General features: G+C 60.2%; 55 protein-coding genes and 2 tRNA genes. 25 read left to right on the top strand and 32 right to left on the bottom strand.

Going from position 1 to position 56,144, the window contains the following annotated elements:
* Positions 1-1,546 (top strand): DNA mismatch repair protein MutS (mutS, locus tag DL1_RS14835; RefSeq protein WP_038067849.1); only part of this gene is annotated, 1,546 nt, incomplete at its 5' end.
* Positions 1,547-1,616: 70 nt separating this feature from the next.
* Here mutS and DL1_RS14830 read toward each other — a convergent pair.
* Both DL1_RS14830 and hrcA read right to left on the bottom strand, forming a co-directional pair.
* Positions 1,617-2,165 (bottom strand): nucleotide exchange factor GrpE, encoded by a 549-nt coding sequence (locus DL1_RS14830; protein ID WP_038067847.1) that lies wholly within the window; start codon positions 2,163-2,165, stop codon positions 1,617-1,619.
* A gap of 6 nt (positions 2,166-2,171) precedes the next feature.
* Positions 2,172-3,233 (bottom strand): heat-inducible transcriptional repressor HrcA, encoded by a 1,062-nt coding sequence (gene hrcA / locus DL1_RS14825; protein ID WP_038067845.1) that lies wholly within the window; start codon positions 3,231-3,233, stop codon positions 2,172-2,174.
* A 120-nt stretch (positions 3,234-3,353) separates the two neighbouring features.
* On the opposite strand from hrcA, the gene rph reads away from it, so the two are divergent.
* From rph to DL1_RS14805, 4 genes are read left to right on the top strand one after another with little or no spacing between them, the layout of a single operon-like run.
* Positions 3,354-4,067, top strand: coding sequence for a ribonuclease PH (gene rph / locus DL1_RS14820; RefSeq protein ID WP_038067844.1), 714 nt, complete (start codon positions 3,354-3,356; stop codon positions 4,065-4,067).
* Positions 4,064-4,672, top strand: coding sequence for an RdgB/HAM1 family non-canonical purine NTP pyrophosphatase (gene rdgB / locus DL1_RS14815; protein ID WP_038067842.1), 609 nt, complete (start codon positions 4,064-4,066; stop codon positions 4,670-4,672). The genes rph and rdgB overlap by 4 nt, the downstream gene beginning before the upstream one ends.
* An 18-nt stretch (positions 4,673-4,690) precedes the next feature.
* Complete coding sequence (gene hemW, locus DL1_RS14810) at positions 4,691-5,848, top strand: radical SAM family heme chaperone HemW (protein WP_038067840.1); 1,158 nt, start codon at positions 4,691-4,693, stop codon at positions 5,846-5,848.
* Entirely contained in the window at positions 5,848-6,201 is a 354-nt protein-coding gene (locus tag DL1_RS14805; protein ID WP_038067839.1) for a YbaN family protein, read from the top strand. Before hemW ends, DL1_RS14805 begins: the two co-directional genes overlap by 1 nt.
* Here the strand turns inward: DL1_RS14805 and DL1_RS14800 are convergent, their stop codons facing one another.
* From DL1_RS14800 to DL1_RS14770, 7 genes are all read right to left on the bottom strand, one after another.
* Positions 6,202-7,089, bottom strand: a complete 888-nt coding sequence (locus DL1_RS14800) for a ParB/RepB/Spo0J family partition protein (RefSeq protein WP_038067837.1) — start codon at positions 7,087-7,089, stop codon at positions 6,202-6,204.
* Between the two features lie 3 nt (positions 7,090-7,092).
* A complete protein-coding gene (locus DL1_RS14795; RefSeq protein ID WP_038067835.1) occupies positions 7,093-7,908 on the bottom strand; it encodes a ParA family protein in 816 nt (271 codons plus the stop codon).
* The gene (gene rsmG / locus DL1_RS14790) at positions 7,901-8,527 is read right to left on the bottom strand and encodes a 16S rRNA (guanine(527)-N(7))-methyltransferase RsmG (protein WP_038067834.1); all 627 of its coding nucleotides are present in this window, start codon (positions 8,525-8,527) and stop codon (positions 7,901-7,903) included. The genes DL1_RS14795 and rsmG overlap by 8 nt, the downstream gene beginning before the upstream one ends.
* Positions 8,524-10,395, bottom strand: coding sequence for a tRNA uridine-5-carboxymethylaminomethyl(34) synthesis enzyme MnmG (mnmG, locus tag DL1_RS14785; protein WP_038067832.1), 1,872 nt, complete (start codon positions 10,393-10,395; stop codon positions 8,524-8,526). The genes rsmG and mnmG overlap by 4 nt, the downstream gene beginning before the upstream one ends.
* Before the next feature lie 2 nt (positions 10,396-10,397).
* A complete protein-coding gene (gene mnmE / locus DL1_RS14780; RefSeq protein ID WP_038067830.1) occupies positions 10,398-11,681 on the bottom strand; it encodes a tRNA uridine-5-carboxymethylaminomethyl(34) synthesis GTPase MnmE in 1,284 nt (427 codons plus the stop codon).
* Positions 11,682-11,714: 33 nt separating this feature from the next.
* Complete coding sequence (gene rho / locus DL1_RS14775; RefSeq protein ID WP_038067865.1) at positions 11,715-12,986, bottom strand: transcription termination factor Rho; 1,272 nt, start codon at positions 12,984-12,986, stop codon at positions 11,715-11,717.
* 133 nt (positions 12,987-13,119) lie between these two features.
* Entirely contained in the window at positions 13,120-13,584 is a 465-nt protein-coding gene (locus DL1_RS14770; RefSeq protein WP_038067829.1) for a CopD family protein, read from the bottom strand.
* Positions 13,585-13,985: 401 nt separating this feature from the next.
* On the opposite strand from DL1_RS14770, the gene DL1_RS14765 reads away from it, so the two are divergent.
* The 7 genes from DL1_RS14765 (at position 13,986) to nadC (ending at position 20,237) form a co-directional block, all read left to right on the top strand.
* Positions 13,986-14,579 carry a Maf family protein gene (locus DL1_RS14765; protein WP_081856355.1) on the top strand — a complete coding sequence of 198 codons (594 nt, stop codon included), beginning with the start codon at positions 13,986-13,988 and terminating at the stop codon, positions 14,577-14,579.
* Positions 14,576-15,415 carry a shikimate dehydrogenase gene (locus tag DL1_RS14760; RefSeq protein ID WP_038067825.1) on the top strand — a complete coding sequence of 280 codons (840 nt, stop codon included), beginning with the start codon at positions 14,576-14,578 and terminating at the stop codon, positions 15,413-15,415. The genes DL1_RS14765 and DL1_RS14760 overlap by 4 nt, the downstream gene beginning before the upstream one ends.
* A complete protein-coding gene (gene coaE / locus DL1_RS14755; protein WP_038067863.1) occupies positions 15,415-16,011 on the top strand; it encodes a dephospho-CoA kinase in 597 nt (198 codons plus the stop codon). The genes DL1_RS14760 and coaE overlap by 1 nt, the downstream gene beginning before the upstream one ends.
* Complete coding sequence (dnaQ, locus tag DL1_RS14750) at positions 16,004-16,699, top strand: DNA polymerase III subunit epsilon (protein ID WP_038067823.1); 696 nt, start codon at positions 16,004-16,006, stop codon at positions 16,697-16,699. Before coaE ends, dnaQ begins: the two co-directional genes overlap by 8 nt.
* Positions 16,700-16,799: 100 nt before the next feature.
* On the top strand, positions 16,800-17,852 hold the full coding sequence (gene nadA, locus DL1_RS14745) for a quinolinate synthase NadA (RefSeq protein WP_038067822.1): 1,053 nt from the start codon (positions 16,800-16,802) through the stop codon (positions 17,850-17,852).
* Complete coding sequence (locus tag DL1_RS14740) at positions 17,849-19,399, top strand: L-aspartate oxidase (RefSeq protein ID WP_038067820.1); 1,551 nt, start codon at positions 17,849-17,851, stop codon at positions 19,397-19,399. Before nadA ends, DL1_RS14740 begins: the two co-directional genes overlap by 4 nt.
* A 1-nt stretch (position 19,400) precedes the next feature.
* Complete coding sequence (nadC, locus tag DL1_RS14735; RefSeq protein WP_038067819.1) at positions 19,401-20,237, top strand: carboxylating nicotinate-nucleotide diphosphorylase; 837 nt, start codon at positions 19,401-19,403, stop codon at positions 20,235-20,237.
* Positions 20,238-20,241: 4 nt separating this feature from the next.
* On the opposite strand, the gene DL1_RS14730 is transcribed toward nadC, so the two are convergent.
* From DL1_RS14730 to DL1_RS14695, 8 genes are all read right to left on the bottom strand, one after another.
* Positions 20,242-20,727 (bottom strand): RNA pyrophosphohydrolase, encoded by a 486-nt coding sequence (locus DL1_RS14730; RefSeq protein ID WP_038067817.1) that lies wholly within the window; start codon positions 20,725-20,727, stop codon positions 20,242-20,244.
* 32 nt (positions 20,728-20,759) lie between these two features.
* Positions 20,760-22,175, bottom strand: a complete 1,416-nt coding sequence (locus DL1_RS14725) for a S41 family peptidase (RefSeq protein WP_051693588.1) — start codon at positions 22,173-22,175, stop codon at positions 20,760-20,762.
* A gap of 2 nt (positions 22,176-22,177) precedes the next feature.
* Positions 22,178-23,341: a murein hydrolase activator EnvC family protein gene (locus DL1_RS14720; protein WP_038067816.1), complete on the bottom strand. Its 1,164-nt coding sequence runs from the start codon at positions 23,339-23,341 to the stop codon at positions 22,178-22,180.
* Positions 23,338-24,858 carry a 2,3-bisphosphoglycerate-independent phosphoglycerate mutase gene (gpmI, locus tag DL1_RS14715; RefSeq protein WP_038067814.1) on the bottom strand — a complete coding sequence of 507 codons (1,521 nt, stop codon included), beginning with the start codon at positions 24,856-24,858 and terminating at the stop codon, positions 23,338-23,340. The genes DL1_RS14720 and gpmI overlap by 4 nt, the downstream gene beginning before the upstream one ends.
* Positions 24,859-24,948: 90 nt before the next feature.
* Positions 24,949-25,665 carry a hypothetical protein gene (locus tag DL1_RS20955; RefSeq protein ID WP_051693587.1) on the bottom strand — a complete coding sequence of 239 codons (717 nt, stop codon included), beginning with the start codon at positions 25,663-25,665 and terminating at the stop codon, positions 24,949-24,951.
* A gap of 32 nt (positions 25,666-25,697) precedes the next feature.
* A complete protein-coding gene (rlmH, locus tag DL1_RS14705) occupies positions 25,698-26,165 on the bottom strand; it encodes a 23S rRNA (pseudouridine(1915)-N(3))-methyltransferase RlmH (RefSeq protein WP_038067812.1) in 468 nt (155 codons plus the stop codon).
* A 6-nt stretch (positions 26,166-26,171) separates the two neighbouring features.
* Positions 26,172-26,540 carry a ribosome silencing factor gene (gene rsfS / locus DL1_RS14700; RefSeq protein WP_038067811.1) on the bottom strand — a complete coding sequence of 123 codons (369 nt, stop codon included), beginning with the start codon at positions 26,538-26,540 and terminating at the stop codon, positions 26,172-26,174.
* Positions 26,541-26,672: 132 nt separating this feature from the next.
* The gene (locus DL1_RS14695; protein ID WP_051693586.1) at positions 26,673-28,016 is read right to left on the bottom strand and encodes a mechanosensitive ion channel family protein; all 1,344 of its coding nucleotides are present in this window, start codon (positions 28,014-28,016) and stop codon (positions 26,673-26,675) included.
* A 258-nt stretch (positions 28,017-28,274) separates the two neighbouring features.
* Here DL1_RS14695 and leuC point away from each other — a divergent pair, with 258 nt between their 5' ends.
* From leuC to DL1_RS14675, 4 genes are all read left to right on the top strand, one after another.
* Complete coding sequence (gene leuC / locus DL1_RS14690; RefSeq protein ID WP_038067809.1) at positions 28,275-29,696, top strand: 3-isopropylmalate dehydratase large subunit; 1,422 nt, start codon at positions 28,275-28,277, stop codon at positions 29,694-29,696.
* Positions 29,697-29,706: 10 nt separating this feature from the next.
* Positions 29,707-30,312: a 3-isopropylmalate dehydratase small subunit gene (leuD, locus tag DL1_RS14685; protein WP_038067808.1), complete on the top strand. Its 606-nt coding sequence runs from the start codon at positions 29,707-29,709 to the stop codon at positions 30,310-30,312.
* A 327-nt stretch (positions 30,313-30,639) separates the two neighbouring features.
* On the top strand, positions 30,640-31,464 hold the full coding sequence (locus DL1_RS14680) for a hypothetical protein (protein ID WP_342726902.1): 825 nt from the start codon (positions 30,640-30,642) through the stop codon (positions 31,462-31,464).
* A gap of 101 nt (positions 31,465-31,565) precedes the next feature.
* Positions 31,566-32,513 (top strand): endonuclease/exonuclease/phosphatase family protein, encoded by a 948-nt coding sequence (locus tag DL1_RS14675; RefSeq protein WP_345938829.1) that lies wholly within the window; start codon positions 31,566-31,568, stop codon positions 32,511-32,513.
* Here DL1_RS14675 and DL1_RS14670 read toward each other — a convergent pair.
* Entirely contained in the window at positions 32,474-33,400 is a 927-nt protein-coding gene (locus DL1_RS14670) for a Rossmann-fold NAD(P)-binding domain-containing protein (RefSeq protein ID WP_038067804.1), read from the bottom strand. The two genes, DL1_RS14675 and DL1_RS14670, sit on opposite strands and share 40 nt — an antisense overlap.
* A gap of 204 nt (positions 33,401-33,604) precedes the next feature.
* Between DL1_RS14670 and leuB the strand changes: the two genes are divergently transcribed.
* The 3 genes from leuB (at position 33,605) to DL1_RS14655 (ending at position 35,944) form a co-directional block, all read left to right on the top strand.
* Entirely contained in the window at positions 33,605-34,708 is a 1,104-nt protein-coding gene (leuB, locus tag DL1_RS14665) for a 3-isopropylmalate dehydrogenase (protein WP_038067803.1), read from the top strand.
* 123 nt (positions 34,709-34,831) lie between these two features.
* Positions 34,832-35,815, top strand: a complete 984-nt coding sequence (locus DL1_RS14660) for a DMT family transporter (RefSeq protein ID WP_038067801.1) — start codon at positions 34,832-34,834, stop codon at positions 35,813-35,815.
* Positions 35,816-35,867: 52 nt separating this feature from the next.
* Positions 35,868-35,944, top strand: a tRNA-Pro gene (locus tag DL1_RS14655).
* 113 nt (positions 35,945-36,057) lie between these two features.
* On the opposite strand, the gene DL1_RS14650 is transcribed toward DL1_RS14655, so the two are convergent.
* The gene (locus DL1_RS14650) at positions 36,058-36,696 is read right to left on the bottom strand and encodes a ChrR family anti-sigma-E factor (protein ID WP_038067800.1); all 639 of its coding nucleotides are present in this window, start codon (positions 36,694-36,696) and stop codon (positions 36,058-36,060) included.
* A complete protein-coding gene (locus DL1_RS14645; RefSeq protein ID WP_245739615.1) occupies positions 36,693-37,361 on the bottom strand; it encodes a sigma-70 family RNA polymerase sigma factor in 669 nt (222 codons plus the stop codon). The genes DL1_RS14650 and DL1_RS14645 overlap by 4 nt, the downstream gene beginning before the upstream one ends.
* A 107-nt stretch (positions 37,362-37,468) precedes the next feature.
* On the opposite strand from DL1_RS14645, the gene DL1_RS14640 reads away from it, so the two are divergent.
* Genes DL1_RS14640 through DL1_RS14625 form a run of 4 tightly spaced genes read left to right on the top strand, consistent with a single transcriptional unit; the run spans position 37,469 to position 41,259 of the window.
* Entirely contained in the window at positions 37,469-38,779 is a 1,311-nt protein-coding gene (locus DL1_RS14640) for an NAD(P)/FAD-dependent oxidoreductase (RefSeq protein ID WP_038067798.1), read from the top strand.
* Positions 38,776-39,525 carry a DUF1365 domain-containing protein gene (locus DL1_RS14635; RefSeq protein WP_038067797.1) on the top strand — a complete coding sequence of 250 codons (750 nt, stop codon included), beginning with the start codon at positions 38,776-38,778 and terminating at the stop codon, positions 39,523-39,525. The genes DL1_RS14640 and DL1_RS14635 overlap by 4 nt, the downstream gene beginning before the upstream one ends.
* Before the next feature lie 2 nt (positions 39,526-39,527).
* On the top strand, positions 39,528-40,691 hold the full coding sequence (locus DL1_RS14630) for an SAM-dependent methyltransferase (RefSeq protein ID WP_038067852.1): 1,164 nt from the start codon (positions 39,528-39,530) through the stop codon (positions 40,689-40,691).
* A gap of 1 nt (position 40,692) precedes the next feature.
* Complete coding sequence (locus tag DL1_RS14625) at positions 40,693-41,259, top strand: DUF3833 domain-containing protein (protein ID WP_038067795.1); 567 nt, start codon at positions 40,693-40,695, stop codon at positions 41,257-41,259.
* 103 nt (positions 41,260-41,362) lie between these two features.
* Here the strand turns inward: DL1_RS14625 and mtgA are convergent, their stop codons facing one another.
* The 8 genes from mtgA to DL1_RS14585 form a co-directional block, all read right to left on the bottom strand.
* The gene (mtgA, locus tag DL1_RS14620; RefSeq protein ID WP_038067793.1) at positions 41,363-42,103 is read right to left on the bottom strand and encodes a monofunctional biosynthetic peptidoglycan transglycosylase; all 741 of its coding nucleotides are present in this window, start codon (positions 42,101-42,103) and stop codon (positions 41,363-41,365) included.
* A 31-nt stretch (positions 42,104-42,134) separates the two neighbouring features.
* A complete protein-coding gene (locus tag DL1_RS14615; RefSeq protein ID WP_051693585.1) occupies positions 42,135-43,058 on the bottom strand; it encodes a Hint domain-containing protein in 924 nt (307 codons plus the stop codon).
* A 165-nt stretch (positions 43,059-43,223) separates the two neighbouring features.
* Entirely contained in the window at positions 43,224-47,759 is a 4,536-nt protein-coding gene (gene gltB, locus DL1_RS14610) for a glutamate synthase large subunit (RefSeq protein ID WP_038067792.1), read from the bottom strand.
* A complete protein-coding gene (locus DL1_RS14605) occupies positions 47,746-48,003 on the bottom strand; it encodes a hypothetical protein (protein WP_038067790.1) in 258 nt (85 codons plus the stop codon). Before DL1_RS14605 ends, gltB begins: the two co-directional genes overlap by 14 nt.
* Complete coding sequence (locus DL1_RS14600; RefSeq protein ID WP_245739616.1) at positions 48,000-48,710, bottom strand: hypothetical protein; 711 nt, start codon at positions 48,708-48,710, stop codon at positions 48,000-48,002. The genes DL1_RS14605 and DL1_RS14600 overlap by 4 nt, the downstream gene beginning before the upstream one ends.
* 34 nt (positions 48,711-48,744) lie before the next feature.
* On the bottom strand, positions 48,745-50,178 hold the full coding sequence (locus DL1_RS14595; protein ID WP_038067787.1) for an NAD(P)-dependent oxidoreductase: 1,434 nt from the start codon (positions 50,176-50,178) through the stop codon (positions 48,745-48,747).
* 216 nt (positions 50,179-50,394) lie between these two features.
* Entirely contained in the window at positions 50,395-51,192 is a 798-nt protein-coding gene (locus DL1_RS14590; RefSeq protein WP_038067785.1) for an undecaprenyl-diphosphate phosphatase, read from the bottom strand.
* Between the two features lie 38 nt (positions 51,193-51,230).
* On the bottom strand, positions 51,231-52,220 hold the full coding sequence (locus tag DL1_RS14585) for a complex I NDUFA9 subunit family protein (protein WP_038067784.1): 990 nt from the start codon (positions 52,218-52,220) through the stop codon (positions 51,231-51,233).
* A 159-nt stretch (positions 52,221-52,379) separates the two neighbouring features.
* On the opposite strand from DL1_RS14585, the gene DL1_RS14580 reads away from it, so the two are divergent.
* Together DL1_RS14580 and DL1_RS14575 are read left to right on the top strand one after the other, a co-directional pair.
* Positions 52,380-52,464 (top strand) — tRNA-Leu (locus DL1_RS14580).
* 116 nt (positions 52,465-52,580) lie between these two features.
* A complete protein-coding gene (locus DL1_RS14575; protein ID WP_162178761.1) occupies positions 52,581-53,627 on the top strand; it encodes a site-specific integrase in 1,047 nt (348 codons plus the stop codon).
* On the opposite strand, the gene DL1_RS22390 is transcribed toward DL1_RS14575, so the two are convergent.
* The 4 genes from DL1_RS22390 to DL1_RS14560 all read right to left on the bottom strand — a co-directional run bounded on the left by DL1_RS22390 (position 53,558) and on the right by DL1_RS14560 (position 56,124).
* Complete coding sequence (locus tag DL1_RS22390) at positions 53,558-53,824, bottom strand: helix-turn-helix domain-containing protein (RefSeq protein ID WP_487044144.1); 267 nt, start codon at positions 53,822-53,824, stop codon at positions 53,558-53,560. The two genes, DL1_RS14575 and DL1_RS22390, sit on opposite strands and share 70 nt — an antisense overlap.
* A gap of 5 nt (positions 53,825-53,829) precedes the next feature.
* Positions 53,830-54,681, bottom strand: a complete 852-nt coding sequence (locus DL1_RS14570; RefSeq protein WP_162178760.1) for a hypothetical protein — start codon at positions 54,679-54,681, stop codon at positions 53,830-53,832.
* Between the two features lie 147 nt (positions 54,682-54,828).
* Positions 54,829-55,044: a hypothetical protein gene (locus DL1_RS14565; protein WP_038067780.1), complete on the bottom strand. Its 216-nt coding sequence runs from the start codon at positions 55,042-55,044 to the stop codon at positions 54,829-54,831.
* Between the two features lie 24 nt (positions 55,045-55,068).
* Positions 55,069-56,124 carry a phage portal protein gene (locus DL1_RS14560; RefSeq protein ID WP_038067778.1) on the bottom strand — a complete coding sequence of 352 codons (1,056 nt, stop codon included), beginning with the start codon at positions 56,122-56,124 and terminating at the stop codon, positions 55,069-55,071.
* Between the last annotated feature and the right edge of the window lie 20 nt (positions 56,125-56,144).

Below are 56,144 nucleotides of genomic sequence, written 5' to 3'. Positions count from 1 at the left end.
GGTTATTCGCAACGGTCTGGCGCAGGCCGGACAAATCGCCGACCAACTCGCCAATATCGACGCACCCGAATTGCTCAAAAGCGCAGCACAGGCCCTGACCGGCCATGATGCGCTCACCGCCCTGCTGGACGCAGCGCTGATCGCCGAACCGCCGCTGCTCGCGCGCGATGGCGGCTTCATCGCGTCAGGCTATGACGAAGAGCTCGACCAGACCCGCCAATTGCGCGACGAGGGGCGCGGCGTCATTGCACGCATGCAGGCCGAATATATCGAGGCCACTGGCATTTCGAGCCTCAAGATCAAGCATAACAACGTGCTGGGCTATTTCATCGAAACGACAGCAACCCATGCCGAGAAGATGCTTGCCGCGCCGCTTTCGGAGCGCTTCATCCACCGCCAGACCACCGCCAATCAAGTGCGTTTCACGACCGTCGAACTCAGTGAGATCGAGACCCGTATTCTGAACGCTGGCAACCATGCGCTGGAGATTGAAAAACGTCTCTATTTCACCTTGAAAGCTGCCATTCTCGACCAATCCGGCCCGATCAACGAGGCCGCCCGCGCCCTTGCCGAAATCGACCTCTCCACCGGGTTTGCCGATCTCGCGCGGGGCGAAAACTGGAATGAACCGAAGGTCGATGACAGCCATGCGTTCGAGATCACGGGCGGGCGTCATCCCGTTGTCGAGGCCGCGCTCAAAAAGACCGGAACGCCCTTCATCGCCAATGATTGCGATCTGACCACAGGCGCAACCCCGGCGATCTGGTTGCTCACCGGCCCCAACATGGCCGGTAAATCGACGTTTCTGCGCCAGAACGCCCTGATCGCGCTGCTCGCCCAAGCCGGGAGCTTTGTCCCTGCAAGCGCCGCCCATATCGGCCTTGTTTCACAGCTCTTCTCACGCGTCGGCGCGGCGGATGACCTGGCCCGGGGCCGCTCGACCTTCATGGTCGAAATGGTCGAGACCGCCGCGATCCTCAATCAGGCCGATGAACGCGCGCTGGTGATCCTCGATGAAATCGGACGCGGGACAGCCACCTATGACGGGCTCTCGATCGCTTGGGCCGTGATGGAACATCTTCACGCCGCCAACCGCTGCCGCGCCCTCTTTGCAACCCACTATCACGAGATGACCGCCCTCTCGGCCAAGCTCGAGGGAGTCGAGAACGCCACCGTGTCGGTCAAGGAATGGGAAGGCGACGTGATCTTCCTGCATGAAGTCCGCAAAGGCGCGGCAGATCGCTCCTACGGGGTGCAGGTCGCGCGGCTCGCAGGTCTGCCCGCTTCCGTGGTTGACCGCGCAAGGATCGTGCTCGACTCGCTGGAAAAAGGCGAGCGCGAGGGTGGCGGTAAGAAACAGGCGATGATCGATGATCTTCCCTTGTTTTCAGTCTCGAACACACCGCAATCTGCGCCCAAAGCACCCCAGAGCTCTGCCCTCGAAGATCGCCTCGGCGCCCTGATCCCGGACGAGATGACACCAAAAGAAGCGCTCGAAGCCCTTTACGAACTCCGAGCGCTTATCGAAAAGCCATCTTCCTCTTGACGAAAATATCCCGGAGGAGCTGACACGCCCTATGGCGTGTCAGTGGGGGCAGAGCCCCCGCTCCCTGATCTCAGGATTTCGGCATAGAACTGACGCCCACCTTGGCGGGGCGCAGCAACCGGTCATGGATCATGAAGCCGTGCTCCATGATCTGGATGATATCGCCCGCCTTGGTCCCCTGAACCGGCGCCTCGAACATCGCCTCGTGGAGCTGAGGATCGAATCGTTCGCCAACCTCTGGCGCCAGCGTCGTGATGCCATGACGCGAAAACACGTTGATCAGCTCGCGCTGGGTCAGCTCGATCCCGTCGATCAAGGCGCCATTCTGCGCCCGTTGCTCTTCGGTGACCGCGTCCAGCGCCCGCTGCAGCGCGTCAAACACCGGCAACATGTCACGGGCCAGCCGGGTGCCGCCGTAATTCGATGCTTCCTGACGCTCCTTATCGGCGCGTTTGCGGGCATTCTCGGCATCCGCGAGGGCCCGCATGAACCGGTCGCGCATGTCGTCACGCTCAGCGCGCAATGCCTCCAGCTCATCGACCTCCTCGGCCATGATGTCCTCGAATGCCTCGTTCATTTCGGCCTGATCTTCGGCAATCTCGTCTTTCTTCTCGCTCATGCCTTCTTATCCCTTGCTCTGGCCGGAAATCATCCGCCCGACCAGTTGCGCTGTGTAATCAACGATGGGCACGATCCGTCCGTAGTTGAGCCGCGTCGGCCCGATCACACCCACCGCTCCGATGATCTTTCGGTCAGCGTTCATATAAGGAGAGACAACCAAAGAGGAACCCGAAAGCGAGAAAAGTTTGTTCTCTGAGCCAATAAAAATGCGCACACCCTCGCCATCTTCGGCCAGATTGAGGAATTCGGCGATATCGCGCTTGCGCTCCAGATCGTCAAACAAGCTGCGAATCCGATCGAGGTCATCCTCCGAATCCAAAAGGTTCGCACGCCCACGCACGATCAAACGCTCGGTGCGCTCGCCTTTGTCCTCCCATGCGGCAAGACCGCTATCGATCAGCGCGGCGGCCAACGTGTCGATCTCTTGCCGCCGATTGGCAATCTGATGCTGAATATGGGCCCCGAGCTCCGAGAGCGTCCGTCCCTCCGCCATCGCGTTGAGAAAATTCGCAGCCTCGCGCATCGAGGAGGGCGTTTGACCGATCGGCGGCGTGAACACCCGGTTCTCCACTTGCCCATCGGCAAAGACCAACACCACCAAGGCGCGGTCAGGTGCCAGTGAGACAAACTCGATATGACGGATCGGCGCTTCCTGCTTGGGCGCAAGAACCAGGCTTGCGCCATGGGTCATGCCCGACAAAGCGCTAGACACACGGTCTAGAATAGACCCTACATTGCCGGAATTCGCCCCCATCGTCGCATCAAGCGCTGCGCGGTCCTCATTGCCGATATGGCTGATCTCCATCACCCCGTCGACAAACATCCGCAGCCCCATCTGCGTTGGGATGCGCCCCGCCGAGGCATGTGGACTGTCGAGAAGCCCGAGATATTCCAGATCCTGCATCACGTTGCGAATGGTCGCCGCCGAAAGCTTTTCGCTCATCTGCCGCGTCAGCGTGCGCGATCCGATGGGGTCGCCGGAATTCAGGTAGCCCTCAACAACCCGCCGGAAAACCTCCCGCGAGCGATCATTCATTTCTGAAAGAATTTCTGTCTTATCCGCCATCTAAACCCACCTCTACCTGAGTTAAAGCTGCGTGAAGGGGAAGGTCAATCTCGGTTTGAGGGGTTGCATCATCGCCCTGTGCGGCTCAAATGAGCACATATCAGCAAAGAGGATCTACGTATGCGGCCTTCCGGCAGAGATTTAAGCGACCTTCGCACGATTTCAATCGAAACGGGCGTCACGAAACATGCCGAAGGCTCTTGCCTGATCAAGATGGGCGACACCCATGTCCTGTGCACCGCGACCATAGAAGACCGCGCGCCGTCCTTCCTGAAGGGCTCGGGGCTCGGATGGGTGACCGCAGAATACGGTATGTTGCCGCGCGCCACGAACACCCGCAACCGCCGCGAGGCGGCCTCGGGCAAACAAGGCGGCCGCACGGTTGAGATCCAGCGTCTGATCGGCCGCGCCCTGCGCGCAGGCGTCGACCGCTCCGCCTTGGGAGAGCGCCAGATCGTCGTCGATTGCGACGTGCTTCAAGCCGATGGCGGCACCCGCTGTGCCTCGATCACCGGCGGCTGGGTCGCGCTGCGCCTTGCCTGCAATAAACTCATGAAATCAGGGGCTTGCCTGTCAGATCCTCTGCCCGACCATGTCGCCGCGATCAGCTGCGGGATCTATGCCGGTCAACCGGTCGCCGATCTCGACTATGCCGAGGATAGCGAAGCCGGAACCGATGGCAATTTCATCATGACCGGGCGCGGCAAGATCATTGAGGTCCAGATGTCCGCCGAGGGCGCAACTTTCTCGCGCGAGCAGATGAACAAGCTGATGGATCTCGCCGAAGCAGGCGTCGCCCAGCTCGTCGAGGCTCAGAAAGCCGCAATCGCATGAGACTGTTCACCGACAAAAAGCTGCTCGTCGCGACCCATAATGCGGGCAAGCTCGAAGAGATCGCAGCGCTTCTCGCGCCGTTCGGCATCGATATTGTCGGCGCCAAAGAGATGAATCTCCCGGAGCCCGAAGAGACCGAGAGCACTTTTGTCGGGAACGCCCGGATCAAGGCGCATGCAGCGGCCAAGGCCACGGGTCTGCCGGCGCTGGCTGATGATTCCGGTATCGAAGTCGACTGTCTGAACGGCGCGCCCGGCGTCTACACCGCCGATTGGGCGACGACCCCGCAAGGCCGCGATTTCACCATGGCGATGACCAAAACCTGGAATGCCTGTGAGGATATCGACGCCCCTGCCCCGCGCGTGGCCCGGTTTCGCTCGACCCTCGTGCTGGCTTGGCCTGATGGTCATGACGAGGTGTTTGCGGGCAAGGTCGAAGGTCAGATCGTCTGGCCGATGCGTGGCGCGCTTGGTCACGGCTATGACCCGATGTTTCAGCCCGATGGGTATGACATCACCTTTGCGGAAATGGATCCGGCGGAAAAGAACCGCATTTCTCACCGTGCCGACGCGTTCCGCCAGCTCGTCACCATCTTTGAGGTCTGAGATGCGCCCGGGCCAAACATGACCGAGGATTGGCGCAACGGCGGCTTTGGCCTTTATATCCACTGGCCATTTTGCGCGGCGAAATGCCCCTATTGCGACTTCAATTCGCATGTCTCGACCCAAATCGATCAAACCCAATGGGCGAACGCCTATCTCTCCGAGATCGACCGGCTGGGCCGTGAGACTCAGGGACGCACGCTCAACACCGTTTTCTTCGGCGGCGGCACGCCCTCCCTGATGGATCCTGATCTGGTCGGCGCGATCTTGACGAAAGTCCGCCAGACCTGGCCGATGGTGAATGATCCCGAAATTACCCTCGAGGCGAACCCCACAAGTATCGAATCCGGGCGGTTTAGAGCCTTTTTTGACGCTGGAGTGAACCGCGTGTCGATGGGCATGCAGGCGCTGAACGATGACGACCTTCGTCGTCTTGGCCGCATGCACTCCGTCGCAGAAGGACAGCGCGCGTTCGACATCGCGAGAGACACGTTTGAGCGGGTGAGCTTCGATCTGATCTATGCCCGTCAGCATCAGACCCCCGACGATTGGCGCCGGGAGCTGTCAGAGGCGCTGACAATGGCCGCCGATCACCTCTCGCTCTATCAGTTGACCATCGAACCCGGCACGGTCTTTGGCGCCCGCCACGACATGGGCCAGCTGCGCGGCCTGCCCGTCGATGACTCTGCGGCGGATATGTATCTAATCACGCAGGAAGTTTGTGAAAGTCACGGGCTCCCTGCCTATGAGGTCTCAAACCACGCAAGGCCCGGATCGGAGAGCCGTCACAATCTGATCTATTGGCGCTACGGAGATTATCTGGGCATCGGTCCTGGGGCACATGGGCGGATCACGCAAAATGGGCGGCGCTTTGCCACCGACACGGCCAAAGCACCGGCGGCTTGGCTCGACCAGGTCGCACGGACCGGATCGGGCGAGCTAAGCCGCGAGGCGCTTGATGACACTGAGCAGGCGATCGAGTATCTTTTATTCTCGATGCGCCTGACCGAGGGCCTGGATGCGGAGCGGTACGTGCAGATCTCAGGGCAACCGCTTTCTCCCTCTGCTCTGTCCCATTTGGAAGATTTAGGCATGATCACGCAGGAACAGGATCGAATCCGCGCGACAAAAGAGGGTCGCCCCGTCCTGAATGCGATCATTCGAGAGCTTCTTCCCTGATGCGCGTCCTATGGCTCTGTCTTGGATGCCTCTCTTTCGCGATCGGCATCATCGGCGCATTTCTACCGCTCTTGCCGACAGTGCCCCTGATGCTGCTCGCGACGTTCTGCTTCGCGAAATCATCGGAGCGCCTGCACGGCTGGCTGATCAATCACCCAAGGTTCGGCCCCGCAATCCAGGACTGGCAACAGCACCGCGCGATCTCAAAACGCGCGAAAATCGCGGCGACAGTCTCTATTGTCGCCGCATTTTCAATTTCTCTGGCGATTGGGCTGCGCCCTACCCTGCTGGCAATTCAGGCCGTTACGCTGATCGCGGTTTCGATTTTCATCTGGAGCCGACCGAACAGCTAGTTATCGCCCGCCGCTCAACAGCTGGCACAAGCGATCAAGCTCATCGAGATCGGAATAGGCGATAGAAACCTTGCCTGAGCCCTGATCGCTGTGATCGATTGCAACTTTCATGCCAATCGTCGCGGACAGATCGCTCTCAAGCGCCCGCGTATCCGCATCTTTCTGGGGTTTAGGACGCGGCGCGCGTTCTGCCTTCTCGCTCGGCTTCTTGGCCAAACGCTCGACATCGCGCACCGAAAGCGATTTCGCGACAGCCTGACGCGCGAGCGCCACCGGATCACTCGCCGTGATCATCGCTCGAGCGTGTCCCGCCGACAGCTTGCCTTCGCGCAAATACTCACGCACCTCGTCAGGAAGCTGCAAAAGCCGCATCAAATTGGCAATATGGCTGCGACTTTTCGACAAAGCCTCGGCCAGCTTTTCTTGCGTATGCCCAAACCGCTCCATCAACTGACGATAGGCCTGCGCTTCTTCGAGAGGGTTCAGCTCAGCACGCTGAATATTCTCAATGATCGCAACTTCAAGCACCTCAGTGTCATCAAAAACACGAACGATAACAGGAAGTTCGTGAAGCTGCGCCATTTGTGCCGCCCGCCAGCGACGCTCCCCCGCCACGATCTCGAAATGATCCGGCTTTTTGGGATGGGCGCGCACGATCAGCGGTTGGATCACGCCTTTTTCCCGGATCGAAGCTGAGAGTTCCTCCAGCGCACCGGGTTCAAAATCACGCCGGGGCTGATCAGGATTGGGCTCCAGCCGCTCAATGGGAATGAATTGCTCGGCGCGGCGCGGCGCTTCTTCTTCGCTCGCAGGAGTCAAATCCACATCCGCCATCAAAGCGGATAAACCACGACCGAGCCCACGGCGCTCATTTCGTTTTTCTGCCATCGACTAGGCTCCCTTTTTCGCGGCCTTGTGGCGCGCGACCAACTCCTGCGCCAACGCGCGATAGGCCACGGCGCCGCGCGAACTTCCATCATAGCTCAGAACCGGCTGCGCGTAAGACGGGGCCTCGGATATCCGCACATTTCGAGGGATCATCGTCCGGAAAACAAGCTCGCCCAGTGTATTGCGCGCATCCGCTTCGACCTGCTGAGACAGGTTGTTGCGTACATCATACATGGTCAAAACAATCCCTTCGATCCGCAAAGACCTGTTCGCACTTTGCCGGATCTCGCGGATCGTCAGCATCAGTTGCGAAAGACCCTCAAGGGCAAAAAACTCAGCCTGAAGCGGCACCAATACGGAATGCGCAGCCACCATCGCATTCACCGTCAAAAGGCTGAGAGATGGCGGGCAATCAATCAAGATATAGGTGAACTCAAAGTTGTCTATGTCTGTATGTCGTAGGGCATCATGCAGAAGAAAGCTGCGCTTTTCGGTCGAAACGAGTTCCATATCAGCCGAGGAAAGATCTGTCGTTGCCGGGCACAAGAACAGATTTTCGACCTCTGTGGCACGAACGACCGAACCGATCGGCGCATCCTCCAACAGCAATTCATATGTGCTGACGTCGCGATCATCCGCTTCGATCCCCAAGCCAGTCGAGGCGTTCCCCTGCGGATCGAGATCGATCAGGAGAACTTTTTCACCCGCTTCAGCCAATGCGGCGGCGAGATTAATCGCAGTCGTCGTTTTCCCGACCCCGCCCTTCTGATTGGCGATGGTAATAATTCTGGCTTCATTCGCGCGAATCGGATCAGACACGCCGTACTCCGGTAATTTTAAGGATTTTGCCATTCGGATCGACCTGGCTCGGCCAGCTCTCGATGTCAAAGGACCAGTTTTCCCGGGCGCTCGCAACCTCTTCTTGCCAACGCGCCCCTTTTGGAAACAGCGCCACGCCATCCTCTCGCAGGTGACCTTCAGAAAACCCAAGTAACTTTGGCAAAGGTGCCAAAGCCCGTGCGCTCAGAACGTCACAGTCAAGCGGTGCGATGTCTTCGATGCGCTCGGCCATTACACGCGCTGAGAGACCAAGGTCACGGATAGCCGTTCCAAGAAAGGCCGACTTGCGCAGATCCGATTCGACGAGTGAGATCTGAAGCTCGGGCCGGGTTTCCAAGGCCAATATCGCGACAACCAATCCGGGGAAACCGCCACCCGCCCCGAAATCTGCCCAGTGATCCGAATTTTCGGGAGCAAAGGAGAATATCTGAGCCGAATCCGCGAAATGCCGTGACCAGATATCTGTCAGCGTCGAGCGCGCGACGAGATTGATCGTCGGATTCCACTTTTTGATCAGCGCTTCGAGGTTTGAGAGGCGCTCTAATGTTTCACGTGAAACATCGAATCGCTCTGCAAAAACCGCTTCCGAACGGCTCATGCAACTTTAGCCTTCTTGATCTGGCGCAATTTCGCAAGGAGCAGCGTCAACCCGGCTGGAGTTACGCCATCCACCCGCGCCGCCTGCCCCAGCGTCTGAGGCCGTGCTGCTTTCAGCTTTCCCTTCAGCTCGTTCGACAAACCGATCAAGCCATCATAATCGAAATCAGCCGGGAGCGCCCAACCCTCATCGCGTTTGATCGACTCAGCATCGCGCTCTTGTCGGGCGGTGTAATTGGCATAGAGCGCATCTCTTGCGAGCTGATCCCCGATATCATTTGGAATACCGGCGATCTCGGGGAACGCCTTTTGCAATGCACCCATCGTGATGTCCGGGAAGGACAAAAGCTGCAATAGGCTGCGGCGCGATCCATCTTGATTGATATGAAAACCTTTCGCGCGCGCCTGCGTCGAACTCAGGGTGATCCCCTCCATCAACTTGCGCCCCGATTCCAAAGCCTCCATCTTTTCCTCAAAGCACGCCCGACGCGTTTCACTGACACAGCCAAGACCAAGCCCCATCGGCGTCAGACGCTGATCCGCATTATCGGCACGCAGAGATAGCCGGAATTCCGCGCGTGAGGTGAACATGCGATAAGGCTCGGTCACGCCGCGCGTCACCAGATCATCAATCATCACCCCGATATAGCTATCGGTTCGACTGAAGTGGACCGGATCAAGCGACTTCGCTGCAGCCGCCGCATTCAAACCTGCGGCGAGACCTTGCGCCGCCGCCTCTTCATAGCCCGTCGTCCCGTTGATCTGCCCGGCAAGATACAAGCCCGGAAGATCGCGAAGCTGAAGCGTCAGGTCCAAAGCGCGCGGATCGACATAGTCGTACTCGATCGCATAGCCCGGCTGCAAAATACGTGCTGCCTCAAGACCAATGATCGAGTGGACATAAGCTTCCTGCACGTCCTGCGGGAGCGATGTCGAGATGCCATTTGGATAGACCGTAGTGTCGTTAAGCCCCTCTGGCTCAAGGAAAATCTGATGCGATTCCTTATCGGCAAACCGGACCACCTTATCCTCAATCGACGGGCAATAGCGAGGACCGACCCCCTCGATATGACCGCCATACATAGCCGAACGTCCAAGGTTTTCCCTAATAATATCATGAGTTTGCGAATTCGTATGGGTGATTCCGCAAGAAATCTGACGTACGAAAGGACGCGTATTCAGGAAGGAAAACATCGTCGGATCATCGTCGCCAGGCTGGCTATCAAGGCGGCCCCAATCGATTGTCGTCCCATCCAAGCGCGGCGGTGTGCCGGTTTTCAACCGCCCGAGCGGGAGGCCCAGGCCCTTAAGACGGTCCGCCAGCGCGACCGATGGCTTATCGCCGATACGACCGCCCGATTTCCGCTGATCGCCAATATGCATGACGCCGTTCAGAAATGTCCCAGAGGTCAGAATGGCCGTACGACCAGAAATCTCCGAGCCATCCGCTAGGATCACGCCAGAAATGCGGCCTTCCGAAATCTTGAGATCAGCCACTTCGCCTTCGATCAGATCAAGATTATCCTGCGCCGCGGTCAGCGTACCAATAGCCTCGCGATAGAGCGCGCGATCCGCTTGAGTTCGCGGCCCCTGCACGGCGGGACCCTTCCGACGATTGAGCAAGCGAAACTGGATACCCGAACGGTCGGCCGCCTCGCCCATCACACCATCCAGCGCATCGATCTCGCGCACAAGATGCCCCTTGCCCAATCCGCCGATCGCGGGATTGCACGACATCACACCCAGCGCTTCAAGCCGCAAGGTGACCAGAGCCGTCGCAGCACCCATCCGCGCCGCGGCATGTGCCGCTTCGGTTCCGGCGTGACCGCCGCCAATAACGATGACGTCGTAATGTTTCACGTGAAACACTCCTACTTCCCGATGCAGAAACTGGAGAAAATCTCATCCAGAAGGTGCTCAACATCCACACGGCCAAGCAAAGATTCCAAGGCCCAGACAGCTTGCCGTAGCGATTCCGCCGCCAGCTCACTGCGATCAGATCCGCGCAATACCTCATTTCGCGCCGATTCCAAAGCCTCAAATGCCTGACGTATCGCAACCCGGTGACGCTCGCGCGTCATTACGCCGGCCCCCTCGGCACGCTGGGATAAACGCGACGCCAGTTCAGAGATCAGCCGGTCAAGCCCCTGCCCCGTTTTCCCCGACACCGCGAAGCCCTCCCCCTCAAAAAGATCCGCTTTGCCATGGACGATAATATCGTCGGGCAACGGATCGATCAGCGGAACATCCCCGCCATCGAGCAGGAAAATCCGCAGGTCGGACTCGCCTGCCCTCTGCAGCGCGCGCTTCACACCGATCGCTTCGACAACGTCATCGGTTTCGCGCAGCCCTGCCGTATCAAGAAGCGTCACCGCGAGCCCGGCGATATCCATTCGCAGCTCAATCACATCGCGCGTCGTCCCAGCAATCTCAGAGGTGATCGCAGCCTCTCGCCCCGCAAGAGCGTTCAGCAACGTCGACTTCCCAGCATTTGGGGAGCCGACAATTGCGACTTCAAACCCGTCGCGCACGCGCTCGGCGGCATCGATTCGGCGCAGCTCGTCGCGCAGACCGTAGCTTACCCGGTCGATCAGTTCCGTGACCTCCGGCGAGACATCGACCGGAACTTCCTCATCGGCAAAATCAATCGTCGCTTCGATCAACGCGGCTGCCCGAACCAGATCAGCACGCCAGGATTCGACATAGGCCCCGACGGCGCCGGACAGAACCTTCAAGGCCTGCTTGCGCTGCGCCTCTGTCTCGGCCTCGATCAGATCGGAAAGGCCTTCGACTTGCGACAAGTCCAACCGCTCGTTTTCAAGCGCGCGCCGGGTGAACTCGCCGGGCTCAGCCAGACGCAAACCGGGTTGCTGGGCCAATGCGGAAAGCACGGCACTCACAGTCGCAACCGAGCCGTGGACATGCAGCTCCGCCACGGCATCGCCGGTAAAACTCGCGCCTTCTTCGAAGATCAGAACAACCGCCTCGTCCAGCGCCTCCACGCCAAGGTGAAGCCTGCGAAGCGCAGCGACACGCGGGCGCGGCAATTCGCCAGCCAAAGCGCGCGCAGCCTCCCACGCCTGCGGACCCGAAACACGAATCACAGCCACGCCCGCTTTGCCGCGAGCAGTCGCCAATGCATAAATGGTATCCATCGTAACCCCCTAAGGGAAAACGATAAATCAGCCTCAGCCGTTCATCGAATCGAAGAATTCAGAGTTTGTTTTGGTCTGCTTGAGCTTCGAAATCAGGAACTCAACTGCATCCGTCGTCCCCATCGGATTAAGGATACGCCGGAGCAGGAAGGTCTTTTGCAGATCTTTCTGATCGACCAGAAGCTCTTCCTTCCGCGTCCCCGATTTGAGGATATCCATCGCCGGGAAGACGCGCTTATCGGCAACCTTGCGGTCCAGCACGATTTCGGAGTTACCCGTCCCTTTGAATTCTTCGAAGATCACCTCATCCATCCGCGAGCCGGTATCAATCAGCGCGGTGGCGATGATGGTCAGCGAGCCACCCTCTTCGATATTCCGTGCAGCACCAAAGAACCGCTTGGGACGTTGCAGAGCATTGGCATCCACACCACCGGTGAGCACCTTACCCGAGCTCGGCACGACGGTGTTGAAGGCACGGCCCAGACGGGTGATCGAATCGAGCAGGATCACGACATCGCGCTTATGCTCGACCAAACGCTTGGCTTTCTCGATCACCATCTCAGAGACCGCAACGTGACGTGTCGCCGGCTCGTCGAAGGTCGAGGAAATCACCTCCCCCTTCACCGAGCGCTGCATGTCGGTCACCTCTTCCGGACGCTCGTCGATCAGCAAGACGATGAGGTAGCATTCCGGATGATTTTTTTCGATCGAGTTTGCGATATTTTGCAGCAGAACCGTCTTACCCGTCCGCGGCGGCGCCACAATCAGCGAGCGCTGCCCCTTCCCGATCGGCGAGACGAGATCAATGATACGAGCCGAGCGATCTCTGATCGTCGGATCCTCGATCTCCATCTTCAGCCGCTCATCGGGATAGAGCGGCGTCAGGTTGTCAAACGCGACCTTGTGGCGCGCGCGCTCGGGCTCCTCGAAATTGATCCGCTCAGCCTTCGTGAGTGCGAAATACCGCTCGCTCTCGCCCGGAGCGCGGATCACACCCTCGACAGTATCCCCGGTACGCAAGCTGTGCTGACGGATCATATCGGGCGAGACATAAATATCATCGGGACCCGGCAGATAATTTGCCTCCGGCGAACGCAAGAAACCGAAGCCGTCTTGCAGCACTTCAAGCACGCCATCGCCGCCGATTACCCAATCGTCCTCGGCATGCTCTTTGAGGATCGAGAACATCATCTCGCCCTTGCGCATGGTCGAGGCGTTTTCGATCTCCCATTCCTCCGCCAGAGCCAACAATTCCTTGGGGCTGCGGATCTTGAGATCGGCGAGATTGAGACGTGTTTCGCTCATGGGATACCTGAAACTGGCGTCGAACCGGGTGACCGGACGGCGCATCATATCGATTTCATCAGAAGAACCGGATGACCAGAACGGTCGGGCTCAATCCGCACCTAAACATCGCGGGACCGCGAGTCAATGTTTCTTAGAACTTCACGAAGACCGAGATTACGATCACGAGCATCAAAATCGTCGGCACTTCGTTCATCATGCGGTACTGACGGCCGGTTTTCGTCGAAGTTCCTGCAGCCAGGGCTTTGCGCTCTTTCGCGCACCACATGTGAAACCAAGTCATCCCGAGCACCGCCAGCGCCTTGGTCCAAGGCCAGATGCTCGACCAATCCACGATGCCCGGCGTGGCCACAAGCATGAGCCCAAAGACCCAAGCCGCGATCATCGAGGGGTTCATGATCGCGCGCAGCAGCAGCCGTTCCTGGTGTTGAAACAAAAGATCCATATCCGATCCACGTGGAACGCCCTGCTTTTTAAGGCCCTCGACATGGTAGACGAACAGTCGGGGGAGATAAAAAATCCCGGCCATCCAGGTGATGATCGCGATGACGTGGAATGCCTTGATCCACGGGTACCAGTTGCTCAGAAAATCGGTCATGTCGCCTCCAATGCCACAAGCTCTTCTTAATAATTATATATAAGTATTGAAAAGATGATGATGATGTAGGCCCTGTGGATAGTGTGGATTAACACTTTGTTCAGTACTTTTCCACAGATCCGGTCTTTGGGATAACTGTCGTGACCCTCTCCGCCAGAAATCTCCTAAGTTTCTGTAAAAAAATCAAAAATTTTATCCTCACAAGCTTAAATTCTGTGGATAACTCTTGGGATGAAATGGGGATTCACCGAATTTTTCACAGCAGACCAAATTTGCGTTCCACAGGTGGATGAACTCCGTGGATCAGCCGTGGAACACGCTCGTTTCGGTGGAGATCTTTCCACATCCGGGTTATGCCCCATTTCATCCCATAGGTTCTGCGCCCGGTTATCCACATAGTCATGAACATCCTTCTCGCCTCCGCCTCCGAGATCCGCGCCCAGCTTTTGCGCAACGCCGGTCTGTCTCTGGAGATACGCCCCGCCCGCATCGATGAGGACGGCATTCGTGCCGGGTTCGAGGCGGAATCCGCCTCTCCGCGCGACGTCGCTGATTGTCTCGCTGAGATGAAGGCACGTAAGATTTCCCTGCGCACACCGGGGGCGCTTGTCCTTGGCGCCGATCAGGTGCTTGATCTCAAGGGGCAGATCCTGTCCAAACCCGAGACACCCGAGATCGCGCGCGATCAGCTGCGCGCCCTGTCCGGCCAGCGCCATAAGCTGCTGTCTGCGCTGGTAGCGATGCGCGATGGTGAGCCGCTTTGGCGCCATGTCGGCGAGGTGCGCCTCACCATGCATGAGCTGAGCGAGGCGTTCATCGAAGATTACGTCGCGCGCAATTGGGATAGCATTCGTCACAGCGTCGGTTGCTATAAGCTGGAGGAAGAAGGCGTTCGGCTTTTCTCGCGCGTCGAAGGCGACTACTTTGCGGTCCTGGGCTTGCCCCTGATCGAATTTCTCAATTGGCTACGCGCACGAGGAGAGCTGAGCACATGAGCGATCATCCCCGGATACCTGTCGCAGGCGTGATTGGCTCGCCGATTGCACATTCGCGCTCGCCTGCTCTCTTTCGCCATTGGCTCAACAGCTACGGCATCGCGGGGCATTACGTGCCGCTCGACGTCAATCAGGCCGATCTTGAAACGGTTCTGCGCACCCTGCCCCGGATGGGTTTTGTGGGCGTCAACATCACGATCCCGCATAAAGAGCGCGCCTTGGAGATTGCCGATGTCGTCTCGGATCGCGCAGCTCTGATTGGTGCGGCCAATACCTTGATTTTGCGCGCCGATGGCAAGATCCACGCCGACAATACCGATGGATATGGCTTCATTGCCAATCTCAACCAGCATGCGCCCAATTGGGTGGCAGGCGCTGGACCGGCAGCGGTGCTGGGGGCCGGTGGTGCGGCGCGCGCCATTGTGGCCTCGCTTCTTGAAACCGGCGCTCCCGAAATCCGCATCTCCAACCGGACGCGCGCGCGGGCTGAGGCTTTGCGCACCGAATTTGGCGCGCGCGTTGTCGTCTATGACTGGGTGCAGGCCGGAAATATGATCGAGGGCGCGAATACCGTGGTCAACACGACCTCGCTCGGGATGACCGGGAAGGCCGATTTCCGGGTGCCGCTGGATGCGCTCAGCCCCGGGACCACCTGTTGCGATCTCGTTTATTCGCCGCTGCGCACCCGGTTCCTTGTCGATGCCGAAGAGGCAGGCTGCGTCGTGGTCGATGGGCTGGGGATGTTGCTGCATCAGGCAGTGCCCGGGTTTGAGCGCTGGTTTGGTCAGCGCCCGGAGGTGACCGACGCTTTGCGCGATGCGGTGCTCAGCGCATGATGCGACCGTTCCTGCTTGGGCTCACCGGTTCTATCGGAATGGGCAAATCCACGACCGCCGAGATGTTTGCCGATGCGGGTATTCCGGTCTGGGATGCGGATAAAACCGTACACGACCTCTATGCACGTGGCGGTGCGGCGGTCGTGCCGATCGCTGAGGCGTTTCCGGATGCCATCAAGGATGGCGCGGTGGATCGTGCGGCGTTGAAACTGGTCCTGGCGCAAAAAAAACAGGCTCTATCTCGCCTTGAATCGATTGTTCATCCCCTCACGACACAGTCGCGCGCGGCCTTTGTCCAAGCCCACTCAGACGCCGATCTGATCGTTCTCGACATCCCGCTTTTGTTTGAAACGGGCGCTCAGACGCAATGCGATGCGGTCCTCGTGGTCTCGGCACCGCCCGAGGTCCAGCGTACCCGCGTGCTTGCGCGTCCCGGCATGACCGAATCGCAAATGGAGCTGATCCTCGCCCGGCAGATGCCCGATGCCGAAAAGCGCGCCCGCGCGACCTATGTGATCGAGACGCGCAGCCTTGAGCAAACCCGCGCAGATGTGCGAAAGCTGATTGCGAAGATCAAGGAGAGCCGCGATGCGTGAGATCGTTCTCGACACCGAAACCACGGGGTTTGAGCCTGAAGAGGGCGACCGGATCGTTGAGATCGGTGCGGTTGAGCTGTTCAATCACATGCCGACGGGTCGGACGTACCACCAATATATCAACCCCGAGCGCAAAATGCCGCAATCGGCCTTCGAGGTGCACGGGCTCGGCGACGAGTTTCTGGCGGACAAACCCAAATTCGCCCAGATCGGCGCGGATTTCCTTGAGTTCATCGGGCCGGATTCGAAGCTGGTGATTCACAACGCCAAGTTCGACATGAAATTCCTCAATGCCGAGCTGGGCTGGGCGAAGATGGAGCTGATCGCGAATGATCGCGCGCTCGATACGCTCGCGATTGCCCGGCGCAAATTTCCCGGCTCTCCCGCATCGCTTGATGCGTTGTGCCGGCGGTTCAATATCGACAACTCGTCGCGCACGTTGCACGGCGCGCTGCTCGACAGTGAAATCCTGGCCGAGGTCTATCTTGAACTGATCGGCGGGCGTCAGCCCGGCTTTGGGCTGCAATTGGCCAGCGATGATCGGTCGTCGAATACGCACGCGACCGCGTGGCGTCCGCAACCGCGCCAAACCCCGCTTGCGCCGCGCCTTACGGCAGCCGAGGCGGACGCGCATGCGGCCTTTGTCGAAAAGCTTGGAGAGGCGGCAATCTGGAAGCGCTTTGACTAGCGGCACACCATGTTTTGCAGTGTTTATGCGAGTTTTCCGTTTTCCTTAGGGTCAACAGAGCTTACATCACAATCTGATCGGGACTGAGGGGAGTAAACGGATGCTGGACCTGACCAAGATGCGCAGCACGCTGGCCGGGCAATATGACCTCGCGCCATCGATGCGTCTGGCCGAGGACATGGCGGACACGCATGCGAAGATGGCCCGGGTCATGCCGCTGGCCGATTTTGCCCGCTATGCCCCTTATATCCGTGCCATCAACGCGCTGAAACGCGAGAAAAACGCGGTTATTCTGGCACATAACTACATGACGCCGGACATCTATCATGGCGTGGCCGATGTTGTCGGAGACAGCCTGCAGCTTGCGATCGAAGCGACCAAGGTCGAGGCAGAGATCATCGTTCAGGGCGGCGTGCATTTCATGGCCGAGACGTCAAAAATCCTCAATCCCGCCAAGACGGTGCTGATCCCCGATATGCAGGCGGGCTGTTCGCTGGCTGAATCGATCACCGCCGACGGGATTGCCGAGATGCGTGCGAAATATCCCGGCGCGCCGGTGGTCAGCTACGTCAACACCACCGCCGAGGTAAAGGCGGCCTCCGATATCTGCTGTACCTCGTCCAACGCCGCACAGATCGTCGCCGCACAGGACAGTGATGTCGTGATTATGACGCCCGATCAGTATCTTGCGCAGAATGTCGCGCGCGAGGTGCCGCAGAAGAAAGTCGTCTGGTGGGAGGGCTCTTGTATCGTCCACGAGCAATATACCAAGGACGATATCAATGCCTTCCGCGAGATGAATCCCGACACCCGCATCATCGCGCATCCCGAATGTCCGCCCGATGTGGTGGATGCCTCGGATTTCTCGGGTTCGACCTCCGGGATCATCGACTATGTCACGCGCGAAAAGCCCAGCAAGGCGATGCTGGTGACGGAATGCTCAATGGCGTCGAATATTTCCGATGCGCTGCCCGAGGTCGAATTCACCGGGCCGTGCAATATGTGCCCCTATATGAAGAAGATCACGCTCGAGAAGATCCTGTGGTCCTTGCACACCGAGACGCAGGCGGTCGAGGTTGATCCGCAGATTGCGGCGAAAGCGAAGATCGCCGTGGAGCGGATGATCGAGCTGTCACGGGCGCTCGCGAAGTGATTGAAACCAAAAGGACAATCATCGTAGGCGCGGGTTTGGGCGCATTATATGCCGCGCTCAAACTGGCGCCGCGCCCGGTTCTGGTGGTCTCACCGGAAACTCTGGGCGAAGGCGCGTCTTCGGCTTGGGCGCAAGGTGGCGTGGCGGCGGCTATGGCTGTGAGCGACAGCTCTGAGGCGCATGCGCGCGACACGGTTTTGGCGGGCGCAGGCACCGTCTCGCCCGAGATCGCGCAGATGGTGACCGACGAGGCGCGCCAACACATTCTGGAACTTACCAGCCTTGGCACGCCGTTTGATCGTGACGCGCAGGGCGGCTACGTCATGTCGCGCGAGGCTGCGCATAGTGCGGCGCGTGTCGTGCGGGTCAAAGGCGATCAGGCTGGACGCGAAATCATGCATTCTCTGATCGGCGCGGTACGGAAAACGCCGTCGATTCAGGTGCTTGAGGGTGTTTTGGCCGCAGGTCTCGAGGTTGACGGCGACACCGTGACCGGGGTCTGGATTGAGCGGGCCTATGCCCCATCGGGTGCCACGCTGCTGCGCAGTCCGGCTGTGCTCTTGGCGGGCGGGGGCTCGGGCGGGCTGTTTGCCGTGACGACCAACCCGCCCCGCATTCGCGGGCAGGTGATCGGCATGGCGGCGCGCGCGGGCGCAATCATCGCTGATCCGGAATTCGTGCAATTCCATCCCACGGCGATTGCGAGCGGCGAAGACCCTGCCCCGCTCGCGACCGAGGCTTTGCGTGGCGAAGGTGCCGTGTTGATCAACGCGCAGGGTGAGCGATTCATGACTGCGGTGCATACCGCTGCCGAGCTTGCGCCGCGCGATATCGTGGCCCGCGCGGTCTATCTGGAACGCAAGGCCGGGCGGGAGCCTGCGCTGGATACGCGGGATGCCCTTGGTGCCGAAGTTCTGACACGCTTCCCGGCGGTGGCGGAATCGTGCAAACGGGCGGGAATAGACCCTGTTTCGCAGCCCATCCCCGTCGCCCCCGCCGCGCATTACCACATGGGTGGCATTGACACTGACGCGTCCGGCCAAAGCTCGCTGTCGCGCCTTTGGGTCTGCGGCGAGGCCTCCTCGACGGGCTTGCACGGCGCGAACCGCTTGGCCTCAAATGGGCTTCTTGAGGCGCTGGTCTATGCCCGGATCTGCGCCTTGGGGATTGCTTCCGAACTGGGAGAAATCGCGCAGGCCGATGAGGTCATTCCGGTCTATCCCGAGGGGGATATCGCGGTGAACGAGACGCTGATGACGCGGTTGCGCCATGCGATGACCGATGGCGTGGGGGTCGTGCGCGACGCTGCCGGATTGAAGGCCGCGCTGCGGGTGATTGACGAGGTTGAGGGCCAGGCGCGGACCGAGACGATGCGCAACATGACCGCAACCGCGACCTTGATTGCGGCCGCCGCACTCAGGCGCGAAGAAAGCCGGGGCGGTCACTTCCGCTCTGATTTCCCGGAATCAGACCCTAAACAGGCCCAACGAACGCGAATGACGCTGGTGGATGCGATGGAAATCCGCACCAGAGCCTTGGAGGAATGACATGTTGCCCGACCTGCTGATCGAACCCATCGTGCGCGCCGCGCTTGTCGAAGATCTCGCACCCATGGGCGATGCGACGACCAAAGCGGTCATTCCAGCGGGCAAAACCTACGCCGCGCGGCTCAATGCCCGCGAGGACGGGGTGGTCTCGGGGATGCAGGTCGCCGCAATGGCATTCCGGCTCGTAGATGCATCGCTACGCGTGCAGACCTTTGTCGCAGATGGCGCGGCGTGCGGGCCGGGGGCGACGCTGATGACGATCGAGGGCTCGGCGGCCTCGATCTTGATGGCCGAACGTGTGGCGCTGAATTTTGCCGGACGTCTGAGCGGAATCGCTACCAAAACGGCAGGATTTGTTGCTGAGACGGCAGGTAGCAAGACGCGGATCACCTGTACACGTAAGACGACGCCGGGCCTGCGGGTGTTGGAGAAAGCCGCTGTCGCCCATGGCGGCGGCTTCAATCATCGGTTTGGGCTGTCAGATGCGATCCTGATCAAGGACAACCACATCGCCGCCGCCGGAGGCGTGCGTCAGGTACTTGAGGCCGCCAAGGCCGCGCGCAGCCATATGATGCGGATCGAGCTGGAAGTGGACACCCTGCGCCAGATGGAAGAGGCGCTGACGATTGGCGGGGCGGATGTGATCTTGCTCGACAATATGAGCACCGATGAGCTGCGCGCCGCCGTGGCATTGAATGCCGGACGGGTGACGCTTGAAGCTTCGGGAAATATGGCGCTCGAGCGTATCGCAGAGGTCGCAGCGACCGGTGTCGATTATATTTCGGCGGGCGCGTTGACCCATTCGGCCCGCACGCTTGATCTTGGTCTCGATTTCTAGGGACTCAGGCGAAATAGTCTCTGAATTCGGCTTCAACCGCGATATAGACATCGCGCTTGAACGGCACGATTTTCTCGATCAGCTCATCGAAATTCATCCACTGCCAGACCGAGAATTCCGGGTGCTTTGTCTGGATGTTTACCTGATCGTCGGTACCGGTGAACCGGTAGAGAAACCACTTCTGTTCCTGCCCGCGCCAGCGCCCTTTCCAGAGCTTCGCCACCAGCTCATGCGGCAGCTCATAGCGCAGCCAGCCTTCGGATGTCGCGACAAGCTCGACCAGATCGGGCGTCACGCCGGTCTCTTCTTCCAGCTCGCGCAGCGCCGCTTCTTCGGGGGCTTCCCCCTTGTCGATCCCGCCCTGAGGCAGTTGCCAAGCGGGACCGGGATTGTCGATGCGCCGACCGGCAAAGACCTTGTTCTGCGCATTGAGCAAAACGATTCCGACATTCTGGCGATAGGGAAGCTTTGCGATGTCTTCAGGTGTCATGGGTGAAAAAGGGGGCCGAAGCCCCCTCTCCTTTAGTTTTTCTTGGTGGTGTCCGGTTTCTTGGCAGGCGTCGCATCGGCTTTTTTCTGCGCTGCTTCTGCTTCGAGATCGGGGGCAAAGGCCGACAACCCTTGGATCAGATCGACCGCATAGGACATCTGGAAGTCGTCAAGGCGACGCTGGGCGGCCTCTTCGGCTTTCTTGCGCTCCTCGATGGCCTGCTTTTTCTCATCTTCGGTCATCGAGTCATTGGTGATCGCACCCTTCAGATCCGCCTCAGAGGTCAGACGGTTTGCGGGTGTCTTGTCCTCACCCTCCTTCGCGGCGTCCTCTGCCTGCGGCTCGGGCTGCGGCACCACGACGTTGGGCGAGATCCCGAGATTTTGGATCGAGCGGCCCGAAGGCGTGTAGTAGCGCGCGGTCGTGAGGCGCATGGCCCCCTCGCCCTGGATCGGCATCACGGTCTGAACCGAGCCTTTGCCGAAGCTCTTGGTGCCGACGACGATGGCGCGGTGATGATCTTGCAGCGCACCGGTCACGATCTCGGAGGCCGAGGCCGACCCGCCATTGATCAGCACAACAATCGGTTTGCCATCGGCCAGATCGCCCGGCGTGGCATTGAACCGCTCGCTGTCCTGCGGATTGCGACCCCGGGTCGAGACAATCTCGCCCTTGTCGAGGAAGGCATCCGACACTTTGATCGCTTGCGTCAGCAGGCCACCGGGATTGTTGCGAAGATCGAGGATGAAGCCGTCGACCTTATCCATACCACCGAGTTCCTTGACCTGCTCTTTGATCGAGCTTTGCAGGTTCGGGAAGGTCTGGTCGTTGAAAGTGCTGATGCGCAGGATGACGGTATTGTCGTCATGGCTGCCCTTGACGGCGGTCAGCTTGATCGTGTCGCGGGTCAGCGTGACGTCGAAGGGTTTCTTCTCGCCTTCGCGCACGATGGTCACCTTGACCTCCGAGCCGATTGGGCCGCGCATCTTGTCGACCGCCTCGTCAAGCGGCAGACCCATCAGCGACTCGCCATTCACGGCGGTGATGAAGTCACCCGATTTGATCCCGGCCTCGGCGGCAGGCGTGCCATCCATGGGCGAGACGACTTTCACAAAGCCGTCTTCCTGCGTCACCTCGATGCCAAGACCGCCGAAAGAGCCACGCGTTTGCACGCGCATATCGGCGAAATCATCGGGCGGCAGGTAGCTCGAATGCGGATCGAGCGAGCTGAGCATGCCGTTGATCGCGGCCTCAATCAGCTTCTTGCTGTCGACCGGCTCCACGTAATCCTGTCGGATCTTCTCGAAAATGTCGCCGAACAGATCGAGCTGCTGGTACACCGTCGCGGATTTATCGGTCTCCTGCGCCATCAGAGGCGCGGCAACCTGTGTCGAAAGAACGGCGCCCGCAAGCGTTCCGCCCAATGCGGCCATCATGAACTTTTTCATACTCAACCCTTGTCGTCTTTCGTCTGAATGAACCACGGGGCCGGGTCCACGGGCTCTTTGCCCTTTCGAAGCTCCAAGTAGAGCGTTTCGCTTAGACCTGCGCTACCGCCCTCTTGTGCTGCTTGCACGAAATCTTTCCCAAACTCCCTGGCACCCGGCGACAATCCGCCCATCAAGCCAATGGGTGCGCCCTTCTGAAGCACGTCTCCGACCTCACCATAGACTGTTGCCATTCCGGCAAGAACCAGAAGATACCCGTCGGCGGGCTCAAGCACCATCACATTTCCGTAGTCCAGCAAAGGGCCACGATAGCGAATGGTTGCGGGCCATGGCGTTGTGACGAGCGCGCCGGGCGTTGTCGCGATCACAAGACCGGGACGCTTTATCCCCGCCGCGTCGGCCTCGTTGAAGTGGCGCAGCACCTTGCCGATCAGCGGCAGCTTCAAGCTGCCCTTCGCGCCCGCGAAATCCGCCATCGGGGGGCCGATATCGCTTTCCATACCGCTGAGGCTGGTGGCGAATCCTTCCAGCGTATCGGCGCTTTGGACCAGAGCGCGCAGTTCTTCGGGCTCTTCGAGATAGCGTTGCGGGAGTTTTGCGCGCCGCTCCGAGATCGCCTCGGACAGGGCCGTGCGGGCCTTGGTGACGGAAATCATGCCTTTTTCCAGCACATTGCGGGCATTTTCCTGCAATTTGCGCAGGCGCGCGATCTCATCAAGCTGGGTGCGCAGGCCCTCGGCCTCCTGTTGCAGCGCGGGGGCCACCGAAGATAGCACCATCCCCGAGCGTGCAGCACCTGTCGGCCCCGAAGGATGCAGCAGCAAGAGCGGGCCATCGGTCTGTTGCATCGTCGACATGACGGCCAGCAACCCGCCTAGCTCCTCGCGCTTGGCATCAAACCCCTGCTTGATCTCGTTCTCGCGGATCGCGGCGCGGCGCAACCCGTCGCGCAAAGTGCCCAAACCCACCTCATAGGCGGAAATTGTGCTCGTCAGCGCCGCGATCCGGTCGGGCTTGCTTTCGGCGTCGTCGAGGGCTGCAATCGATTTGCGCAAATCCGCGGCAGCTTTCATCGCGGCCTCGCCAGAGGGCGGCACATCGCTGCCCGCCGCATGCGCGACGGCCCCGGTGAGCAATAGACAGATCAGAAGGGCTGCGCGTTTCACGTCTCGATCAGGCTCTGTCCGGTCATTTCTTCGGGGATCGGAAGCTGCATGAGCTGCAAGAGCGAGGGCGCGAGATCGGCCAGTTTGCCCTTGTGCAGCCGTGCCCCTTTCGGGCCACCGACCAGCGCGACCGGCACGAGATTGGTCGTGTGGGCGGTATGCGGCCCGCCGGTTTCCGGGTCGATCATGGTTTCGCAATTGCCGTGATCGGCGGTGATGATCATCGCCCCGCCTGCGGCTTCAAGCGCCGCGACCACGCGGCCAATGTCGCGATCCACCTCTTCACAGGCCGCGATGGCTGCCTCCAGAGAGCCGGTATGCCCGACCATGTCGCCATTGGCATAGTTCACGACGATCAGATCATATCCCGCCTCGATCGCGCCGATCAGCTTGTCGGTCACCTCCGGCGCGCTCATCTCGGGCTGCATGTCATAGGTTGCCACATTGGGTGATTTGGGCATGAACCGATCTTCGCCGTCCCAAGGCTCCTCGCGGCCGCCGTTGAGGAAGAAGGTCACATGGGGATATTTCTCGGTTTCCGCGATATGAAACTGGCGTTTGCCCTGTTTGGCCACCCATTCGCCGAGCGTATTGTTGATCTCGCGCTTGGGATATGCGGTCTTCATATAGGCGTTGTGCTTGTCGGAATACTCGACCATCCCCAGCATTGCTGCAAGCTCGGGCCGCTTTCCGGTGTCGAACCCGTCGAAATCCGAAGCCCCGATGGCGGCCAAGATCTCACGTGCGCGGTCGGCCCGGAAGTTGAGGCAGAACAGACCGTCGCCATCTTGCATGCCGGCATAATCGCCGATGACGCTGGGCTGGATAAACTCATCCATCTCCTTGCGGTCATAGCTGGCCTCGACGGCGGCAACGGGGGTGTCTGCGCCCTGCCCTTCGCCTTTGATCATCGCGTTATAGGCACGCTCGACCCGGTCCCAGCGATTGTCGCGATCCATCGCGAAATAGCGCCCGATCACGGTGACGACCTCGCAGCCCGCGGGCAGTCGCTCGACCAGTTCGGACACGAAGCGCTTGGCGGAATCTGGTGCCACATCGCGGCCATCGGTGATCGCATGGATTTTTACGGGCACGCCTGCTTCCGACACCATCTTGGCGGCGGCCAAAAGATGCTCGAGATGTCCATGCACGCCGCCATCCGAGACGACGCCCATCAGATGCGCCGCCCCGCCAGAGGCTTTCAGAGTCTCGATGAAGGACAAGATCGCCGCATTGTCGAAAAATGAGCCATCCTCAATCGCCAGATCAATCTGGCCCAGATCCATCGCAACCACCCGGCCCGCGCCGATATTGGTGTGGCCGACTTCGGAATTGCCCATCTGGCCGGTGGGAAGTCCGACATCGGGACCAAAAGTCACCAGCGTGGATTTCGTACCATTGGCCCAGATCGCATCGATATTGGGAGTGTTGGCCTGCGCAGGCGCGTTGCCCTCGGTCTCGGGTCGCTCTCCCCAGCCGTCGAGGATGCACAAAATTACCGGTTTGGGAACGCTCATCGCCACCTCCTGCACATGATCCCTTGTGTCTACGCGGCGCAGACGCGTCCGGCAACACCGTGCGAGAACAGTTTACTGCACGATCAGCATTTATTGGGCAAACAGGATCCGCCTACGGCGCGGGAGGGTCGAAAGCGTGATCTGACGACTGTTTTCAAGCAGTTCGGTCAGTGCCGCGTCGGGGGCTTTGAAATAGCGGGTCCGCAGATCAAGGATCACCACGCCGCCCGCCCGGATCGTCTTCAGCATCAGCGGCAGATATTCCCCGATCGGGTAATGAAAACCGCAGGAGATCAAGCTGGTGACCAGATCACCCGATAGCCCCGAGAGCGCGTTGGGTGTCTCGCGCGGGTTGATCGTGGTGACCTCGCGCGCGCCGTTTTCCTCGAGGAACGCTTTGGCGACCGCCAGCGAGGCGTAGCCCGCCCCCGCGCTGTTCCAGCTATGATACTGCTCCTTGGTCTCTTCGATATCTATCAGCGTAATGCGCGGGTCATAGGCTTTGACCATCAACGCATCGTTGAGCGCCTGACCGCAGCCAATATCGATCACATGCGCGGGCTTGCGCCCCATCAGGGCCAGCGCATCGCTGATCGGGGTGAATTCCTCGTAGATCTCTTTCAGGGCGCCGCTGAAAATCTCGTCGCGCCGCTGCGCCGCTTCGGCCTCAAGCAGGCTGCGATCGCCATCTTCCCAAGCCTGACGCGCATCGCGCGAAATCTGGCTGGTGCGCTGAAAGCCGATGAGGGCGATGGCCGGGTTCGGGATCGAATTGGCGGAAATGCGGGCAAGATCAATAGCAGTCATGTCAAACCCCTCAGAGCGATACGCGCCCTTGATTAAACACGGTGGTAAGGCGTTCCGGCAAGAATTTGTCCGGCACGATAGATCTGTTCGCTCAGCATGACGCGCGCCAGCATGTGAGGCCAGACCATTTTGCCAAATGAGATCGAAAAATCTGCCTTTGCGCGCAGTTCAGGCGCGATGCCATCCGCTCCGCCAAGAACGAAGCAGACATCGCGCGCGCTGTCGCGCCATGTGCCGAGCTTTTGGGCAAATTCGGGAGAGGACAGAAGGCTGCCGCGCTCATCGAGGGTCACAAGAACGGCCCCGTCCGGGATCGCGCGAGACAAAAGCTGCGCTTCGACCTCTTGTCCCAGACCCTTCTTGTCCTCGACCTCGATAAGCTGCGCAGCCCCAAGCCCAAGGCCGCGACCGGCTTTTTCAAACCGGGCAAGGTAATCCGCGATCAGCTCATGTTCGGGCCCTTTGCGCAGGCGGCCCACCGCGCAGATCGTGATCTTCATGCGCCCTCAGTCGAGGACGGGTGCGCTCGACGGCATCCACATCTTCTCGAGCTGGTAGAACTCGCGGACTTCCGGGCGGAACACATGGACGATGACATCTGCGGTATCGATCAAGACCCAATCGCCCTGATCCTTGCCTTCGACTTTGCAAATGCGGTTGAACTCTTGCTTGAGCCGTTCGGCGAGCTTTTCCGCGATTGCGCTGACCTGCCGACCCGAGCGACCCGAGCAGATCACCATGTAATCGCCAATCGAAGACCGACCGTGCAGATCGATCGTTACGATATCTTCGGCTTTATCGTCTTCGAGAGAGGCAATGACGCGTGCGAGAATATCATCGCTGGACACGTCAGCGCCGAGAGAGTTGGCCGTCATGACAGCCGCCTGTGTGTCGCTGTCGTCCGACACGGTTGAAAGATGAGACAGGACATAGTCCTCCAAAGATTTAACGCCGGTCCGGCCCCGGCGCTGGCCATATACAAAAGGTAGCATCGGGACGCCCCGATTTCAATTTTTGCTCTGCGAATTTTCGTCGTTCCGATGAACGGCCAGCGAGGAGCCGTCGAGCATACGAACTTCACGCTGCGGGAAAGGAATCGAGATGCCGTTCTTTTGAAACGAATCCCACAGTGCCAGATAGACTGCGCCGCGCACGTTTGTAAGCCCCTCAACGGGGTCCGTGATCCAGAAACGCAGGACATAATCGACCGAACTGTCGCCAAACCCGGTGATATGGCACACTGTGGGGCGATCCGAGAGCACCCGACCGACCGATTGCGCAGCCTCGATGGCAAGCGCACGCACCGTGTGCGGATCGTCGTGATAGGCGGTGCCGAAATGCAGGTCGATGCGGACAAACTCGTTGGAATGCGACCAGTTGACGACCTGACCGGTGATCAGATCCTCATTCGGGATCAGGAATTCCTTGCCATCGCGGGTAAGTACCGAGACATAGCGCGCGCCCAGCGAGTTGATCCAGCCGAAGGTTTCACCAAGGCTGATCACATCGCCTGGCTTGATCGATTTATCGAGCAGAATGATGACGCCCGAGACCAGATTCGACACGACTTTTTGTAGGCCAAAGCCCAGACCGACACCGATCGCGCCCGAGAGAACCGCAAGACCTGTCAGATCGAATCCCACCGCCTTGAGCCCGATGAAAAAGGCAGATCCGTAAAGCAAAACCTGCATCACCTTGATCACCAGCTCGGTCATCGAGGGGCTGATTTCCGCATTCGTGCGCAGCCGGGCGGTGGTCTGGCCGGTGACGATACGCGCCACCGAGAGCAGGACCGTCGTCAGCACCACTGCCTTGAGCACCGCGAGCGCGGTGATCCGAAAGCCGCCAAAATCGATCCCGAGACTGGCAAGCAGCCGCTCGACCTCGTCCCAGAAGCCCAGATAATAGAGAGTGACCCAGATCCAAGCGCCCCAGGTCACGATCTGGCGCAGCGCCCGGTTGCGGATCAGCCGCGCAACCAGCCCCACCACCAGCCACGCGGTGACCAGCGTTGCCGCCAGCACCACCAGAAAGCGCCAGGAATAGAAGCCCTTAAGCGCGTTGAGCGCAAAGACCGCCGCCCAGGCAAGCAGGATGAACAGTAACCCGCGCAGACGCTGGCGCAACAAGATCACCCAGCGCATCTGCCGGGTACTGAGCGCGCGCCCGCGTGCCCAGTTATCGAGTTTCGGTGCCAGCCAAAGCCTGCCCAGATGTGCCACGGCAAAACAGGCAAGGATGATGCCGATCTGCCAGATCCGCGATGGCAGGAACATCGAGTTGAAGAAAATCTCGACCTGCGCCCAGAGCCGGTTCAGCGTCGTGAGGGTATCGGCATTAATAAAGTCCACGGTTTCTCCTTCCCGTTCACGTTATCAAAGCCCGCGCCCCAGTCAAAAGCGACTCTTTTGATTGCCAGCACAGATCTAACCTCTTATTTAGCATCCCATGACACGTGTTTTCGACATGGATGACCGCGCCCGCCTGCGTGAGCGCTTTTACGGCGAGAGCCGTTCGGTGCTGGCCCGACTTTGATGCGGCGCCCGCAGGCCTTTGCGTGCCTGCCCTTTCCTATGTCTGACCCATAGCTATCAAAGAAAGTGAGAGCCATGTCTGCTCCGAAAACCCTCTATGACAAAATCTGGGACGCTCATGTCGTCTCGCGCGATGAAGACGGCACGTGCCTGCTCTATATCGACCGCCATCTGGTGCATGAAGTCACCTCGCCGCAAGCGTTTGAAGGCCTGCGGATGACGGGGCGCACCGTGCGTAAGCCGGAAAACACCATCGCGGTGCCCGATCACAACGTGCCTACGACCACGGATCGTGCCAAGGGCATCGAGAATGAGGAGAGCCGCATTCAGGTCGATGCGCTCGACAAGAACGCTCGCGATTTCGGCGTGCATTACTATCCGGTTTCCGATGTCCGTCAGGGGATCGTGCATATCGTCGGCCCCGAGCAAGGCTGGACCCTGCCCGGCATGACCGTGGTCTGCGGCGACAGCCACACCGCGACCCATGGCGCGTTCGGCGCTCTGGCCCATGGCATCGGCACGTCGGAGGTTGAGCACGTGCTCGCCACCCAGACGCTGATCCAGTCGAAATCGAAAAACATGAAGGTCGAGATCACCGGCAAGCTGCGTCCGGGCGTCACTGCCAAGGACATCACGCTCTCGGTGATCGGCGCCACCGGCACCGCCGGCGGCACCGGCCATGTGATCGAATATTGCGGCGAGGCGATCCGTTCGCTGTCGATGGAAGGCCGCATGACCGTGTGCAACATGGCCATCGAGGGCGGTGCCCGCGCCGGTCTGATCGCGCCGGACGAGACCACCTTCAACTACGTCAAGGGCCGTGCCCATGCGCCGAAAGGTGCGCAATGGGAAGCCGCGATGAATTGGTGGAAAACGCTCTACACCGATGAGGACGCGCATTTCGACAAGGTCGTGACGATCCGCGGCGAGGATATCGAGCCGGTCGTGACCTGGGGCACCTCGCCCGAGGACGTGCTGCCGATCTCTGGTGTCGTGCCTGCGCCCGAAGATTTCAAAGGCGGCAAGGTCGACGCGGCAAAGCGCGCGCTCGATTACATGGGTCTCAAGCCGGGCACCAAGCTCGACGACATCCCGATCGATGTCGTCTTCATCGGCTCATGCACCAATGGCCGGATCGAGGATCTGCGCGCCGCCGCCGAAGTGCTCAAGGGCCGCAAGCTCGCGCCGGGTGTGCGTGCGATGGTCGTGCCGGGCTCGGGCCTCGTGCGCGCGCAGGCCGAAGAGGAGGGGCTGGACCAGATCTTCCTCGACGCCGGACTGGAATGGCGCATGGCGGGCTGCTCGATGTGCCTCGCGATGAACCCCGACCAATTGGCACCGGGTGAGCGTTGCGCCTCGACCTCGAACCGCAACTTTGAGGGCCGTCAGGGCCGCAATGGCCGCACCCATCTGATGAGCCCCGCAATGGCGGCGGCGGCGGCGGTCACAGGCAAGCTCACGGATGTGCGCAAGCTGATGGAATTGGAAGAGGCATAAGGGACGCGACATGGAAAAGTTCGAAAAACTCACCGGGGTCGCGGCCCCCATGCCGCTGGTCAATATCGATACCGATATGATCATCCCCAAGAACTTCCTGAAAACCATCAAGCGGTCGGGCCTTGGCGTACATGCCTTTGCCGAGATGCGCTATGATGACAACGGCAACGAGAACCCCGATTTCGTTCTCAACAAGCCGCAATATCGCGAAGCGCAGATTCTTGTGGCGGGCGATAACTTTGGCTGCGGTTCCTCGCGTGAGCACGCACCTTGGGCGCTGGCCGATTTCGGGATCAAAGTCGTCATCTCGACCTCTTTTGCGGATATCTTCTTCAACAACTGCTTCAAGAACGGCATGTTGCCGATCGTCTTGCCGCAAGAGCAGGTCGATCTTCTGATGAAGGATTCCGAGAAGGGCTCGAACGCGCGGGTCACTGTAGATCTCGAGGCGCAGGAGATCACGACGTCTGAGGGCGAAGTGATCAAGTTCGACGTGGATTCCTTCAAGAAGCACTGCCTTCTGGAAGGGCTCGACGATATCGGGCTGACGCTTGAGAAGGCCACAGCCATCGACAGTTTCGAGGCGCAGGCGAGTCAGGCGCGCCCCTGGGTCTGAGCGTTAGATTTCAAAAAGATTAACAGGCCGCCTACGGGCGGCCTTTTTAAATCTGCGAGTTTTGTGTCGCAAACGCTCGAAGCAGCAACATCTTGTGGCCGCCTCAAGGCTGCCCTTTTTTCGAACCAAGTTTGATGCAAAGCCGCACCATTTCTTCCCCTAAATCGTCGGAAACACTCGCTTAATATTTAACAATGATTGCCAGGCCGGGGTAAACCCGGCACAATTGTGGCAAGATTGAGGCGGCTCACAGAGAGTTCTGAAGAGCGCACGAAACACGGCTCCGGAAACGTCTACGGTCCGGAAATGCCAAGGGGTAGAGCAGTGATGTCACGGCTGGCAGGCGCGCTTGTGCGTGCGATATTGATGGGTTTGACGGCTTGTGTGCCGGCCCTCATGTTGCCCGACACGAATGTCGATACCGCGCAGATAGTGGCCCTGATCGCCGTCTTCGCCACCTTCCTCACCTTCTTTGAATATGTCTCGGTCTATCCCGGGCTCATCGCGTTTCGGGATGCACCGCCCTTCAACCGTATTCGCTTTCTCGCCCTGTTCGTGATGGTCGTTTTGTTGTCAGCGATCGAAGCGGCCCCGAGCGAGCCCAATACGTTCAACCGGCTGATCGCGGCATTTGGCTCGGTCGTCGGAGACGCGTTCGACTTGCCCTATAGCCCGGTGCGCCTGATGGTGCTGTCGATGCCGACGCATTCGACCTTTGCGCAGGTCATCGAGATGCGGAATATGAGCGCGATTGCCTTTGCGATTTCGTTGATTACGCTCATTGTCTTCGCGTTGACCATGATCCTGCGCGGCTGGCCACTGTCGCGCAAGACTTTCAATGTCTGGGTGAACCTGCCAACTTTTGACCCCACGATGGGGGGCGATGTCGTTGAGCGCCTGCGCCGCGATTCATGGGTCAATGTGGCGCTTGGCTTCCTGTTGCCCTTCGTCCTGCCCGCCATCCTGAAGCTGATTTCGGTCAACATCACGCCGATATCTCTGTTAAGCTCACATACGTTGGTTTGGACGGTGACAGCATGGGTCTTCATTCCGGTCAGCCTGTTCATGCGCGGCATCGCAATGGGGCGTGTGGCCACGATGATCGAGCGCAAGCGCCGCGCGCAGGAAAGTTCGAGCTACTTGCCGGCCTGATCCTCGCGGCGGGCCTGCTTTGTCCCGGCGTTTTGGCCGCGCAGACGCTGCGTCTCGCAACTTGGAATGTTGAGCTGAGCCGCAAAGGTCCGGGATTGCTGTTGCGCGACACTTTGCGCGGGGGTGATCCGCAGATTGCGGCCGTGACGCGCATTCTCGATGCGGCCCAGCCCGATGTGATTTTGCTGACAGGGGTGGATTGGGATCTCGATGGCCGGGCGTTGGATGCGCTCAATGCAACGCTTGCCCAGCCCTATCCTCACAGCTTCGCACCCGCGCCGAATACTGGCCTGCAAACCAGCGTCGATCTGGATGGCGACGGTGTTCTTCATGGGCCGCGCGATGCGCAGGGCTATGGGCGCTTTCGGGGGCAGGGCGGCATGGCTTTGCTCTCGCGCCTGCCGATTGAGGTGGCAAAGGCCCGCGACTTTTCGACCCTGTTATGGCGTGATTTGCCCCAAAGCGCGATTGGTCGCGCGCAGCTGTCCGATGCGGCTCAGGCCGTGCAGCGCCTGTCGAGCACGGGGCATTGGGATGTGCCGCTTGTGCTGCCCGATGGGGCGCGGCTGCACCTCTTTGCCTTTGCTGCAACGCCGCCGGTGTTCGATGGTCCCGAAGATCGCAATGGCTGGCGCAATCACGATGAGGCGGCGTTCTGGTTGCAGTATCTCGATGGCGCGCTCTCCGACGATCCCCCGGATCGGCCCTTTGTTCTGCTGGGCGATTTCAACCTCGATCCGTCAGATGGAGAGGGCAACCGGGCCGCGTTGCACCGGCTGTTGCGCGATCCGCGCCTCCAAGACCCCGCACCGCGCAGCGCGGGCGCGCAGGGTGCAGCCGATCCGGCGCATCAGGGTGAGGCGGCTTTGGATACGGTGGATTATGAGGGGCCGGGAAATCTGCGGGTCGATTACGTGCTGCCTTCGGCTGTGCTGTTTGTCACGGGGGCGGGCGTGATCTGGCCCAGCCCGGAGGCGCCGCTGGCCGAAGCCGCAGCGCGCGCCTCGCGTCACAAGCTGGTCTGGGTGGACATCGCGCTGGCACCCTGAGCGTCGGGCACGACTTTCATGCCGCGCAAATAGAGATGCTCGAAGACGAGCCTCTGCAGCGTCTTGGGCTCGAAATCGGGGAAGAGATCGGCAAATTCCGTGCCGTCGATCTGATGATCCATGTCGTAGAGATAGCGCATCTCGCGCAGCTCCCGCGCCAGTTCCCAGACCGGGGAGGCAAGCGACATCATGGTCCACGGGAACCGCTTGATCGAGATCTCCCGGCCCAGTTGGCGCCCCAGCTCATCGGCCAGTTCGCGGAACGAAAACACCGTGCCGGGATAGCACAGATCAAGAAGCCCCGGCAGGCTGTCAGCCGTATCGGCCAGCGCCACGGCGATCTGCGTGAGATCGCCCAGATCCGCATAGCAGCGCCGCGCCTCGGGCTTGCCCATCGCGGTGATTTTGCCTTTGCGCAGATCCTTGAGCACCACTTGGTTGAGCAGGCTCTGCGGAGATTCCGGGTTCACGAAATCCCCACCGCGTAGCATCACCACCGAGTTGCCCTCAGCGGCGTAATTGCGATAGCGGCTTTCCATCTCGGCGCGAATGCGGCCCTTGCGGGTGCAGGCGTGGTGGGGCGTCTCGGGGCCCCACGGGCTGGGCTCACGCCCGTAGACATAGACATTGGCAGGCACCATCAGCGAGGCGCCGCTGTCACGCGCGGCGGCAAGCACTTCCGAGGTGATCTTGGGAATCTGGGTGTCCCAATCGTGGTAGTTGGGCGGGTTCATCGCATTGATGATCCAGCGGGCGCCGCGCGCGGCGATCCCGATATCCGTGCCGCGATGGTAGCGATCCACATTCCAGCCGGCCGCCCGAAAGGACCGTGCTGCGGCGGAGCCGAATTGTCCGCCCATCCCCAGGATCAACACCCTGCGACTCATATTTTACCCTCTTTTTATTGTCTGCTCTGTTTGACCCATCATGCGCGCATGGGTGCGCGGGTGCGAGTCATCTCCGCGTGTGGTTGCGGATCGCCGCCGGGGTTTCGGCAAAGCTTTGCCGACAGCGCACAAGACGCGCGCGCTTGACCCCGGGGCGGGTAGGGGCTACGCCGCTTTCGACCCTGTAAACTTGGGAGAAACAGCATGTCCAACCCCTCCATCCTCATCTTGCCCGGCGACGGGATCGGTCCCGAAGTCATGGCCGAGGTCCGCAAGGTCATCGACTGGTTCGGCGCCAAGCGCGATCTGGCCTTCGACGTCAGCGAAGATCTTGTCGGCGGTGCCGCCTATGACGCCCATGGCGCGCCGCTGAGCGACGAGACGATGGCTCGCGCGCAAGAGGTGGATGCGGTTTTGCTCGGTGCCGTCGGTGGACCGAAATATGACGTGCTCGATTTCTCGGTGAAACCCGAGCGCGGATTGCTGCGGCTGCGCAAGGAGATGGACCTGTTTGCCAACCTGCGCCCGGCCCAGTGCTTTGACGCGCTGGCCGATTTCAGCTCGCTCAAGAAAGACATCGTTGCTGGCCTCGATATCATGATCGTGCGCGAGCTGACTTCGGGTGTCTATTTCGGCGAGCCGCGCGGGATCTTCGAAGAAGGCAATGAGCGCGTCGGCATCAACACCCAGCGCTACACCGAATCCGAGATCGAGCGCGCCGCGCGCGCAGCCTTCGAGCTGGCGATGAAGCGCAACAAAAAGCTCTGCTCGATGGAAAAAGCCAATGTGATGGAATCGGGCATCCTGTGGCGCGAGGTCGTGACCCGCGTCGGCGAGGAATACCCGGAGGTCGAGCTTAGCCACATGTATGCCGACAATGGTGCGATGCAGCTGGTGCGTGCGCCCAAGCAATTCGACGTGATCGTCACCGACAACCTGTTTGGCGATATCCTGTCGGACTGTGCTGCGATGCTGACCGGCTCGCTCGGGATGCTGCCCTCGGCCAGCCTTGGCGCACCGATGGCCAATGGCCGCCCGAAGGCGATGTACGAGCCCGTGCACGGCTCGGCGCCCGATATCGCGGGGCAGGGCAAGGCGAACCCCATCGCCTGTATCCTCAGCTTTGCGATGGCGCTGCGCTACAGCTTTGATCAGGGCGATGAGGCCACCCGTTTGGAAACCGCGATCGAAAAAGTGCTGGCCGATGGCGTGCGCACCGCGGATCTGATGGGCCCCGAAGGCGGCACGCCCGTCTCGACCACGCAGATGGGCGACAAGATCATCGAGGCGCTGGACGCGTCGCTCTGATCGCGCGACAGATTTGCGCACCTGCTTCGCGGCGCGGACCCCTGGGGTCCGCGCCGTTTCTTTTGGGTTGAAACCGGACCCGATCCGCCAAAGGATGCGAGCGACATTTTCAGGAGGCGCGTCATGCCCGATTTTGGGGGAAAATCAAACGGCAAGGGGGCCGCGCTGGCGCTCAGCGCGATGGCGATCTTTGCGACCCATGACGTGATCATCAAACATTTGGGCCAGACCTATTCCCCCGTCCAGATTGTCTTTTTCGCAGCGCTTCTGAGCTTTCCGCTGCTCTCGATGATCCTGCTGAATGACAAACGCGGCGGCAGCCTGCGCCCGATCCATCCGGGTTGGGTCGTTGCGCGCGTGGTCTTCGCACTCGCCGCCGGATTTTGCGCCTTCTACGCCTTCTCGACCCTGCCGCTTGCGCAGGTCTATCCGCTCCTCTTCGCGACGCCGCTTCTGATCACGGTTCTCTCGATCCCGATGCTGGGTGAGAAGGTCGGGCTTCACCGCTGGGCGGCGGTCATCATCGGGCTGATCGGCGTGATCATCGTCGTGCGGCCCGGTCAGGCCACGCTGCAACTGGGCCATCTGGCGGCGCTGACCTCGGCGGTCTGCGGCTCTATGTCCTCGATCATCGTGCGCAAGATCGGCAATGAGGAGCGCTCGGTCGTGCTGCTGCTCTCACCGATCCTTGGCAATGTGATCATCATGGGCGCCGCTTTGCCCGCGGTCTGGGTGCCGCTGCAATTGCCCGATCTTGGCTTCATGGCAGTGATCGCGGTGTTCGGGCTGAGCGCCTCGTTCCTGCAAATTCTGGCCTATCGGGCCGGAGAGGCCGCGATTGTGGCGCCGATGCAATATTCGCAGATCCTCTGGGCGGTGCTCTATGGCTCGCTTATTTTCGGGGAGAAGGTGGATGTGGAGACGCTGATCGGTGCCTCTGTCGTGATCCTGTCGGGCATGTATATCGTGTTCCGTGAGACCCGGGCCGATGTCTCGGAGCATCAGCCGGTCCTGCGCAACCGGGGTCGTCCCGAAACTGTGACCTCTCCGCGTGCGTCGCTTTTGGCGCGGGTGACGGGCTTGCGGGCGCGCAATTCAAGAAGCTGATGCAGACCCCCTTGCCAAACCCGCGCGAAGCGGCTAATTCCCCGCCCACGGTCGGAGCGTAGCGCAGCCTGGTAGCGCACCTGCTTCGGGAGCAGGGGGTCGGAGGTTCGAATCCTCTCGCTCCGACCATTTCCCGAAATTTCCCTGATATCGGCGTCACGCATCCGCGCAGTGCGACGCGATGAAAAAGCCCGCCAATGCATGCGCATGGCGGGCTTTGCGAACTTGACGGTTGGCCGCGTTCAGATCCGGAAGATCGGCTGCAAGAGACGCGGGATCAGCCCGTGGAAGCGCAGCGGCGCATCGGTCGCGGCAAGGCAGATACAGGCCTCGCCCGGTCCGGCCATCGGCGTGTGATCCAGATCGTCCTCGGCAACTTCCACATCGCCCACGCCAAAGGTGCCGGTTTCATCTGAGAATGACCCCTGAAGAACGAGAGTCAGCTCCAGCCCACCATGGGTGTGATCGGGTACAGCCTTGCCCGCAGGGATATACAAAAGCCGCGCTGATCCACGTTTATCGGCGCTCAGAATCGCCTGTTTGATACCATTGCCCAGCGAGCGCCAGCGTGGCGTCTGAGATCCCATCTCGGCGACAAGCGCACCCGGATAGATCCCAGACGGGGCCGGATCCGGTGTGGTGATTGGCTCTGCGACGTCCAGCTGCTCGAAAACACGGGTGCGCAGATCGCCCGTTACTTCGGTCTGCTCAAGCTGCTCGAGGATGACGCCGCCTGCGGTCTCCTCAGCCTCAAGCCGGGCACGACACTCGTCGCATTGGCTCACATGTGAGGCCACAACGAGCGAGAACGCATGCTCAAGACTTCCGGCCGCGTAAGACCGGATCAGCCAATCTGGAAGATGATGCGTTATCTGTCTCATTCTTCTCTCAGATCCCTCAAATCGTGTCGCAATTTCTCCAGTGCCAGCCGAATTCGCGACTTAATCGTACCTAAAGCAAGACCAGTGGCCTCGCGTATCTCTGCCTGCGTCAGCTCCCCGACATAGGCGCTTTCGATGATCTCACGCTGCGACTTTGGCAGCGCTTTGATCGCTTCACGCAGTTGAACCGCCTCTTGTTCGAGGCCGAGCATCGCGTCGGCGTCACGGGCCTCACGACTTTCCGCCTCGGCGATCATCTCATCCGGTACCGGGCGCGGTTTGCGGCGAATCACATCGATTTGCCTGTTCCGTGCGATCCGATAGATCCAGGCCGAAGCCCGGGCGCGTCCCTCATCGTAGAGATGCGCCTTGCGCCAGATCGTGAGCATCACGTCTTGCACAACATCCTCGGCCGCAGCCCCGGACATGCCAGACCTGATGAGCATTCCCTTCAGGCGCGGCGAAAAATGATCGTAGAGCTTCCCGAACGCCGCCTTGGAACGCTGATCGCGCACAAGGACGAGCCATTCCGTCTGCTCGCACAGTTCAACTCGGTCACTGCCAGATGTCTGACTTTCTGCCATATTCGTCCCGCATTTACCCGGCCGCAGTCCCTGCGGAAGGGTTGATTTGGTCTCGAAGCTTCTGGTCACATCGTGCAGCATGGAACTACTACGCGGCGCGTCGACCCCTGGATCATCCAGCAGTGAAAAACTTCTGATCCAAATCCTAACATCAGGCGTTATCGGTTCAAGTGATTGGGAGTAATCTAATGTCCTTCGACGCCCTGCATCCGCATGCGCAGAACATCGCGATCATCGGATCTGGCATTTCCGGCCTATCCGCTGCGTGGCAACTCGCGCCGCATAACCGAGTGACGATCTACGAGGCCGCGTCACGGTTGGGCGGCCACTCGCGCACCATCACGGCCGGGCGTCGGGGCGATCAGCCGGTCGATACCGGTTTCATTGTGTTCAACTACGCCAATTACCCCCATCTGACCCGTATGTTTGCCGATCTGGATGTGCCGGTTGAGCGCTCGGATATGAGCTTCGGCGTCAGCATCGATCAGGGCCGGATCGAATATGCGCTACGCGATTTGCGCGGGCTGATCGCCCAGAAGCGCAATTTGGGGCGACCCGGTTTCTATCGGATGATTGCCGATATCGCCAAATTCAATGCACGCGCGGTCGAAATGGCCGTCAGTGACGAGATGACGATTGACGACCTGATGGGCGCGCTCAAGATGGGCGATTGGTTCCGGCGCTTTTATCTGCTGCCGATCTGTGGCGCGATCTGGTCGACGCCCGCACATGAAATCGGCGCATTCCCGGCGCGCAGCCTTTTGCGCTTCTTTGAGAACCACGCTTTGCTATCGGCCACCGGTCAGCACCAATGGTGGACCGTCTCCGGCGGCTCGATTGAATATGTCCGCAGGCTGGAGGCCGCATTGCGCCTGCGCGGGGTCGAGTTTCGCATGTCGACGTCCGTTACCTCGGTGCAGCGTTCGCCAAAAAACGTCACTATTCAGGCGGAAAACTCTCTTCCAGACCAGTTCGATCAGGTGATCGTCGCATGCCATTCCGATCAGGCTTTACGTATCCTCGACAAGCCAAGCGGGACCGAGCGCAAGGCGCTATCAGCTATTCGCTATCAGCCCAATGACGTCTATCTGCATCGCGATGAGGGCCAGATGCCCCGGCGGCGTGATTGTTGGTCAAGCTGGATCTATCAGGCCGCGCAGGATCAGCAGGAGACGCGGCTTGGCGTGACCTATTGGATGAACAAGCTTCAGAATATCCCGCAGGATGATCCGCTCTTCGTGACGCTCAATCCGAACCAAGAGATCCCGGAGGCTTCGATTTACGATCATGAAGTGTTCTGGCATCCGGTGTTTGACCGCGCCGCCGTCGCGGCCCAAAGCGATATTGCGGCGATTCAGGGTCAAAACCGGACGTGGTTTGCCGGAGCTTGGCTGCGGCACGGCTTCCACGAAGATGGCTTTGCGTCGGCTGCACGCGTGGCGCGCGCGCTCAACCGGGGCTTTGCGCCCGCTGGCCTGATCGATAAGGTGCCGGCATGACGGTAGAGTTCTGCCCCGGCAGTACCACCCATGCCCGACGCGGGGCGATCAAGCACAGCTTCCGCTACCATGTCGACTTTGTTCTGATCGATCCCGAATCCGCAGGGCCGTGGCCTTGGCTTTTCTCGCGTAATTCCTGGGATTTGGCGGTCGTGCGCGACCGAGATCACGGGGGCACGCGCGGGCAAGGCTCAGGCGCGGCTTGGGCGCGGGAAAAACTCGCAGAGGCGGGCGCTCCCGCACCGGATCACCTGCGCTTGCTGACTCAACCGCGGATCTTTGGCGCCGGGTTCAATCCGGTGAGCTTTTGGCTCTCCTTCGACGCGGCGGGAGAGTTGCGTGCTGTGATTGCCGAGGTGAACAACACCTTTGGCGATCGTCATTCCTATCTCTGTGCGACGCCCGATTTCGACCCTATTTCGGCGCAAACGGTGCTGGAGACACGCAAGATCTTTCATGTCTCGCCGTTTCAGGACATCGCGGGCGGCTATCGCTTCCAGTTCAAAGTGACGCCGCAAGCGATCCAGATCCGGATCACCCATGAGAACGGCGACGAAGGCGTGATCGCCACGCTCGTCACCTCGCGCAGCGCGCTGCGCAACCGTGATCTCATAGCAATCGCTTTGCGCCGCCCGCTGACCCCCATTCGCACCATGAGTTTGATCCTGTGGCAGGCGTTGCGGCTGAGACTCAAGGGCGCGGTCTATCGCGCGCGCCCCACCCCCCCAAACGAGGAGATCTCGTGATGATGCCCTTCCTGACCAACCGGATCCGCCGGGAATTCCTTGATACCTGCGAGAAGATCGAGCGCGGGTCGCTGAGCCTGCGTCTGCCGGGGGGAGAGGTGCGCCATTTTGGGCGCGGCACCCCGCATGCCGAAATGGAAATCCGCGACTGGCAGGCCGTTCTGATGATGGCCGCGCGCGGCGATGTTGGGCTGGGCGAGGCCTACGTATCAGGGCTTTGGGATACACCCTCGATCGAGGCGCTTTTGACTGTAGCCCTGAAAAACCTCGATATCGTCGATGGTTACGCCTATGCGGGCTTCTGGTCGAACCTGCGGTTTCGGATTGTTGACCGTTTGATGCGGGCCAATTCGATGCGCGGGGCCTCGCGCAATATCCGGGCGCATTATGATGTCGGCAACGAGTTCTACCAGATCTGGCTCGATGAGGGCATGAGCTACTCTTCGGCCCTGTTCGCGCCGGGCGACCGGGATCTGCACCGGGGGCAAAATCGCAAGCTCGACCGCATTCTCGACAATCTGGGGCAGGGCGAGCGGGTGCTGGAGATTGGCTGCGGTTGGGGCCATTTCGCCGAGCGGGCCGCCGAGCAGGGCCGCGATGTCACGGGCATCACGATCTCGCCCAGCCAGAAGGGCTATGCCGATGCGCGGCTGGACGGGCGCGCCGAGATCCGCCTGCAGGATTACCGTAAAACGCCGGGAAAATTCGACCATATCGTCTCGATCGAGATGATCGAGGCCGTGGGCGAGCGCTACTGGCCAACCTATTTCGGCAAGCTGAAAGAACGGCTCGCTGAGGGGGGAACGGCGATGATTCAGGCCATAACAGTGTCTGATTCCTACTTTCCGACCTATCGCGAGACCTCTGATTTCATCCGGCAATACACCTTCCCGGGCGGCATGCTTTTGTCTGATGGCGTGATCCGCGATCAGGCCGCGCGCGCGGGGCTGAGGGTGAAAGAGAGCTTTGGCTTCGGTCAGGACTATGCCGAGACCTGTCGGCAATGGGCACAACGTCTGAAAGATCGGGCGGAGCGTGCGGCGCAGATGGGCTATGGCCCTGATTTCCTGCGGGGCTGGCTCTACTATCTTGAAGCCTGCGCGGCGGCATTCGCCGTCGATCACACGGATGTGGTGCAGGTCCAGCTTGTTCATGCGAGGGCTTAAAATGAAGTATCTGGTCTTGATTGTGGTCTTGGTGCTTGCGGCCGTGCTGGTCCGGCAGGTGTTCTTTAGCTTCCAATCGCAAAAGCTGTCCGATTACGCATCCGACGGGCCTCCCTTCGATATCCGGCAGGCTTTTGACGGCCCGGTTATCGCGCATGGGATGATCTACGGGCCGAACGGGCGGGTGACCTCGCGCTTCCGGGCTTTGATGGTGGGCAAATTCACCAATACCGGCGGGGTGATCGAGGAAACTTTCGAATACGCCTCCGGGCGCAAACAGGTGCGCGAATGGCGGATCAAATTCGCTGAGGATGGCACGATCAGCTCGACCGCCGATGATATCGAGGGCACCGCGCGTATGGAGCAGCGCGGCAATGCGCTGGAGATGCATTACCGGTTGCGCCTGCCCGAGGATGCGGGCGGTCATGTGCTGGATGTGACGGATTGGATCTATCAGATGCCCGATGGCACGTTGCTCAACCGCTCACAGATGCGCAAATTCGGCATCAAGGTGGCCGAGCTTTTCGCGGTCATGCAACGCGAAACAGACACGATTCCGGCGCAATAATGCGTTTCGCACGATACCTTCATCACCTAACGCTGTCTGAAATAATAGATTTCAACGCGTTAGGTGATGAAGCCTATCTCAAGCTAAATACGAAACACCGCAGTCACTGAAAACAGCGCGCGCGCCCGTCATTGTCGATTGTCGCAGCCCCATCGATGATCGCATTGGCGCGCCGCGACACGAAGTTCGACGGCTTGGAGGCCGAACGGCCTTTCGGATCGGGGAGCACGGCGGCAATCAGCGCCGCTTGGCGGGCGGTCAGCTTGTCGGGCGTTGTGCGGAAATAGCGGTGAGCCGCGGCATCGACACCGAAGGCGCCGTTGTCGAACTCTGCCATGTTCAGATAGACCTCGAGAATGCGCCGCTTGCTCCAGATCGCTTCGACGACCGGGGTGAGCGCGGCTTCAATGGCCTTGCGCACCCAGCTTCGGCCCTGCCAGAGAAACACGTTTTTCACGACCTGCTGGGTGATCGTGGAGGCGCCCCGTTTGGAGCCGTCGTCGATTGCCTCGCGGATCGCGTGCATATCGAACCCCCAGTGATTGCAGAAATTGGCGTCCTCTGCGGCCACGACCGAGCGCGCCATCACCGGGGCGATGTCCTTCATCGGCACCCATTTCTGATCAATTGCGCCCAACCGGTGGCGCTCGGACCACATGTAGTAATCGGTGGGCGGGTTGACGAAAGCAAAGAGCACAATCAGAGCAACATAGATCCCGACCACGGCTAAAGCGGCCCGTCCGAGCCACTTTGCGCACAGTCTCAGCGGTGCTTTCAATCTTGTTTTCAGGCCCGGGCGGGTCTGGCCCTGCCGGGGTTTTCTGCGCGTGTTCTTCTTCGCCATGCCGTCATAAGCCACGCGAGGGCGGCCTTGGTCAAGCCGCCAGCAGCGAAACCTCGGGACCGCGTGCCACATGGCGCGCCGTGACCATGGTCTCGATCGGAGTGGCATGCGCGCGTGCCCATGCCGCACGGATCTCGGCGGCGACCTCAGGGCGTTCCTCAAGGATCATATTGCCGGGAAACAGGCTCTCGCTGCGGGCGCCTTCGGCAGTCACGATGTGATGGGCGTCAAGCAGCAGATGGATGTAGCGCAGACGCGGCATCGGGTTGAGCCGGATCGACGTGCCATTGACCAGATGCTTGGCGGCGACAAGCACTTCGCGGGTGCCACAGGCCAGCTCTGCGTTCCAGCCGGTGACAAGCATCCGGTGCTGTTGCGAGACGAGAAGGGGTCGGTCGTTGCCAATCGCATGCGCTTCAAATCGCACCGGGGCGTAGCTGCCAAAGCCCTGGACCGTGCGACCGCCTGCCCAAAGCACCGGAACCGCGCCCGCATCTTCGGTGAGCACCAGATCGCCCGCGCGCAACCATTCGATTGGGGTCGGGCCGCGCGGCGTCTCGATCAGCGTGCCGGAGACGAAGCATTCCGGGCCAAGTTCGCCCACGGGTGCCTGGGTGCTGTCGGTCACGTAGGTCGAGCTTACGAAGGTTGCGTTATGCAGGATCGAGCCATCGGTGGGCGTGAAGACCCTGTCGCCATTGCTGAGGTAGAATGTGTCGCCGGTGACGGTGAATTCCCGTCCATTGGCGTTTTGCACAGTGATCGTATCGCCGCGCCAGACATCGGTGACGCGCTGACCGTCAACGGTGTCATAGCCAAACCACGCGTTCGAGGGCGTGATCCAGTTGTCATTGTTGCGATCATTGAGCGTGAGCTGCGTTGGAGACAGCGCGGTGCCCTCTGCCGGGGGATTGCCCGGGTCAATATAATAAAACTGGTCCGTATAGGTTGCCATCTCACTGCCTGCTCATGTGTTTTTTTCCAAAGGTGCGCAGAACTAAGGCGAGAATAAGGCAGATTTGCGCGACCCGTTTCGCCAACCACCCCGGCGTTGCCCAACGGCCACGAAAAAGCGCGGGGCCATCGACCCCGCGCTTCGTCAGTCTCAATAGGGTGCGGCTTACTCTGCCGGCATTGCTTGCGGTTCGTCGCTGAGCGGATAGGGCAGGTGAATCAGCATTTCCTTGGGGCAAACCTGCAGGAAATTTGCTTTCTCGCTGTCCCAGTGCTGCAGCAGCTCTTCGGCCTTGCGCGAACCTGTCTCATGCACGTGGCGCTCGACCAGCTCCTTCAGCTCGGCTTCCCAATGCGCGTGGCCCAAGCCACAGGTCACAAGGCTTTCAAGGTTCATCAGGTCTTCGGCCACGCCGTCGGGATCGTAGAGATAGGCCATCCCGCCGGTCATCCCCGCGCCGAAATTCGGCCCGATGCTGCCAAGGATCACCGCGACCCCGCCGGTCATGTATTCGCACCCGTTCGAGCCACAGCCCTCGACCACGACCCGCGCACCCGAGTTGCGCACCGCAAAACGCTCGCCCGCGCGCCCGGCTGCGAAGAGATAGCCATCGGTGGCACCGTAAAGCACGGTATTGCCGATGATGGTGTTCTCCGAGGCGATCAGCGGGCTCGCCATCGGCGGACGCACGACAATCATCCCGCCCGAAAGCCCTTTGCCGACATAGTCATTCGCATCGCCCGATACCTCGATCTTGAGGCCCGGGGCCGCAAACGCCCCCAGCGACTGTCCGCAGGACCCGGTCAGCTTGACCGTCAGGTGATCGGGTTGCAGCGCGTTGCGCATCCCGAAATTCTTGACGATATGGCTTGAAGCGCGCGTCCCGATGGTCCGCAGCGTGTTGCGCACTGCGTAGGAGAGCTGCATCTTCTCGCCCTCCTCGAAGAAGCGCGCGCCGTCGCGGATGATCTCGGCATCGAGCGTGTCGGGCACCCAGTTGCGCGGCTTGGAGCGGTCGTAGACGATCTTGTCCCAGCCATCGACGGTGATCAGAAGCGGGTTCAGATCGAGATCGTCGAGATGGGCCGAGCCACGGCTGACCTGATGGAGCAGATCGGCGCGACCGATCACCTCATCCAGCGAGCGTGCCCCGATCGAGGCGAGGATCTCACGCACTTCCTGCGCATAGAAGGTGATCAGGTTCACGACCTTGTCCGCAGAGCCGGTGAATTTCTGACGCAGCTCGGGATCTTGCGTACACACGCCCACCGGGCAGGTGTTGGACTGGCACTGACGCACCATGATGCAGCCCATCGCGATCAGCGCGGCGGTGCCGATGCCGTATTCCTCGGCCCCCATCATCGCCGCCATCACGATATCGCGGCCCGTGCGCAGCCCGCCATCGGTGCGCAGCGTCACCCGCTCGCGCAGGTTGTTCATCGCAAGCACCTGATGCGCCTCGGTCAGACCCATCTCCCACGGGAGACCGGCATATTTGATCGAGGTCGCGGGCGAGGCCCCGGTGCCGCCGTTATGGCCCGAGATCAGGATGATATCGGCCTTGGCCTTGGCCACACCGGCTGCAATCGTGCCAACGCCCGAGCTGGCCACCAGCTTGACGGTGACTTTGACCTTCGGGTTGATCTGCTTGAGGTCATAGATCAGCTGCGCGAGGTCTTCGATCGAGTAGATGTCGTGATGCGGCGGCGGCGAAATCAGCGTCACCCCCTTGGTCGCATGGCGCAGCTTGGCGATCAGTTCGGTGACCTTCATGCCCGGAAGCTGGCCACCCTCGCCGGGCTTGGCGCCCTGCGCGACCTTGATCTCAAGCTCTTCGCAATGGTTGAGATATTCCGCCGTGACGCCGAAGCGCCCAGAGGCCACCTGTTTGATCTTGGCCGACGGGTTGTCGCCATTGGGCTCGGGCACGAAATGCGCCGGATCCTCGCCACCCTCGCCGGAATCCGATTTCGCGCCGATCCGGTTCATCGCGACGTTGAGCAGCTTATGCGCCTCGGGCGACAGCGCGCCCAAGCTCATGCCCGGCGTCACAAAGCGCTTGCGGATTGAGGTGATCGATTCCACCTCTTCGATCGGCACCGCCTTGGCCAGCGGCTTGATGTCGAGCATGTCGCGGATGTGGATCGGCGGATTGGCCCGCATCATTGCGGAATACTGCTTCCACAAATCGTAGCTCGCGCGGTTGCACGCCGCTTGCAGCATATGCATCGACTGCGCGCCCCAAGCATGGCTTTCGCCGGTGCGGCGGGATTTGTAGATGCCACCGATCGGGAGCACGTCCTGACCGCCCTGCCAGCCCTTGGCGTGGACCGCCTCTTGCTTGTGTTGGATGCCGTGCAGACCGATGCCCGAGATCCGGCTATGCATGCCGGGGAAATACTCGGCCACCATGGCGCGGCTCAGGCCCACGGCCTCGAAGTTCAGACCGCCACGATAGGACGAGATCACCGAGATCCCCATCTTCGACATGATCTTGAGCAGGCCCGCGCTGATCGCGTCGCGGTAGCGGCGCATCGCATCGACCAGAGATCCTTCGATCAGCCCGCGCGCAATGCGGTCTGCAATCGTGTCCTCGGCGAGATAGGCGTTCACCGTGGTCGCCCCCGAACCGATCAGCACTGCGAAATAATGCGGGTCGATACATTCGGCGGCGCGCACATTGATCGAGCAGAAGGTCCGCAGGCCTTTCTTGGTCAGCCAGCTATGCACAGCGCTCGTGGCCAGAATCATCGGCATCGCGATCTGGGTCTCGCTCTGAGCCTCGTCGCTCAGCACGATATGCAGAGCGCCCGAGCGCACGGCATCTTCGGCCTCGTTGCGAATCCGCGTCAGCGCGTCGCGCAGCGCATCGGGACCGGAGCCTGCGGGGAAGGTACAATCGATGGAGCTGACCTGCTCGCCAAACTCGGTGAGCATCGCATCGAATTCGGAATTGGCGAGGAAGGGCGTATCAAGCACCCAGATCTCGGTCTGCGAGCTGTCCTCGTCGAGCACGTTCTTGAGGTTGCCGAACCGCGTCTTCAGGCTCATCACGCGGCTTTCGCGCAAGCTGTCGATCGGCGGGTTGGTGACCTGGCTGAAATTCTGCCGGAAGAAATGGCTCAGCGGGCGATATTGCTTGGACAGAACCGCCGGGGGCGTATCATCGCCCATCGAGGCAATCGCCTCTTTGCCATCTTCGGCCATCGGCGCAAGGATCTGCTCGATCTCTTCCACCGAATAGCCCGCCGCGATCTGACGTTTGCGCAGCTCGGCGCCTTCGAATTTCGGCGCCTCCGGCACGTCGCGCAGCAGCACGTTGAGATCGGTGACCTTGCTCACCCAGTCGGAGAAGGGTTGCGCCTCGGCCAGTTTATCCTTGATCTCGGCATCGTGGTAGAGCTTGCCATGGGCCATATCGACCGCGATCATCTGACCCGGGCCAAGCGCGCCTTTTTCCACGACGGTGGATTCATCGACCGGGACCATACCGGCCTCCGAGCCCGCGATCAGCACGCCATCGCCCGTGATCACATAGCGCAGCGGCCGCAGACCGTTGCGATCCAGTCCGCCACAGACCCAGCGGCCATCGGTCATCGCCAGAGCAGCCGGGCCATCCCAAGGCTCGATCACCGCGTTGGAATAGGCATACATATCGCGCAGCGCCTTGGGCATCGTGTCGTCATTCGACCACGGCTCGGGCACCAGCATCGTCTTGACCATCGGCGCTGAACGGCCCGAGCGCACCATCAGCTCGAACACCGCATCCAGCGCGCCCGAATCCGAGGCCCCTGCCGGGATGATCGGCTTGATGTCTTCGGCGCTGTCGCCAAAGGCCGAAGACGCCATCCGGATCTCGTGGCTTTTCATCCAGTTGATGTTGCCCTTGATCGTGTTGATCTCGCCGTTATGCGCCAGCATGCGGAACGGCTGGGCCAGCCACCATTGCGGGAAGGTGTTGGTGGAATAGCGCTGGTGATAGATCGCAAAAGCGCTTTCAAACCGCTCATCCTTGAGATCGGGATAGAACTCCGCGACCTGCTCGGCCAGCATCATGCCTTTGTAGATGATCGAGCGGCAGGAGAACGAGCACATGTAAAGCCCGTTGACCTGAGCGGCCACGGCGGCTTTCTCGATCCGGCGGCGGATGATGTACAGCTCGCGCTCGAACTGCACGTCGTCGATATCCTTGTCGTTGCGGATCAGGATCTGCTCGATCTCGGGGCGCGTGGCGTTGGCCTTTTCGCCCAGAACTTCGGTGTTCACCGGGACGTGGCGCCAGCCGTAGATATAGTGGCCCATCCGCAGAACTTCCGATTCCACGATCGTGCGGCAGCGCTCCTGCGCGCCGAAATCGGTGCGCGGCAGAAAGACCTGACCGACCGCGACCATCTTCTCCATATCCGGCTCGTGCCCGGTGCGGCGGATCTGATCGTAGAAGAAGGGCGCCGGGATCTGGACGTGGATGCCTGCGCCATCGCCGGTCTTGCCATCGGCATCGACCGCACCGCGATGCCAGATCGCCTTGAGCGCATCAATGCCGCTTTCGACGACCTTGCGGGTTGCTTTGCCGTCGATGGCGACCACAAGACCCACGCCGCAAGAGGCTTTCTCATCCTCTTCCTTCCAGAGCGAATTTTCATTCATCCACTGGCGTTTGGCTTCCTGTGCGGTCACCCAGGCTTCATCAAATTTCGTCATGTCCGGCCTCCTTCGGAGAAAGCAAAATATCTGCAGCTGAGAACGCGGCGCGCGGCGCGCCGTCCTCGTGCGGTTCGCGCGCCACGTCATGGCTGCGCTTGGGAGAGGTGAAATGCCGATCTCCCGCATTTTCGGGGATGCGGCGGGCTCGGTGCCATTCGTCCTGCAGAGCGGGATCGGCGGAATATCGCGGAGCGGCGGCGATCACGCGATTGATCGGTGCCATCTGGTGCAACGCCATCATGAGGGCCTGCCTGCGGGGATCGACCCCGTCATCATCATGTCGCAGTCATATTGCGGGGTCTGGCTGGAAAAGCCCGGATCGCCCGGACCATCGAAGCGCACGGGACTGTCGTCAAAGGAGGTCCGGTCGCCTGCGCTGTTCTCGAACCGCTCAGGGCCGCTCAGGAAGATCCGGAACTTGGCGCTGATATATTGCATGCCGCTGCGCGTCGAAAGCAACTGCCCCGCGCCGTCATATTCGTGGATCTCAAAGCTGCATTTCTGGAGCGGCATGCCGTCGATGGTCACGCTCTCGCCCGTGAGCGTGTCGTGGCCTTTGTAGTGCCGGGTCTCGCCGAAATTGTTGCGCATGACGAAGTCATAATCGTCGCGCCCCTCTGAAAGCAGCGCGCTGAAAGAGGCATTGTCGCGCGAGGCCGCCGCGTCGAGCCGGTCGATCTCTCCGGTCTCGATCGTATGGGATTCGATCCAGCGCGTCTCGGAATCGATCCGGCTGTCGAAATAGATCCCGTTGCCATCGGCATAAGCCACGCGCTGATCGCCTTCGGGATCGGCAGCGCAGCGATAGAAATTGGCGACCTGGCAATTGCGCAGCTGTGCCGTGAGATAGACATCGCAGCCCGCAGGGGGCGAGAAATCGGCGGCATGCAGGGGCAGGGCGCTTGTCAGCCCCCCGCACAGACCCAGCATGATTGCAGCCGTTCTCATCATTGCGTCCTTCGCGTCGTTCAGATGCGCGGCGTTACTCAGCCGCGACCGAGGTGGTCGTTGCGAGATAGCGCAGCATCTCTTCACCGGCTTCGCGCCCATCGCGGATCGCCCAGACCACAAGGCTGGCCCCGCGCACGATATCGCCCACGGCATAGACGCCAGGGATCGAGGTCGCATGGGTGCCAAACTGCGCCTTGACCGTTCCCCAACGGGTGGTCTCCAGCTCTTCGGCATCCCAATCGGCCTGAATATCTTCGGGCTCGAAGCCGAGCGCCTTGATCACCAGATCCGCGCCCTCTTCATAGATCCCGCCCTCGATTTTCTCGGGGCTCTGGCGGCCGGACGCATCGGGCGCGCCAAGACGCATCTTTTGCACCGAGACCTGCGAGACCGGATTGCCGGAGAACCCGGCGGGGGCTGCGAGCCAGACAAATTCGACGCCCTCTTCTTCGGCGTTTTGCACTTCGCGCTGGCTGCCCGGCATGTTGGCGCGGTCGCGGCGATAGAGGCATTTGACGCTGGTGGCGCCCTGCCGGATCGCGGTGCGCACGCAGTCCATTGCGGTGTCACCGCCGCCGATCACGACGACGCGCTTGCCGCTGGCATTAAGCGTGCCGTCCTCGAACTCGGGCACATCATCGCCGAAGCTTTTCTTGTTCGACGCGGTCAGGAAGTCGATGGCGCGCACGATCCCGGCGGCATCGGCGCCCTCATTCGTAAGCTCGCGCGTTTTATAGACGCCCGCCGCGATCAGGACCGCATCATGCTTGCCGCGGATCGCGTCAAAGGAGATGTCGGTGCCGACATTGCAGTTGAGCACAAACTCGACGCCGCCATCTTCCAGCTGCTTCACGCGCTGCATGACGATGTCCTTTTCCAGCTTGAAGCCGGGGATACCGTAGGTCAGCAGACCGCCCGCGCGGTCATACCGGTCATAGACAGTGACCTGAACGCCTGCCCGACGCAGCACGTCAGCGGCCGACAGCCCGCCGGGGCCCGCGCCGATGATGGCCACGCTTTCGGCCCGGTCGGTCGCCGGTTTGATCGGCTTGACCCAGCCCATGTCGAAGGCGGTGTCGGTGATGTATTTCTCGACGGCGCCGATGGTGACCGTGCCATGACCCGATTGCTCGATCACGCAATTGCCTTCGCACAGCCGGTCCTGCGGGCAGATGCGACCGCAGATCTCGGGGAAGGTATTGGTGGCTTGGCTGATCTCATAGGCCTCTTGAAGGCGGCCTTCGGCTGTCAGACGCAGCCAGTCGGGGATGTTGTTGTGCAGCGGGCAATGCGACTGGCAATAGGGCACGCCACATTGGCTGCAGCGGCCGGATTGTTCGGCTGCTTTCTCGGCGGCAAATTCGCGATAGATTTCACCGAAGTCATGCGAGCGGACGTCCGCATCACGCTTCTGAGGCATCTCTTTCGCCGTCTTGACGAATTTGAGCATCGGTTGCTTGGCCATCACGGTGCCTCCCTTGGAACAAAGTGGGTATGCTTTGCTACACCGCTTCACGGAGCAATAAAAGTAAGCTGTGCTGACCTATTTATGAATTTTCGGCCCTTTGTCGCGCAAAACTGAGAGAAAATCCGCGAAATTAGGTCAGCTATGTTTACTATATGGCAAAATGAGCGTGCATATCAGGGCTATAAGCAGGGCCGCGCTGGTGATTCGCGGTCCTCAACTCACCACGCCAGCTGCCGCTAGGAGCAGCAAAGCGCCGCCAAACAGGATCCGGTAGATCGCAAAGGCGGTGAAACGGTGGGTCTGGATGAAGCCGAGCAGCCATTTCACCGCGACGAATGCCGTGATGGTCGAGACCACAAAACCGATCCCGAGAGACAGCCAGTCCTCCGAATGGGCGCCGCCGCTCGTGACCTGCTTGAGCAGTTCGTAGCCGCTGGCGGCATACATCGTGGGAATGCCGACGAGAAAGGCAAACTCGGTCGCGGCGCGTCGGTTCGACGTGCCCAGCAGCATCGCGATGAAGATCGTGCTGGCCGAGCGCGAGGTGCCGGGAAACACCCCGGCGATGATCTGTGCGATCCCGACTGCGATTGCGACGCGCCAAAGAATGACGCTGCGATCAGGTTGACGTTCGGCGAGGCGTTCCGCCCCGATCATCCAGAATCCGCCGATCACCAGCGCCCAGGCGATGGGCTGGATCGTGGTCGGCAGCTCGAAGCCGAGTTTCTTGACGACCAGCCCAAGAACGGCGGTGATCAGGAAGGCCACGGCCAGCTTGGCAAGGTAGTCGCGATTCTCAGGGTCGCGCCAATGCGTGAACAGCTCGATGAGCCGACCCCAATAGATCAGGGTCACGGCCAGAATAGCGCCCGCCTGAATGACGATATTATAGGTGTCCGAACGCGCGCCCAGCCAATGCTCGGCCACAAGCAGGTGCCCCGTGCTGGAAATCGGAAGAAACTCGGTGATACCCTCGATCACGCCGAGCAAGACATCGTTGAAGTAATTCAAGATGATCCGCCTTTTTCAGAGAGCCAGAACAGGTAGGTTCAGATGGATTTGCGCAGGTTCTTGGCCGAGGCCTTGATCGCGTCGTACTGACCGCCGGGACGGAAGCGCCACAGGTAGCCGGGCAGAACGGCCTCCATTGCGGTGGGCTGAATGCCCAGATCCGCAAAGCCCTTGGCGTCGGGGGCCACAACATTATCGGCGCTCAGCGATTTCACCTGATCGCGGGTGAGCGTGCGATTCACGAACAGCCCGCCCGTTACGGCCTGCATCAGATCGAAGACCCCGGCCAAAATGCCCGCCATCCAAAATGGCAGCGAGACTACGAACCGGCGACGGTTGATCGACTCGAGCATCTCGGTGATCAGGGTGCGGAAGCTCTCGGTATCGGGACCGCCAAGCTCATAAATGCCGGGAGCCACTTTGCCGTTCACGCCCATGACTGCGGCCTTGGCAACGTCATCGACATAAACCGGCTGGAATTTCGTCTTGCCGCCAGTGATCGGCAGGACCGGCGTCAGCCGCGTCATCGCGGCGAATTTGTTGAAGAAGCCGTCCTCATTGCCGAAAATGACCGAGGGGCGGAGGATCACGGCGTTCGGATAGGCGTCGAGCACGGCTTTCTCGCCGGCGGCCTTGGTGCGGGCGTACTCGCTGTCGCTCTCGGGATCGGCGCCGATGGCCGAGATCTGAACCAGTTGGCCGATTCCCTGCTCGGCGGCGAGTCGCGCCACGCGCGCCGCGCCTTCGGTCTGGACCGCGCCGAACTTGTTCTTGCCCTCATTGACGAGAATACCCACGCAATTCACGACCGCGTCGGCGCCCTGCATCGCGGCGCGCACGCTATCTTCGTCGCGGATGTTGCACAGGATCGGCTCTACCTGACCGACGGCACCGTAGGGTTTGACGAACAAAGCTTCGTTCGGGCGGCGCACGGCCACGCGAATGCGCCAGCCTTCCTTGGCCAACCTGCGGGCTATGTAGCGCCCCACAAAGCCAGAACCGCCATAGATCGTGACCAGCTTGGACATGCGCACAAGTCCTTCCTTAGAAAGAATTCCCTTTCTGATTAGCGTCTCACACACACAGGAACAAGGCCAAAGCCACATCACAGGCAAGTGTCGGCAAAATTCGTGCGAAGCCCCGTTGACAGTGCTTGTGGCGCTCTGTAAATCGCCCCCACGACACCTGCCCAGGTGGCGGAATTGGTAGACGCGCACGGTTCAGGTCCGTGTGCCGCAAGGCGTGGAGGTTCGAGTCCTCTCCTGGGCACCATTCTTTCCGAAGAATGTCACGTGTTCGTTCATTGTTTTCCCTTTGGCCTCCTTTTGGTCATGTTTTGGAAGATCACGGGAAGTCCGTAACCCAATCTTTGCCAACCCAGATACGATGTGTTTACTATTCTGGGTATGGCGACGATTCTTAAAACGGCTCACGGTTGGCAGGCGCAAGTTGCGCGGCGCATAGACGGCAAGGCCGTCCGCAAGGCCAAGACATTTAAGACCAAGCGTGACGCTCAGGTGTGGGCGCGTGAATTTGAGGTTGGCATTTCCGCAGGAACCGCCAGCAGCGACACCTTGCGACAGGTATTTGACCGCTACGCCCTTGAGCGATCCAAGGGTAAGAAAGGCGAGCGTTGGGAAGTGATCCGACTCAATCGGTTTGCCGTCGATCTGGTTAACGGCAAGCCATTGGGTGAATACGTCATTGGCGATGTGACAACCGCAGATCTGGTCGCATGGCGCGATATGCGCCTTGGTCTCGTAAAGCCCGCCAGTGTGTCGCGTGAAATGAACCTGCTTAAGCATGTCTTCGCCACCGCTACGAAAGAGTGGGGATTGCTGCGCATCAATCCGATGGAAGATGTGAGACGCCCCGCCCGTGCCAAGCGCAGAAAGCGCCGGATCTACCAAGATGAAATTGACAAGATGTTTGAGGCGCTGGACCTTGCTTGCGAACCTTGGGTCACCGAAAAGCAGATCACGGGCGCGATGTTCTTGTTTGCTATCGAAACGGCCATGCGGTCCGGGGAAATTCGTGACATTACCAACAGGCACGTCAGCGGCAACGTGATCCACTTGCCAGAGACAAAGAACGACCATGCCCGCGATGTTCCGCTTACCACGCGAGCGCTTGAAATTCTTGAGGCGGTCAGAGGCAACAAAACCGAACCCGATCAGCATCCGTTCGATATTGACGCAGAGAGCCGCGACAGCGTTTTCCGCGCCGCCGCCAAACGTGCTAAGATTGAGAACCTGCATTTCCATGATACGCGGCATGAGGCTATCACCCGCTTGGCGAAGCGGTTTGAAATCCTCGATCTGGCGCGCGTTACTGGTCATAAGAACCTTAATGAGTTACTGACATATTACGAAGCATCGGGCGAAGAATTGGCCGAGCGGCTCAATTCATCGACTTCCAAGGATGAAACCAAGTAGGGCGAACCATCGCCGCCAGAGACACGGGTAAAGCGTCCCTCCCTGATCCAGTTGCGGATTGTCTTTTCCGACTTTCTGAGACGGGCCGCGACGGTTGCGACCGGCAACCATGCCTCAGGTCCCTTTGACGCGACAAGCGCCTCAGAAATGGCGCTGTGAATAAGCGCCTTGAGTTCGTCAGGGGATATGACAACCACTTGGTTCACTTGGTCGCCCTCATGAATTTAGTCATTTCCGCGACCCCATTTAGCGCCGGTCCGTAGAGTGTTCTGCGGATCTCCATCCGTGTGGGGTCGATATGCTGACAGTCATTCCCGAAAGTCAGTCGAATTGCGTTATGGCCGGGGCCTTCGCGCCGATAGCCATCAGCAGAAACTCCAGCGGCTTTTTCGTGAAGTGTAATTTCCGCCGACAGGAAGTCGCCCTGTTCGATTAGCTCGATCTTATCGAAGCTGTTAAAATCATGCTCAGGGGAGTGAGCGACGAAAAGCATGATAAGCGCCCACGCAAGCGCAGCCCCATCAGGACGCTGCATTCCGCGCATCCCCAAAGAAAAGCCCTCTAGAACGTCATTCACATCATCTGGAAGATTGTTCGGATAGAACGGGCCTCTCCAGCCAGCTACATCATTTGCGTCAATCTCGATCCCAACGAGACCCAATGACATAATTTCTTCAACCGATTCTTTGATTTTTGACGGCGCGGCGCTGGACAAAGCGCAGAAAACTAACGCAGCAAAATCAGCCAAGATCAGATCTGGTGCGTTTCCTCCGCGCTTACCTTTGGTGAAAAGGCCCTGATCGCGCCCCTTAACGATAAGCGAGTGCGCGCGCCCCTCGTCTCCAAGGGTTCTTTCTAGCCAATTTCTGCCGTCTGTTAGTTTTGCCATGCTCACATAAATACCAGCGGTTCTTTTTGTGGTCAAGCATAAAAACCGCCAGTGTATTTGATGGAAAAGTTTAGGCGTCCGTCTCGTGATCTCTCCTTCACGCGAAGAAAGCAGGGCCAAGGCTGCATCGCGCAGCTTTGGCCCCCTGATCGGCCCCGCTTCCAACGTGCCGATCCTGCACCGCGCCCCATTGGAGGCTCCCGAGGGAGAAAAGGAGGCCGTGCCATGTCGGGGTTTTCGCCATGAAGGCGGGCACTCACCGACTAATCCCAGACGCTTCGCGGTGCCTGACCCGCTAGGCGCGTCCTCGCCCTAACCTTGTCGCGCCACCTCATAGCTATCGCGAATCATTCGGCGCACATCGCCTAAGAAAATCCAATCCAGCGATGCGCCATAGCGAACACAGAAATTAAGCAGTTCTGGCGCAGGCGCTCCATCCTCGGACAAGAGGCGCGAAGGGGGATGAACCCCGATAGTATCCGCGTAAAACTGCATCCGTGCTTCGGCTTCGGTATAGTCTTTATTCATCGTTCATTCTCCAAATTTAACAAATCACGCCGCCCCGTCATTCTGGCCCCAGTTCACCAGCTTCAACGCTTGGTCAGGATCAACGCCCGCCTCTTTCGCCGCAGCCAAGGCTTGCACAACGCCAACCGCAGCCCTTGCGCGCCCGCCTGAATCATACGCCTGCAAGGGGCGTAATGTGTCGATCATAACCTCTTGGCCTAGCTTTTCGGTCGCTTCCTCAGCCATCCCCATCGCCACCGGCTGCAAGTGCCATTGAGCGAAATTTCTCTGAATTTCTCTAATTGCAGGCCCCGTGGTCGCCTTGTTATTGAGGCCGGGAAGGATGCCAAACGCCGCGTTGATTTGGTCGCGCGCCTTGTCCAGCGTCTCGCCCATCTGCGCCTTGGATAGATCGGGGGTGAGGTCATTGGCCCGCCAATCCTGCATTGGCGCAGGTCCACCCGCCGCCTGCACTTGGACGCTTTCGCGCACTAGCACCTTGCCGCGTGATCCACGAAAGCCCCGCGCAATGTCTGCAAGGTCGGTTTCCGGCGTCTCAGGCATTGGCACGATTGAGGAACCTAGAGGCGCATCGCCGTAAACATCGCACAAGGCCCGCTCAATGGTTTCCAGCAGATCCGCCGACAAGCTGGCGCGCTTCAAGGGAGCCGTGCCAAGCCAAGGCTGGCTTGCATCTGCACCGATACGGAAATGCAGCACCTCGCCCGCAAGCGCGGTCATTGTCTTGCCACCGCCTGCATCTGGCAGGGTCAGGCGATAGGCGACAGGCCGGGAAAGCCGGGTTGATAAATCCCAATCAGCGACAGGCAAAAGCGCGTCTTCTGTGATATAGAAAAGCGCCTCGCCCCGTAGCGCCAGCATTCGCCCAGCGATTGCCAGCGAACGCCGGTTTAGAAGGTCGGTGCCTTCAACGTCAGCAAGGCTTAGGCCATTTTCCCAGAGCGTCACCGCCCCTTGAACGGTCGCCGTGAGTTCGGCCCGCCCGGTTGTGCCGGTGATGTATCCGGCGCGGGCTTGGATCATCTGCGCCGTGTAGGTCGATGCCGCCCGCGTTTCGGTCTTGCGTTTGAAAGGCCACATTATTTCTGCCTCCGATATGG

The sequence above is a fragment of the Thioclava dalianensis genome (assembly GCF_000715505.1).
GTDB lineage: Bacteria > Pseudomonadota > Alphaproteobacteria > Rhodobacterales > Rhodobacteraceae > Thioclava > Thioclava dalianensis.
The sequence above is the reverse complement of the archived record's forward strand: the minus strand, read 5'-3'. Positions and strand labels throughout refer to the sequence as shown.

Coding starts and splice junctions, on each gene's coding strand:
- DL1_RS14830 (WP_038067847.1), bottom strand. CDS start 2,165: ATGAGCGAGAAGAAAGACGAGATTGCCGAAGATCAGGCCGAAATGAAC.
- hrcA (WP_038067845.1), bottom strand. CDS start 3,233: ATGGCGGATAAGACAGAAATTCTTTCAGAAATGAATGATCGCTCGCGG.
- rph (WP_038067844.1), top strand. CDS start 3,354: ATGCGGCCTTCCGGCAGAGATTTAAGCGACCTTCGCACGATTTCAATC.
- rdgB (WP_038067842.1), top strand. CDS start 4,064: ATGAGACTGTTCACCGACAAAAAGCTGCTCGTCGCGACCCATAATGCG.
- hemW (WP_038067840.1), top strand. CDS start 4,691: ATGACCGAGGATTGGCGCAACGGCGGCTTTGGCCTTTATATCCACTGG.
- DL1_RS14805 (WP_038067839.1), top strand. CDS start 5,848: ATGCGCGTCCTATGGCTCTGTCTTGGATGCCTCTCTTTCGCGATCGGC.
- DL1_RS14800 (WP_038067837.1), bottom strand. CDS start 7,089: ATGGCAGAAAAACGAAATGAGCGCCGTGGGCTCGGTCGTGGTTTATCC.
- rsmG (WP_038067834.1), bottom strand. CDS start 8,527: ATGAGCCGTTCGGAAGCGGTTTTTGCAGAGCGATTCGATGTTTCACGT.
- mnmE (WP_038067830.1), bottom strand. CDS start 11,681: ATGGATACCATTTATGCATTGGCGACTGCTCGCGGCAAAGCGGGCGTG.
- rho (WP_038067865.1), bottom strand. CDS start 12,986: ATGAGCGAAACACGTCTCAATCTCGCCGATCTCAAGATCCGCAGCCCC.
- DL1_RS14770 (WP_038067829.1), bottom strand. CDS start 13,584: ATGACCGATTTTCTGAGCAACTGGTACCCGTGGATCAAGGCATTCCAC.
- DL1_RS14765 (WP_081856355.1), top strand. CDS start 13,986: ATGAACATCCTTCTCGCCTCCGCCTCCGAGATCCGCGCCCAGCTTTTG.
- DL1_RS14760 (WP_038067825.1), top strand. CDS start 14,576: ATGAGCGATCATCCCCGGATACCTGTCGCAGGCGTGATTGGCTCGCCG.
- coaE (WP_038067863.1), top strand. CDS start 15,415: ATGCGACCGTTCCTGCTTGGGCTCACCGGTTCTATCGGAATGGGCAAA.
- dnaQ (WP_038067823.1), top strand. CDS start 16,004: ATGCGTGAGATCGTTCTCGACACCGAAACCACGGGGTTTGAGCCTGAA.
- nadA (WP_038067822.1), top strand. CDS start 16,800: ATGCTGGACCTGACCAAGATGCGCAGCACGCTGGCCGGGCAATATGAC.
- nadC (WP_038067819.1), top strand. CDS start 19,401: ATGTTGCCCGACCTGCTGATCGAACCCATCGTGCGCGCCGCGCTTGTC.
- DL1_RS14730 (WP_038067817.1), bottom strand. CDS start 20,727: ATGACACCTGAAGACATCGCAAAGCTTCCCTATCGCCAGAATGTCGGA.
- DL1_RS14725 (WP_051693588.1), bottom strand. CDS start 22,175: ATGAAAAAGTTCATGATGGCCGCATTGGGCGGAACGCTTGCGGGCGCC.
- gpmI (WP_038067814.1), bottom strand. CDS start 24,858: ATGAGCGTTCCCAAACCGGTAATTTTGTGCATCCTCGACGGCTGGGGA.
- DL1_RS20955 (WP_051693587.1), bottom strand. CDS start 25,665: ATGACTGCTATTGATCTTGCCCGCATTTCCGCCAATTCGATCCCGAAC.
- rlmH (WP_038067812.1), bottom strand. CDS start 26,165: ATGAAGATCACGATCTGCGCGGTGGGCCGCCTGCGCAAAGGGCCCGAA.
- rsfS (WP_038067811.1), bottom strand. CDS start 26,540: ATGACGGCCAACTCTCTCGGCGCTGACGTGTCCAGCGATGATATTCTC.
- leuC (WP_038067809.1), top strand. CDS start 28,275: ATGTCTGCTCCGAAAACCCTCTATGACAAAATCTGGGACGCTCATGTC.
- leuD (WP_038067808.1), top strand. CDS start 29,707: ATGGAAAAGTTCGAAAAACTCACCGGGGTCGCGGCCCCCATGCCGCTG.
- DL1_RS14680 (WP_342726902.1), top strand. CDS start 30,640: ATGTCACGGCTGGCAGGCGCGCTTGTGCGTGCGATATTGATGGGTTTG.
- DL1_RS14670 (WP_038067804.1), bottom strand. CDS start 33,400: ATGAGTCGCAGGGTGTTGATCCTGGGGATGGGCGGACAATTCGGCTCC.
- leuB (WP_038067803.1), top strand. CDS start 33,605: ATGTCCAACCCCTCCATCCTCATCTTGCCCGGCGACGGGATCGGTCCC.
- DL1_RS14660 (WP_038067801.1), top strand. CDS start 34,832: ATGCCCGATTTTGGGGGAAAATCAAACGGCAAGGGGGCCGCGCTGGCG.
- DL1_RS14650 (WP_038067800.1), bottom strand. CDS start 36,696: ATGAGACAGATAACGCATCATCTTCCAGATTGGCTGATCCGGTCTTAC.
- DL1_RS14645 (WP_245739615.1), bottom strand. CDS start 37,361: ATGCTGCACGATGTGACCAGAAGCTTCGAGACCAAATCAACCCTTCCG.
- DL1_RS14640 (WP_038067798.1), top strand. CDS start 37,469: ATGTCCTTCGACGCCCTGCATCCGCATGCGCAGAACATCGCGATCATC.
- DL1_RS14635 (WP_038067797.1), top strand. CDS start 38,776: ATGACGGTAGAGTTCTGCCCCGGCAGTACCACCCATGCCCGACGCGGG.
- DL1_RS14630 (WP_038067852.1), top strand. CDS start 39,528: ATGCCCTTCCTGACCAACCGGATCCGCCGGGAATTCCTTGATACCTGC.
- DL1_RS14625 (WP_038067795.1), top strand. CDS start 40,693: ATGAAGTATCTGGTCTTGATTGTGGTCTTGGTGCTTGCGGCCGTGCTG.
- mtgA (WP_038067793.1), bottom strand. CDS start 42,103: ATGGCGAAGAAGAACACGCGCAGAAAACCCCGGCAGGGCCAGACCCGC.
- DL1_RS14615 (WP_051693585.1), bottom strand. CDS start 43,058: ATGGCAACCTATACGGACCAGTTTTATTATATTGACCCGGGCAATCCC.
- gltB (WP_038067792.1), bottom strand. CDS start 47,759: ATGACGAAATTTGATGAAGCCTGGGTGACCGCACAGGAAGCCAAACGC.
- DL1_RS14605 (WP_038067790.1), bottom strand. CDS start 48,003: ATGATGGCGTTGCACCAGATGGCACCGATCAATCGCGTGATCGCCGCC.
- DL1_RS14600 (WP_245739616.1), bottom strand. CDS start 48,710: ATGAGAACGGCTGCAATCATGCTGGGTCTGTGCGGGGGGCTGACAAGC.
- DL1_RS14595 (WP_038067787.1), bottom strand. CDS start 50,178: ATGGCCAAGCAACCGATGCTCAAATTCGTCAAGACGGCGAAAGAGATG.
- DL1_RS14585 (WP_038067784.1), bottom strand. CDS start 52,220: ATGTCCAAGCTGGTCACGATCTATGGCGGTTCTGGCTTTGTGGGGCGC.
- DL1_RS14565 (WP_038067780.1), bottom strand. CDS start 55,044: ATGAATAAAGACTATACCGAAGCCGAAGCACGGATGCAGTTTTACGCG.
- DL1_RS14560 (WP_038067778.1), bottom strand. CDS start 56,124: ATGTGGCCTTTCAAACGCAAGACCGAAACGCGGGCGGCATCGACCTAC.